Source organism: Rathayibacter sp. AY1A7, from assembly GCF_002930845.1.
In the GTDB taxonomy this organism is placed as follows: Bacteria; Actinomycetota; Actinomycetes; order Actinomycetales; family Microbacteriaceae; genus Rathayibacter.
On sequence record NZ_PSTL01000001.1, the window covers coordinates 341,897 to 399,567 of the forward strand.

The window sequence follows — 57,671 nt, forward strand, 5'->3', positions numbered from 1 at the left end:
CGACGAGTCTGGATCAGTCGTGCGGCCGCGCTCGGGGGCCCTGATGCCCGCCCTCCCGGCTCCGGGAGCGGCGGCCGCCGGTACGGTGAGCGGGTGACCAGAGCCCGAGCATGACCGCCTCCGCCGACCCCGCCGAGACGCGCCGCCGCGCGGTGCTCGTGGTGGCCGTCCTCGCCTCCTTCGTCGCCTTCCTCGACGGCACCGTCGTCAACGTCGCCCTGCCCGCCATCACCCGCGAGCTCGGCGGCGGGCTCGCGGTGCAGCAGTGGGTGGTCGACGGGTACCTGATCACGCTCGGCGCGCTGATCCTCGTGGCCGGCTCGCTCGCCGACCGCATCGGCCGGGCCCGCAGCATGACCATCGGCCTGATCGGCTTCGGCGTCACCTCGCTGCTGTGCGCGCTGGCCCCCACCGCCGAGGTCCTCATCGTGGCGCGGATGCTCCAGGGTGCCGCCGGCGCGATCCTCGTGCCCAGCTCGCTCGCCCTCATCATCGCGACCGTCCACGGCGCCGCGCAGGCTCGGACCATCGGTGCGTGGACGGCCTGGACCGGCACGGCGACGATCGCCGGGCCCGTGCTCGGCGGCCTGCTGGTGGACGCGGGCTCGTGGCGGTACGTCTTCGCGCTCAACCTGCTGCCGATCGCGGTGACGCTGGTCCTGCTGCGCAGGCTCGGCGCGGTCGACTCGGGGACCCGGGTGCCGATCGACGGCGTCGGCGCGGTGCTCGGGGTGATCGGCCTGGGAGGGCCGGTGTTCGCGCTGATCGAGCAGGAGCGACTCGGGATCCAGCATCCGCTCGTGCTGACCGCCCTGATCGGGGGAGTCGCCGCCCTCGTCGCGTTCGTCGTGTGGGAGCGGCGAGCGGCGCATCCGATGCTGCCGCTGTCGCTCTTCGCGTCGCGGAACTTCACCGTCGGCAACGTCTCGACGGCGTTCGTCTACGGAGCGCTCTCCTTCGGCTTCTTCGCGCTGGGCCTGTTCCTGCAGCAGACCCTGGGCTTCTCGGCGACCCTGGCCGGGCTCGCGACGCTCCCGCCGACGATCCTGCTGCTCCTGCTCTCGCAGGTCTCCGGGTCGCTGTCGGCGCGGTTCGGTCCGCGGCTCTTCATGGGCGTCGGACCGCTGATCGCCGCGGCCGGGTTCCTCCTGCTCTCCTTCGTCGACGAGGGCGCCGACTACGCCACGCAGCTGCTGCCGGGCATCCTCCTGTTCGGCTTCGGCCTCGCGGTGACGGTCGCTCCGCTGACCTCGACGATCCTCGGCGCGGTGGAGGACGGGCACAGCGGAGTCGGCTCCGCTGTGAACAACGCCGTCTCGCGCATCGCGGGGCTGGTCGCCATCGCCGCGACCTCGCTCGTGGTCGGCGACTCGCTCGACGTCGAGGGCTTCTCCCGTGCCGCCGTCGCGACCTCCGCCCTCCTGGTGGCCGGGGGCGTCGTCTCCCTCCTCGGCATCCGCAACCCGGCTCCCGCCGACCGCTGACGACTGCTCGGGGAGCGTCTCCGACCCCCGTCCGGGGTGCGGCGCTCCGTGTTCACGCGGTGTCCGCCGATCCTTCGACGGAACGTGGATGAAATAGTTGTCGCTACATGGAATACTGATCGACGTCGATGCGCTTGCATACATCGGACGGGGACGCTCTCCCCGCGACGACCGTCACACTCGAGGAGAAACCATGACCGACACCGTCACCATCCCCGGCTACAAGGCCGGCACCTGGGTCATCGACCCCACCCACAGCGAGGTCGCGTTCAGCGTCCGCCACCTGATGATCAGCAAGGTCAAGGGCAAGTTCGAGCGCTTCACCGCCACGTTCACCACCGGCGAGAACCCGCTCGACTCCAAGGTCGAGGCCACCGCCGAGGTCGCCTCCGTCAACACCAACGAGCCCAACCGCGACGGCCACCTCCGCACCGGCGACTTCTTCGAGGCCGAGAAGTACCCGGAGATCCACTTCGTCTCGACCGCCGTCCGCCCGAACGGCGACGACTTCCTCGTCGACGGCGAGCTCACCATCAAGGGCACCACCAAGCCCGTCACCTTCGAGGTGGAGTTCGGCGGCTTCGGCACCGACCCCTACGGCAACTACAAGGCCGGCCTCACCGCCAAGGCCACCATCGACCGCACCGACTTCGGTCTGACCTACAACGCGGCCCTCGAGACCGGTGGCGTGCTCATCGGCGAGAAGGTCACCATCACCCTCGACCTGCAGGCCGCCCACCAGGCGTAGTCCGAGCCGATCGACCGGAGCCGTCCCTCCCCCCGGGGAGCGGACGGCTCCGTCGTTCCCGGAGCCGGTCCGGGATCAGAGGATGCCGAGCTCCGTCAGCTGCTCGGAGATGCCCGCGCCGTCGGGCGCGAAGACCCAGGTCGTGCCGCTGGTCAGGGAGCGGTCCTCGGCCTTGGAGCGGCCTCCCGCGAGCACCGCCTCGCCGGTGGAGAGCTGGCGGATCGCGATCGCCGCGACCTTGTCGGGGTGCTCGTCCGCGAAGTCGGAGTAGATCTCCTCGTCGTGCTGCCCGTCGTCGCCGACCAGCAGCCAGCGCACGTCCGGGAACTCGGCCGCGAGTCGGCGGAGGTTCATCTCCTTGTGCTGCTTGCCGCTGCGGAACCAGCGGTCGTGCGTCGGGCCCCAGTCGGTAAGGAGGAGCGCTCCGGCCGGGTACAGGTGCCGCGACAGGAAGCGGGTGAGCGCCGGGGCGACGTTCCACGCGCCGGTGGAGAGGTAGATGACCGGGGAGCCCTCGTACTGCCGGGCGAAGCGGTCGAGGAAGACCGCCATGCCGGGCGTGGGCATCCGGGCGTGCTCGTCGAGCACGAAGGTGTTCCAGGCGGCGACAAAGGGGCGGGGGAGCGCGGTGACCATCACCGTGTCGTCCACGTCCGACACGACTCCGAGCCGCGACTCCGGACGCACGATGAAGACGGGCGCCTCGACGGGCTTCGAGCCCGCGGTCGAGAAGGTGATGGTGTGCCAGCCGGGCTCGAGCGTGATCGGGAGGTCCGCGTCGACGACTCCGCCGCGGTCGGCCGTCACTTGGTGGGTCTGCCCGTCTGCTTCGACGGTCACGACGGCCCCGCTCACGAAGACGCTGGTGAAGCTCCGCCAGCCGCGCACGCCCTCGACGGGGCGGACCTCCTCGACCCCGGGAGGGGTCGGCCGCGTGTAGAGGACGCGGGCCAGGACGCGCAGCTGCGTCGTCGAGCCGTAGCCGGTGTAGGGGATGACCCTCGGGACGTAGCCCTTGCGCTTCACGCGCCTCATCCGGAAGGAGTGGAGTCGGTCCTCGAGGCGGGCGGCGCGGTGCATGACCTCCGCCTTGCCTGCGCTCAGGGGCTTGCTCTCGGGCGTCAGCGGCATCCGCCCAGTCTGTCAGACCGGATGCCGGACCGCGGATCGCGCTCTCACGCGATCGTCAGGCTCCGGTGGGCTCGATCAGCTCGGGGCCGTTCGCCGAGACGGAGCCCACGGCTGCACCGACGCCGTGCACCTCGAGCTCCTCGGACAGCTCGGCCGCGCCCTCGGCGGCCGCGCGCAGCAGCTCGCCGTCCCCGGGGGACGCCGGGTCCAGCCAGTCCTCGATCAGCTCCGGCTGCAGCAGCACGGGCATCCGCTCGTGCACCTCGGCGAGCGGCCCGGCGGAGGGGCGGGTGAGGACCGTCGCCGAGAGCAGCCACGGAGAGCCCGGCTGGGCCGAGCGCCACCACTCGTAGAGACCGGCGAACAGGAGGAGCGAGCCCTCGCCCGGCGAGACGTAGACGGGTGCCTTCGCCCCGTCCGCGCCGACCCGCCACTCGTACCAGCCCGAGGCGGGCACGATCGCGCGCCGGGAGGCGTAGGACTCGCGGAACGAGGGCTTCTCGGCGACGGACTCGATCCGCGCGTTGAACAGCGGCGGCCCCGCGGACGGGTCGGCGGCGGAGCGGGGCACCAGGCCCCAGCGGGCTCCGGCGAGCCGACGCCGCGGCGGGCTGCCCTCCTCGACCCCCTTCATCGACTCCGCGACGACGGCGATCCGCTGGGTCGGCGCGATGTTCCAGGACGGCTCCGGCAGGTCGGCGCCCGGCTCGTCGATGTCGAAGAGCGCCACCAGGTCGGCGGTGGTCTGCGAGAGGACGAAGCGTCCGCACATGGTTTCTCCCGGGTGGATCGGACCCGCGGAGCCGTCGCCCTTCCGGGGGCGCGAAACACGAGGGACTTTCGATGAGACGACCCCGACCGGCGGTCGCCGTGCGTACGATTGTAGGAACCACGACCGAAGGAGCCCGCCGTGCCTCTTGGAAACCTCGTCGATCGACCGTTCGGTGAATCGTCCCAGGTCCGCAACGAGCCGGTGCAGGTGCGCAGCGCCGCCCGTCTCGCCTCGCTGCTCGACGCGGCGGCCGCCGTCGTCGACGAGGTCGGCTTCGACCGCCTGACCACGGCGATGGTCGCCGAGCGCGCGGGAGCCGCGATCGGCACGGTCTACCGCTACTTCCCGGACCGCATCGCCGTCCTCCAGGCGCTGCGCGAGCGGGCCCTCGAGCGCTTCCGCCGCCGCGTCATCACCGAGATCCGCGACACCCACCCGGGCAACTGGTGGGGCGCGGTCGACTGCGCCATCGACGCCTTCTGCGAGATGCACCGCAACGAGCCGGGCTTCCGCTCCATCCGCTTCGTCGACACGATCCACGCCCCCGAGGTCGCGGGCGAGGCGTTCGAGGCCGGCTTCTTCGCCCGCCGCTTCGCCGAGATCCTCGCGTCCGAGTACGGCCTCCCGGGCGGCGCGCAGCTGTCCTTCCGCCTCGAGGTGACCATCGAGGTCGCGGACGCGCTGCTCACGCGCGCGTTCCTCATCGACCCCAACGGCGACCAGCGCTTCATCGACGAGAGCCGCTCGCTGCTGCGCCACTACATGACCTCGCACTACGGAGCCGTCGAGGAGTCCTGACCGGCTAGGACTGTCAAGGCCCTAGTCGCTCCCGGAACATCCCGCAACACTTCGCGGTCCGGGTTTGCAGGCGGCTGCTAATGGTGTTTTCCTTGCCGCCTGGCCCCGTTCGGGGCCGCGGGCCGTGCAACGGCCGGACGCGCGGAGCGAGAGCGGGCACAGTCGTGGACCAGGGACAGATCGGCGCGCACACCGCCGGACGGCGGGCGGCCTCGTGATCGAGTTCCGCAACGTCAGCAAGCAGTACCCGGACGGCACGCGGGCGGTCGACGACTTCTCGCTCGTGCTGCCCTCCCGGCAGACGACCGTCTTCGTCGGCTCCTCGGGCTGCGGGAAGACCACGATCCTCCGCATGATCAACCGGATGATCGAGCCGACCTCCGGCACCATCGAGATCGACGGCGAGGACATCTCGTCCCTGCCCGCCGTCGCGCTCCGCCGCCGCATCGGCTACGTGATGCAGAACTCCGGCCTCCTGCCGCACCGCAAGGTCATCGACAACATCGCGACCGTGCCGCGGCTGAACGGGGTCGCCAAGAAGCAGGCGCACGCCCGCGCGCTCGAGCTGATGGACACGGTCGGACTGGACCGTGCGCTCGCCGCCCGGTACCCCAGCCAGCTCTCCGGCGGCCAGCAGCAGCGCGTCGGTGTGGCGCGCGGCCTGGCGGTCGACCCGAACATCCTGCTGATGGACGAGCCGTTCGGCGCGGTCGACCCTCTCGTGCGCGCCGACCTGCAGCGCGAGACCCTGCGACTCCAGGACGAGCTCGACAAGACCGTGGTCTTCGTCACCCACGACATCGACGAGGCGTTCCTCCTCGGCGACCAGGTCGTCATCCTCGAGAAGGGCGGCCGGATCGCGCAGAAGGGCTCGCCCGCCGAGATCCTGGCGAACCCCGCGAGCGAGTTCGTCGCCGGCTTCGTCGGCGCCGACCGCGGCAAGCGCTCGCTCCGGATCGAGGAGCGCGACGGCGCCCGCATCGTGGTCGACGGCGACGGGCGCCCGACCGGAGTGCTGCGCGCGCAGGACGGCCCCGCCGCGTGAACTGGGTCGTCAACAACACGGACGCGATCGTCGCGAACCTGCTGGCGCACCTGGCCCTGTCGGTCCCGCCGATCCTGCTCAGCTTCCTCGTCTCGCTGCCGTTCGGCTGGTTCGCGAACCGCTACCGCTGGAGCCGCGGCACCCTGCTGACAGGGCTCGGCGTGCTCTACGCCATCCCCTCGCTGGCCATGTTCATCCTGCTGCCGGTGCTGCTGGGCATCCCGCTCCGCTCGACCGCCAACGTGATCACGGGCCTCACCCTCTACGGCGTCGCGCTGATGGTCCGCACCACCTCGGACGCACTGGGCGCGGTGTCGGACGACGTCCGCCAGTCGGCGACCGCGATGGGCTACTCCGGCTGGGCGCGCTTCTGGCGGGTCGAGTTCCCGCTGGCCGGTCCGGTCCTGCTCTCGGGCCTGCGCGTGGTCACGGTCAGCACGGTCAGCCTGGTGACGGTCGGCGCGGTGCTCGGGATCCAGAGCCTCGGCCTGCTCTTCACCGACGGCTTCCAGCGCGGCATCACCGGTGAGATCGTCACGGGCATCGTCCTCACGATCGTCCTCGCGCTGGTGCTCGACGGACTGCTGGTGCTGATCGGCCGTCTCCTCATGCCCTGGACGGCTCTGGACCGCACGCGCCGCTCGCGCAGACCGGTCGCGGTCGAGAGGGCGGTGACGTCGTGAACCTCATCGCCGAGGCCTTCGCCTGGATCGCCGACCCCGCGCACTGGACCGGGGTCTACGCGATCCCGACCCGTGTCGCCCAGCACGTCGGCATCAGCCTGCTGGTGCTCGTGATCGCGGCCGCGATCGCGATCCCGATCGGCTACCTGATCGGGCACACCGGGCGCGGCAAGGGCATCGCCGTGCCGGTCGCAGGCGGCCTGCGCGCCCTGCCGACGCTGGGCGTGCTCGTCCTCGCGGCGATGAGCCTGGGGCTCGGCCTCGGCGCTCCGGGGATCGCCCTCGTCGTGCTCGCGATCCCGTCGGTGCTCGCCGGCGCGTACTCCGGGCTCGAGGCGGTCGACCGCCGCACGATCGACGCGGCGCGCTCGATGGGCATGACCGAGTGGCAGATCCTGACGAAGGTCGAGATCCCGCTGGGGCTGCCGCTGCTGATCGGCGGGCTCCGCTCGGCGGCGCTGCAGATCATCGCGACCGCCACGCTCGCCGACTACATCGGCGCCGGCGGCCTCGGGCAGTACATCTTCCGCGGAGTGAAGTCGGGGGACTACCCGCAGATGCTCGCCGGCTCGATCCTGGTGATCGTGCTGACGCTCCTCAGCGAGGTCCTCTTCGCCCTCCTCCAGCGGCTCGCCGTGCCGCGCGGAGTCGTGCTCGGCCTGGCCGGCACCGCCGGCCGCACAGGTTCCCGCGCTTCGTCGCCCCGACGACGCGCGGTGATGGGAATCCCCATCGAAGAAGGGAAATAGCAATGTTCACAGCACATTTCACGAAGGGCCGTGTCGCGCTCAGCGCACTCGCGGTCGGTGCCGTCGTGGCACTGGCAGGGTGTTCCTCGAGCGATCCGCTCGATGAGGGATCGGGTGCGACTGCGGGCAGCGAGACCATCGTGGTCGGCTCGCAGGACTACTACTCGAACGAGATCCTCGCCGAGATCTACGCGCAGGCGCTGGAGAACGACGGCTTCACCGTCGACCGCCAGCTGCGCATCGGCCAGCGCGAGATCTACCTGCCCGAGATCGAGAGCGGATCCATCGACGTCTTCCCGGAGTACGACGGCAGCCTCCTGCAGGCGCTCGAGCCCGACGCGACGGCCACCACCGCCGACGACGTGTACTCCGCGCTCGGCGACGCGCTGCCCGACGGCCTCCGCGCCCTCGACGCCGCCGAGGCCAGCGACCAGAACTCGTACACCGTCACCCAGGCCTTCGCCGACAAGTGGGACCTGACCGACATCGCGTCGCTCAAGAACGTCACCGACCCGATCGTGGTCGGCGGCAACTCCGAGCTGCAGACGCGCCCCTACGGGCCCGACACCCTGCAGTCGAAGTACGGCATCACGACCACCTTCCAGGCGATCGAGGACAGCGGCGGATCGACCACCGTCGACGCGCTCACCAGCGACCAGATCCAGCTGGCGAACGTCTACACGGCCGACCCGAACATCCAGAAGAACGACCTCGTCGCTCTCGAGGACCCGGACGGACTGTTCGTGGCCGACAACGTCGTGCCGATCGTCTCGAGCAAGATCACGGACGACGCGGCCGAGGTGCTGAACGCGGTCAGCGCGAAGCTCACGGCGGACGACCTCGTCGCCCTCAACTCCGAGAGCGTCAACGAGCAGAAGTCCGCGTCCGCGATCGCGGGCGAGTGGCTGAAGTCGGCGGGTCTCGTCGACTGATCCTCCCCGGATCCACGCCCGGAGGCGCGTCACTCGTCGAGGTGACGCGCCTCCGCTCTGTTCAGGAGCTTCTTCCCGAGGAGCACGAGCAGGGCGAAGACGACGATGACGCCCACGAAGACGTAGCCGGCGCCGTGCAGGCTCTCCGAGAGCTCCCGGTAGCTGCCGGCCGCGGCCGCGCCGACGCCGACGTAGGCGGACGACCAGAGCACGCACGCCGGGATCGTCCAGGCCATGAAGGTCCGGTAGCGCATCCCGCTCATCCCCACCGTCAGCGGGATCAGCGAGTGCAGCACCGGCAGGAATCGCGAGAGGAACACGGCGAACCCGCCGCGCCGCGCGAGGTAGCGCTCGGCCTTCAGCCAGTTCTTCTCGCCGAGCCGGCGTCCCAGGCGCGACGCGCGGATCCGCGGCCCGAACCAGCGGCCGAGGTAGAAGCCGACGGACTCGCCGCAGAGGGCGCCGATGACGACCGTGACGGCCAGCGCCGCGAACTGCAGCGGGCTGGTCACGCCGGTCGCGCTGACGATCACGATCGTGTCGCCGGGGACGACGAGGCCCGCCAGGATCGTGGTCTCGAAGAAGATCGCGAGTCCGGCGAGGAGCGTCCGCCAGACCGGGGGGACGCTGACGACGAAGTCCAGGATCCCGGTGAGGGTGTCGTTCACCGGGCGCCCCCGCCCGCCGCGGACTCGATCAAGGGCTGGGGCCGACGGCGGCTCCGGATGCTCGGCATGGCTCGATCGTAGGGGCGCACGGCTGGGCGGCGGCAGGGCTGCGCCCGGGAGGCCGGTGGACGCCGAGCGGTCAGGGGACGGCGACGAGCGCGGAGGCCGCCGGGCCGGTGCCGTTCGCCGTGACCGCCTGCACCGAGAGGGTGTAGCTGCGGCCCGGGACCAGCTTCGTGAAGGTCTGCGAGCGCTTGATCGCGGCGACCACGGCGCTCCAGGCTCCGGCTCCGCTCGTGTCGGACCCGTCGCGCGACACCCGGTAGCCGGTGACCGCCGAGCCACCGGTCCCCGCGGGGGGCGACCACGCGAGCGTCGCCGTGCCGTCCGAGCCCGCCGTGGCGGTGACCGCGGTCGGCGCGCCGGGGAGCCCGGCGGCGACGAGGGTCGCCGTCAGCGTGGTGCTGCTCCCGGGAGTGACGACGCTGTGCGAGGCGGCGCCGCCGTCCGACCAGGACGAGAACCGGTAGGCCGTGCCCGACGCGTCGGTCTGGTCCGGGACCTCCAGCTGGAGGGCCGAGCCCGCCCACGAGACGACGGTCGTGCCTCCGGCGACCTCGGTGCCGTTGACGACGACCGTCCGGCCTGCGGGAGCGGTGGCCAGGGTGACGAAGACCTTCTGCGGGGAGAACGTCCGCGTCGCCGTCGTCGACACTCCGCTCGAGTCAGTCGCGGTGACGCTGATCAGGAGGTCGCTGTCCGCGGCGGCGGCGAGGTCCTCCGGGCCGGGGGCGACGAAGGAGAGGTCGTTCCCCGTCAGCGGCCCGAGGAAGGGATGCGTGTGCTGAGCGTGGCGGCGCTGGACGGTCCAGGTGAGCGCCGAGGCGGGCAGGACGCCGTCCTCGGCGTCGGTCGCCGTGGCGCGGAGGCCGTAGCTCCGGCCCGTGACGAACATCCCTCCGTCGGCGGGTGCGGTGATGCTCACCGTCGGGGCACTGTCGCCCGAGGTGATCCTCGTCGTCGCGGGGGCGGAGACGGCTCCCTTCGGATCGCGGACGCGGAGGGACGCGGTCCAGCTGCCGGCGGCGTAGCTGTGGGTGAAGGTCGGGCCGGTCGTGATGCGGTCGGGGGTGCCGTCGCCGAACGACCACAGGTAGGTCAGGGCACCGCCCTCCGGGTCGCTGCTGCCCGAGCCGTTCAGCCGCGCGGCGAGAGGAGCCGCGCCGGAGGAGGGGGCGGCGGTGAGGGCCGCGGTCGGAGCGCGGTTCGCCGCGGCGGTGTAGGCGAGGCGCCGGACCTCGCCGCCGTTCGCGTAGCTGGTGTAGAAGAGGTCCTGGGTCCCGCGCGAGGGACCGAAGGCCATGGCGACGGCGCTGCTGCCGCCGAGGCCGGTCACGAGGTCGCCGGCCGCGCCGGTGCGGCCGAGGGTCCGGATCTTCCCGCACACGTAGTCGCCGAAGAGGTACGCGCCGTCGTAGGCGGCCGGCCAGACGCCGCGGGGGACGTAGGCGCCGCCCGTGATCGAGGCGCAGCCGCTGCTGTGCGCGTAGTCGTGGACCGGGTCGGTGAGCCCGGCGGGCGCCGCGGCTCCGCAGTTCGAGGCCGAGCCGGTCTTCGCGCAGTGGCCCTCACGGGTGTTCCAGCCGTAGTCGGCGCCGGCGACGCCCTGGTCGATCTCCTCCCAGGCGTCCTGGCCCACGTCGTTGATGCGGAAGACGGTGCCGGTCGCGTTCGGGTCGAAGGCCATCCGGAACGGATTGCGCAGGCCGCTCGCGAACGTCTCGCGGCAGCGCACGCCCGCGGCGGCCGGGGCGAGCCGGCAGGAGGCGGTCCCGGTGCCCAGGTAGGGGTTGCCGGCCGGGACGCCCCCGGTGAGGGTGATCCGGAGGATCTTGCCGTTCAGGATGTTCGGGTCGCGGGCGGCGTCGTTCCGGCCGCCGCAGCCGCTGCCGCCCGGCGAGCCGACTCCGCCGCGGTAGTCGCAGCCGCCGTCGCCGACGCTGACGTAGAGCAGGCCGTCCTTGCCGATGGCGAGGTCGCCGCCGTTGTGGTTGCTCGCGGGGGAGTAGATGCCGTCGAGGAGGACGCGCTCGGAGGCCGGGTCGATGCGGTCGTCGGTGCCGAGCTGGAACGAGGAGACGCGGTTGCGCGGGGCTCCCGCGGGGTTCACCGTGCCGCCGGCGTTGGTCGGGCAGGAGGAGTCGGAGCCCTTCGCGGTGTAGTAGACGACGACGGTGCGCGAGCCCGGTGCCGGGTCGACCGCGAGGCCGAGCACGCCGCGCTCGCCGTTGGCGCAGACCTTCGAGCGCAGGTCGAGGGCCGGGGTGGCGACCAGGCCGCCGGCGCGGATCACCCGGATCGCGCCGGTCTGCGAGGAGACGAGGGTGCGCCCGTCGGTCGTGAAGGCGAGGGCGGTCGGCGCGGGGACGGCCGCCACCCGCGAGTCGGTGAAGCCGGCGGGCACGACGGGAGCGGCGGACGCCGGACCCGCGGGCCCGGCGACGAGCGCGGCGGCCGTGATCGCCAGGACGGTGAGCAGGGCGAGACCACGGGGGCGGATCCTCGAGCGGGGCATCGGTGACTCCGAGACGGTCGGCGCTGCTGAGCGAGCGGCGGTCTGCGGCGGTGCAGAGGGCGCTGTCGGCGATGACGCGGGGCCAGGATAGGCGCGCGCGGCGGAGGGGCCGTGTCCCCCTTCAGGGTCAACACTGGGGGCTCCGGGCGCGGTGTCCCCGGGCCGCTCACGTCGAGCGGGGCTGCAGTGCGTCGGCCCGCCGGTTCACTCCAGAGCGGGCAGGACCACCGCGCGGACCGCCTCCGAGAACCGGGCGTAGCCGGCCTCGTCGAAGTGCAGGCCGTCGTCGACGAAGAGGGAGGGGTCGACAGAGCCGTCGGAGGTGACGAGCGCGTCGGCGGTGGGGACGAAGGTGACGCGGTCGTCCGTCTCGGCGTAGGCGCTGACCGCGGTGTTGGCGGCGCGGACCTCGGCGCCGACGGAGGCGCGGGCGGGCGTCTCCGCGATCTCGACGTAGAACAGCTCGGCGTCGGGGGCGACCTCCTCCACGCGCTGGAGGTACTCGACGACGGCGCCGGCGGTCTGGGCGCCGGTGCGCGAGCCCTCCTCGCCGCTGATGTCGTTCGCTCCCACGTACACGATCACGGCGCGGGGATCGAAGGGGGCGACCATGCGGTCCAGCCACGCGAGGTGATCGGCGACGGTCGTGCCGCCGATCCCGATGTTGTAGGTCTCGAGCGGACGCAGGTCCTCCTTGGAGGTCGTCCAGCGGCCGATCGTGGAGCTGCCCGTGAGGACGATGCTGTGCTGCGGGAACCCGGCGGCGAAGCGCTTCTCGAGACCGGCGACGCGCTCGGCCATGTCGACGGAGGAGGTCGGGCCGGGGTCGGGGGAGCTCGCGGCCGGAGCGCCCGCGCCTCCGCTCCGCGAGGCGAGCGAGAGGGCGATGCCCGCGCCGGCGAGGACCAGCGCGAGCACCAGCAGCGCGACCAGGAGGCGGAGGCGGATGCGGCGGGGGCCGGGGGCGGAGCCGGAGGGCGTCGCTCGAGTCATGGCTCGATCCTCGGGCATCGGCGGGGGCGCGTCCTCCACGAGGAGGCCGTCCGAGGACCCGCGCACCCGGTGGCCGTCTCTCCGTCACCGGATCGCCGTGATCGGATCCGCGCAGAACATCACAGAGGATGCACAGCCGTGCAACACTTGCACATCGCCATCGTCATCGTCGCCGCCGGCCGACTTCCGATGGACGATCACGATGAGGACTCATGGCACGCGCACGCATCACCTGGGTGGACACGGCGAAGGGCATCGCGATCATCCTGGTCGCCCTGGCCCACTCCGTGCAGTGGACCACGACGGCCGGGATCGCCCCCGACTCGTGGAACGAGATCAACCTCCTCCTCATCACCTTCCGGATGCCGCTGTTCTTCCTCGCCTCGGGGCTGTTCGCCGGCTCCGTGCTCACCCGGTCGTGGCCGGAGCTCTGGCGTTCGCGGCTGAGCCTGCTGGTCTGGGCCTTCCTGCTCTGGTCCGTGGTGCGGTTCCTCTTCTTCCTGGTGGTGCCCAACCCGGGCGGCACCGACGAGTCCGACCCGCTCGCGCTGCTCCTCCAGCCGGTGATGCCGCACAACGGGCTCTGGTTCCTCTACGCGCTCACGATCTTCTTCGTGGCCGCCAAGCTCGCGCAGGGCCGGATCGACTGGCGGGTGCAGATCGGCATCGCGACCGCGATCGCCGTGGTCTGGTACGCCGTCCGCTCCAGCACCTCCGAGGGCACCGGGAACATCGCCTGGGACGGCATGGCCCGCTACCTGATGTTCTTCCTGCTCGGCCTCTACCTGCGGAACGCGGTGATCGCGTTCGTGGAGCGCCGCGGGATCCTCAGCGGAGTCGGCTTCGGCGTGCTGTTCCTCGTGCTCGCCGGCGTGATCCTCGCCGTCCGCGCCCGCTTCCCGCTGCTGACGATCGGGCTGGTCCTGGTGAGCGTGCTGGCGGTCCTCGCCGGGCTCGTGGTCGCCCGCTTCCTCTCGAACCGGCGCGGCGCGGGCTGGATCACCTTCATCGGCCGCAACACGCTCCCGGTGTACGTGGTGCACGTCCTCTTCGTCTCGCTTGCCACGAGCGCCCTGCTGCTCTTCGACGGAGAGCGCTGGCTCGACGTCATCGGGCCGGTCGTGCCGCTCCTGGTCTGCGGGATCGGCGTCGCGGCGGCACTGGGCTACTGGCGCCTCACCCGCGACCTGCCCGTGCTGAAGTACGGCTTCCAGGCGCCCGCCTGGTTCTCCGGCTCCCGCTCGCGCGTCGACGCCGGCTGACTGCGGGGCGCCCGCCGACGGCGCCTCGGCATCGGCCCCGGGATTCTCTTCACCGGGCGAATCCGTCGATGCGTCGCGCGGTGAACGGATTCCCAGAGCCGATCTCGCGGATGTGCGCCTGGGAATCCGCTGAAGGCCCGTGAGAGGAAGTCTCAGCGCTCCGTCGCCCGCCTGATCGCTCGGCGTCGAGAGGCCGGCGGCGGCGCGTCCGACGGAGGCGAGCCCCGCTCGGCAGTCGCCGCGCGGTGGACTCCCTCGACGTCGAGAGGGACTGTCTCGACGTCGAGCGACCGGTCGGCGGGAGCGCTCGGAGGGGCGTCCGGGGCCACCCCGGAAAGGGTGCCGCCAGGAGCTCGCGGAAGGCCGCACATCCGCCCCAGTACTGGGATCGAAGGCCGTCGGACCCCTTCCCCCGACCTACTCTCGGAGCTGTGAACGAACTCCTGGATCCGCTCCTGCTGTCGAGATGGCAGTTCGGTCTGACGACGATCTACCACTTCCTGTTCGTGCCGCTCACGATCGGCATGGCGCTCACCGTCGCGATCTTCCAGACCTGCTGGGTGCGCACCGGGAAGGTGCACTACCTGCAGCTGACGAAGTTCTTCGGGAAGCTCTTCCTGATCAACTTCGCGATGGGCGTCGTGACCGGGATCGTCCAGGAGTTCCAGTTCGGGATGAACTGGAGCGACTACTCCCGCTTCGTCGGCGACGTCTTCGGGGCCCCGCTGGCGTTCGAGGGCCTGCTCGCCTTCTTCCTCGAGGCCACCTTCATCGGCCTCTGGATCTTCGGCTGGGACAAGCTGCCCGAGAAGCTGCACCTGGCCACCATCTGGCTGACCACGCTGGGCACCACGCTCTCGGCCTACTTCATCATCGCCGCGAACGCGTTCATGCAGAACCCGGTCGGCTTCCGCATCAACGAGACCAAGGGCCGCGCGGAGCTCACCGACATCTGGGCGCTCCTCACCAACAAGGTCGCGCTCGCCGCGTTCCCGCACACGATCTTCGCCTGCTTCATGGTCTCGGCCGCCGTCATCATCAGCGTCGCGGCCTACCACCTCTCGCGGAACCAGCACCTCGAGACCATGCGCCCGGCGCTGAGGTTCGGCGCCTGGATGATGCTCGTCAGCGGCGGCCTGACCCTGTTCACCGGCGACTCACTCGGCCTCGCGATGGTCGACACGCAGCCGATGAAGATGGCGGCCGCGGAGGCGCTCTACAGGACCTCCACGGGCGTCGACGCCTCCTTCTCCGTCTTCACCTGGGGCACGCCGGACGGCTCGAGCGAGCTGTTCTCGATCCGCATCCCCTACCTGCTCTCCTTCCTCTCGACGCACACCTTCACCGGCACGGTCGAGGGCATCAACGACCTCCAGGCGCAGTACACCCAGGTCTACGGACCCGGCGACTACACGCCGATCATCTGGGTCACCTACTGGTCGTTCCGCTGGATGATGGCGCTCGGCGTCCTGGCCATCGGCGTGGCCGCGGCCGGCCTCTGGTTCACCCGGAAGGGCCGCGAGCCTAAGCAGTGGATGTGGAAGGTCGCGATCTGGGCCGCCCCGCTGCCGCTGATGGCGATGATCGTGGGCTGGGTCTTCACCGAGATGGGCCGCCAGCCGTGGCTCGTGTTCGGACTGCTGAAGACCGCCGACGGAGTCTCGCCCGGAGTGAGCGGCCTCGAGGTCCTGATCTCGCTGCTCGCCTTCACCGCGATCTACGGCACGCTCGCCGTGGTCGAGTTCCGCCTGATCAAGCGGGCCGCGCAGGCCGGCCCCGACGACGCTCCCGAGGTCGACGAGGAGAGCGGTCGCCCGCAGCTCGTCGGCACCGTCTACTAGGAGGCACCCCTCATGGATCTCGCCGTTCTCTGGTTCTGGATCGTCGCGTTCTTCTTCATCGGCTACTTCGTCCTCGACGGGTTCGACTTCGGCGTCGGCATGTCGCTCCCGTTCCTCGGGCGCGACGACACCGACCGCCGCGTGCTGATCAACACGATCGGCCCGGTGTGGGACCTCAACGAGACGTGGGTGATCGTCGCCGGCGCCGCCCTGTTCGCCGCGTTCCCGGAGTGGTACGCCACGCTCTTCAGCGGGTTCTACCTGCCGCTTCTGCTCATCCTGCTCGCGCTGATCGCCCGCGGCGTCTCGTTCGAGTACCGGCACCAGCGTCCGGAGGCGCAGTGGAAGCGGCGCTTCGACACGATGATCGTCGTCGGCTCCGCGGTGCCCGCCTTCCTCTGGGGCGTGGCCTTCGCGAACATCGTGCAGGGCGTCCCGATGGACGCCGACCACAACTTCACCGGCACCGTCCTGGACCTGCTGAACCCCTACGCCCTGCTGGGTGGAGCGACGACCCTCCTGCTGTTCTTCACGCACGGAGTCGTCTTCGTCGCCCTGAAGACGGAGGGGGAGATCCGCGAGCGTGCGCGCCGCCTGGCGACCCGCGCGGGGCTGCTCACCGTGGTCGTCGCCGCGGTCTTCCTGGCCTGGACCAACCTCGGCCAGGGGAGCACCGCCTCCTGGGCGCTCTCGGCGGGCGCGGCCGCGACCCTCGTCGGCGGCTGGCTCGCGATCACGCGGGGCCGGGAGGGACGCGCCTTCGCGCTGCTGGCCGGCACCATCGCGCTCGCCGTGCTCGCCCTCTTCGCGACGCTGTTCCCCGCGGTGATGCCGGCCTCGAACGTCCCCGCCTACGGGCTGACGATCGAGAACGCCTCCAGCACGCCCTATACGCTGACGGTCATGAGTTGGACCGCCCTGGTGTTCGTGCCGCTCATCGTCGGCTACCAGGCCTGGACCTACTGGATCTTCCGCAAGCGCATCAGCCGCGCGCACATCCCGGTCGACGCCCACTGACGTGAAGCCCCTCGATCCGCGCCTGCTCCGCTACGCCCGGGCGGCCCGCGTGTTCCTCCTGCTCGGCGGGGTGCTCGCGCTGGCGAGGACCCTGGCGATCGTCGCCTTCGCGTGGCTCGTGGCGCAGCTGGTGGCCGGTGCGGTCGACGGGAGGAGCGCCGACGATCTCGCGCCGCTGCTGGCCGCCCTGCTCGCGGTCGTCGCGGCGCGGGCGGCTCTCGCCTGGGCGACCGAGGTGAACGCGGTGCGCGGAGGAGCAGGAGCGAAGGCGCAGCTGCGGCAGGCGGTCCTCGCCGCACTGGTCGAGCTCGGCCCGGCGGGCCGCTCCGAAGGGGGCTCGGGCGGGGTCGTCGCGCTGCTGGGCGGCGGACTGGACTCCCTCGACGGCTACTTCGCCCGCTACCTCCCGCAGCTGATCGCCACCGCGGTGGCGACGCCGCTCCTGACGCTCGTGGTCTTCCTCGCCGATCCGCTCAGCGCGGTGTTCCTGGTGGTGACCCTGCCGCTCATCCCGGTGTTCATGGTGCTGATCGGCTGGGCGACTCAGGTCGTGCAGGCGCGGCAGTGGGAGCGGCTGCAGGCGCTCGCGTCCGGCTTCGTCGACACCGTCGGCGGCCTCGCGACGCTCAAGATCTTCGGGCGGGCCGAGCGGCAGGCGACGCGGATCCGCGCGCTGACCGAGGACTACCGCGTGCACACGATGAAGGTGCTGCGGGTGACCTTCGTCAGCGGCTTCGTGCTGGAGCTCGCCGGCTCGCTCTCGGTCGCACTGGTCGCCGTCTCGATCGGGCTGCGGCTCGTCGACGGCTCGCTGGGGCTGGCCGTCGGGCTGTTCGTCCTGGTGCTGGCGCCGGACGTGTTCCTGCCGGTGCGCCAGGTCGGTGCCGAGTTCCATGCGGCGGCGGACGGGGTGCAGGCGGCGGACCGCGCCTTCGCCGTCCTCGAGCGCGCGGCGGCCCTGCCCGCTCGCGGGAAGGCCCCGGCGGCGACGGGGGCGCTCGAGCTGCGGGGTCTCGCGGTCGACGACGGACGCGGGCGGACGCTCGCTCCTGTCGACGCGGTGCTCCCCGTCGGGTCGATCACCGTGGTGACCGGGCCCAGCGGGTCGGGGAAGTCGACGCTGATCGCCGCGCTCGCGGGCTTCGTGCCCTTCTCGGGCACGCTGCTGCTCGGCGGGTCGCCGGTCGCGGATCTGCGGTCGACGCTCGCCTGGGCGGGCCAGCGGCCCGACCTTCTCCCGGGGAGCGTCGCCTCCGCCGTCGGGCTCGGAGCACTCTCGCCGGACCCCGAGCGCGTGCGGCGGGCCCTGGCGATCGCCGCCGTCGACGTGGACCCCGAGCGCCGGCTCGACGCCGAGGGGACGGGCCTCTCGGGCGGGCAGAGCGCCCGTGTCGCCGTCGCCCGCGCTGTGCACCGCCTGCTCGAGCGCGGGTGCGCGGTGCTGGCCCTGGACGAGCCGACCGCCGCCCTCGACGACGAGTCCGAGCGGGCGCTGCTCGCCGGACTCAGGACGCTGGCGGAGAGCGGGACGATCGTCGTCGTCGCGAGCCACCGGCCCGCGACCGTCGCGGCGGCCGACGCCGTGATCGCCCTGGCGCCGGCGGGGGCGGTCGTGAGGTGAACCGCTCCGACGTCCTCCGCGCCGCGATGCCCGGGCCGCGCCGCTTCCTGCCGGGTCTGTCCTTCGGGCTGCTCTCCTCCTCCGCCGTCGTGGCGCTGCTGGCCTGCTCGGCCTGGCTGATCGTCCGCGCGGCCGAGCAGCCGCCGATCCTGTTCCTCTCCATGGCCGTCGTGGGCGTGCGGGCCTTCGCGCTGGCGCGGGCCTTCTTCCGCTACCTCGAGCGACTGACCGGCCACGACGCCGCCTTCCGCGCGCTCGCGGAGCTCCGGGCGGGCGTCTACGAGCGCCTGGTGCCGGTCGCGCCGGACGGGCTGGGCCGCGTGCGCCGTGGCGACCTGGTCTCCCGGGTGGTGGCGGACGTCGACGCCCAGCAGGACGTGCCGCTGCGCGTCGTGCAGCCGCTGGTCGTCGCGGCGCTGGTCGCTGCGGTCTCCGTGGTCGGCGTCTGGCTGCTGCTGCCGGCGATGGGCGCCGTGCTGCTGGCGCTGCTCGTCCTCGCCTTCGCCGGCGGGGCTCTGGGCGCCGGCCGGCTCTCCGCGCAGGCGGACCGCGAGCTGGCGCCGTTGCGCGGGGAGCTGGCCGAGCGCCTCAACCTGCTGGTCACCCGCCTCGACGTGCTCATCGCCTTCGATGCCGCGGGTGACGCTCTGGCGGACGTGGCACGCGCGGAGGAGTCGCTCGCCCGGGCGGCGCGTCGACGGGCGGCCTCCGCCGGACTGGCCGCGGCCGTCCTCGCCCTCTGCTCGGGTGGTGCGGTCTGGGCGGGCCTCGCGCTCGGGATCCCGGTGATCGGCGACCTCGGCGGTCCGGCGCTGGGAGTCGTCGCGCTCGTGCCGCTCGCGGTGTTCGAGGTCGCCGCCGCCGCGCCGCTCGCCGTGCAGGCGGCGCGCACCGCGCTCTCGAGCGCTCAGCGCCTGGCTGATCTGGACGCCGAGGCGGCGTCGCCGGCGCTCGCGACCGACGCGGACGTGGACCCGGACGCCCCGGCTCCCCGGGGCGCCGGCATCGTCCTGCGCGACCTGTCGGTGAGCTGGCCCGGCGCGCACACGCCCGCGCTGCGGGGCGTCTCGCTCGACCTGCCGGAGGGTGCGCGCGTCCTCGTCACCGGCGGCAGCGGCTCCGGGAAGACGACGCTCGCGCACGCTCTGGTGCGCTTCCTCGACCACTCCGGCAGCTACCTCCTGGGCGGGGTCGAGGCGCGGACGCTGCCGCAGGCGGAGGTGCGGAAGCGGGTCGGACTCGTGGAGCAGCAGCCGTACCTCTTCGACGACACGATCCGGCAGAACCTCCTCTTCGCGCGGCCCGAGGCCGATGGCGCCGTGCTCGAGGCGGTGCTCGAGCGGGTCGGGCTCGGGTCCTGGGTCGCTGCACGCGGCGGGCTCGACGCGCGGGTGGGGGAACGGGGCTCGCTCGTCTCGGGCGGCCAGGCTCAGCGGATCGCCCTCGCACGCGCACTCCTGGCCGATTTCCGCGTCCTGGTGCTGGACGAGCCGACGGCGTCGGTGGACGCTCCCGTGGCCGACGCCCTGCTCGGGGATCTGCTCCGCGCCGCCGAGGGGCGGACGGTGGTCCTGATCGCGCACCGGGTCGATCCGGGCCTGGAGTTCGACACGCGGATCCGGGTGGCGGACGGCACGGCGGCTCAGGAGTACCGGGCCGCCTGAGCAGGCGTCCGGCTCCGCGGGGCGGTCGGTCCGAGCGGCCGTTCAGCCGTGCTCCGTCCGGACCGAGGCCCGCGCCAGGGAGGCCGCGCGCGCCAGGCGCCCGCCCTCCGCCTCCCAGCGGTCGAGGACCGCGTCCGCCCGGGTCCGCGCCGCACCGCGCAGCCCGGCCAGGAGCGGAGCGACGACGTCGCGGGCCAGCGGGTCGCTCAGCTCGTCCACGCGGGAGTCGCGGACGAAGCCCTCGAGCCGGGTGAGGTCGGAGCCGCGCAGCCACTCGGCTCGGGACTGCAGCAGCACGACGGCCGCCAGCCGCGGCTCGAACACCGCCTGCTCCCACAGCTCGGAGGAGAGGGCGGTCACGTCGTCGTGCTCGAGCGAGCGGAACTTCCTCAGCGCGTCGCGGACGGTGCCGCGGACCGCCCCGACCGAGGCGCCCGTCGAGTCGAGCCCTGATCCCAGGCGCTCGCGCACGTCCTGCGCGCGCCAGACGTCGCCCTCGTACTCCAGGGCCGAGCGGATGAAGTCGCCGGGGTCGCTCACCCCTCCATCATGCGTCGCGCGTCAGCCCCTGCTGGCCCAGACGGCCCGTCCGATGCCGTCGTACTCGACGAGGCGGCCGTCGTCCTGCAGCACGAGGCGGTAGGGCGCGACGACGCCGCTCTGGCCGATGCCGAAGGAGATCCTCGGGAACCGCAGCCAGAGGATCCGGGAGTCGGCCACGTCGAGCCGGCCCTCGGAGCTCATCGAGAAGGCGGCGCCGGAGGCGGAGGAGGTGTTCGTCGCCCAGTCCGCGCCGTTCGGCCCGTAGACGACGAAGTTGCCGTCGCGCTGCATCTCGGCCCGCCACTGCCCGCTCGCCGAGGTCAGCCGCGTGCCCGCGACGACGAGGCCGCTCGGGGAGAGCGAGTCGCGCACGACGAGCGCAGCACTGCTCCAGAGGACGCCGGAGTCGTCCGCGATCCGGAGATCGCCCTCGCGGAGGACCATCGTGGCGCCCGGCTCGCCGGACGTGTCCGAGGCCCAGACGGGCGCGCCGTCCGCGGTGTAGACCACGGCGTTCCCGTCGTCCTGCATCCGGAGGACGTTGCCCCGGCCGCGGGTGCCGCTCGCCCAGAGAGCCCCGCCCTGCCCGTAGACGACGAGGTTGCCGTTCGCCTGCATCACCGCCGTGGTGCCTCCCGGGGTGGCGAGCCGGTTCCCCGCGTAGAGGGTGCTGCCGCGGCGGAGGGTGTCGGTGCGCGGCTCGTCGATCCGGCCGCCGATGCTGCTGGCCCAGGCGGCCGAGCCGCTGCGGCGGTAGATGACGAGATTGCCGTCGTCCTGCATCCGCAGCTCGCCGCCGGGGTCGGCCACCGTGCCGCTCGCCCAGACCGGGCGCCCGTCCGCGGCGTACACGACGAGGTTGCCGTCGTCCTGCATCCGCAGGCTGTCGCCGCGCCCCTGCGTGCCCGAGGCCCAGGTGGGACGGCCGCCGGCGGCGTAGACCACGGCGTTGCCGTCGGTCTGCATCACGAGGGAGGAGGCGCCGTCGGGGGACACCAGGCGCTCGCCGCGCGCGAGCTGCTCGCCGGCACGGAGGACCGCGGCGGAGGCGACGGCGGAGGACGCCGAGGGCGGGGCCTCGACCGCGGCGGCGGGCAGCGAGCCCAGCAGGAGCGCGCCCGTGGCGGCGAGCGCCGCGAGGGAGGCGGTCAGGGAGCGGCCGGAGGGGAGGTGCGTCATCGCAGGGGTCCTGTCGGGGAGGGCGGCTGGGTCGGGGAATCGTCCCACGGCGGGGGAGACGACGACGCCCCCCGGTCCGGGGACCAGGGGGCGTCGTGGCGGAGGGGCGTCAGCCGCGGCTGGCCCAGACCGCGCGGCGGCTGTCGTACTCGACGAGGTTGCCGTCGTCCTGCATGACGAGCTTGTAGGGGCCGACCGACGCGGCGGGCGGGACGACCGACCATCCGCTCGTCGTCTCGGTGCCCACAGCGATCTGCCCGCTGGTGTCGAGGGCGAAGAAGCCGCCTGCGCGGGTGGTCTTCGACGCCCAGATCGGGCCGTTCTTGCCGTAGACGACGAAGTTGCCGTCCGCCTGCATCACCGCTCGGTAGACGCCGTTCGCCGAGCGGAGGAAGCTGCCCGCCTCGAGCGAGTTCGCCGCGTAGAGCGTGGTCGAGGGGAAGGCGGCCTGGCTGGTCCAGATCACGTCGTCGGACGGGTTCACGATGATCAGCGAGCCGGCGTTGTTGATGCCCAGGCGGAGGTCCTTGCCGCGCGTGCCCGAGAACCACTTGACGGAGCCGTCGGAGCCGTAGACGACGGCGTTGCCGTCCTTCTGCATGGTGATGCGGTTGCCGGAGCCGCCGGTGCCGGTGCCCCAGACGGCGCCCTGGGGGCCGTAGCCGACGAAGTTGCCGTCGTTCTGCATGACGGCGCTGAAGCGGCCGTCGGCGGAGGTGAGCTGGTGGACGGGGCGGAGGGTCTGCTCCGTGAACAGCGTGTCGGTCACCGGCTCGGCGATGACGCGGCGGACGCTGCTCGCCCAGGCGGGCGAGCCGTTCTCGCGGTAGACGACGAGGTTGCCGTCGGGCTGCATGATCACCGAGGCGCCCGCCTCGTTGATCGTGTTCGTGCTCCACACGGGGCCGCCCTTGGCGGAGTAGACGACCATGTTGCCGTCGGTCTGCATGACCAGGTGGTCGCCGCGGCCCTGGGTGTTCGTCGCGAAGGTGGGGCGGCCCTGCGGGTCGTAGACCACCGCGTTGCCGTCGGTCTGCATCCGGAACGAGTAGCCGTTCGTGCCCGAGACGATCCGCTGTCCGGCGGCCAGCTCCTCGCCGCCGACGAGGGCGTTGTAGTAGCTGACGGCCGCGCGGGCGGTCTGCTGGGCGGCCTCGGGCGACTCGCTCGCGGGAGCGAGGCCGGTCGGCGCCTCCTCGGAGGAGGACAGGGGCTTCTGCGGGTTCTCCGCGGCGAGGGCCGGGGTCGCGCCGAAGAGCAGGGCACCGGTCGCGACGAGCGCGATCAGCCCGGAGGCGAGGGGGCGGGGGGAGGGGGAACGCGTCATCGCAGGACTTTCTCGAGTGGCCGGCGGGGGCCGGAAGAGGGGGTACTCGATGCTCGCACGGCGGACGCACGACTGCGACCGGAACGGGGGCCCTCCGTCTGGGGGACGCGCGGGAGCTGAGGTCCTCCGCGGGTCAGAGCGCCGGGAGAGGCCGCCTGAGAGCGTCCAGCCGCTTCCGCCAGGCGTCCAGGCGGCCCGGCTCCGCGGCGAGCGCCGGTCCGTCCGCCCAGGCGGTCGCCAGCCGCAGACCGTGCAGGGCGTTGGCCGTCCAGACCTCACGGCCCTCGAGCGACTCCGGCTCGGCCGGGGCCTCGATCACGTCCACGCCGAGCGCGCCGGCGAGCACCGAGACGGTCCGAGCCGTCACGCTGCGCACGCGGGTGCTCGTCGCCGGAGGGACGACCAGCGCATCGCCCAGCCACCACAGGATCGCGCTGCTCGCTCCGTCGATGACGGCGCCGTCGGCGTCGAGCAGCACGGCCTCGTCCGCTCCCGCGGCGTGCGCGCGCGTGCGGAGGAGGGCAAGACGCGCGATGTCCGGCCCCTTCCAGGAGGGTGTCCGGCGCGGATCCACGGGGCTCGTCCACAGCACCACGGAGCGGGACGTCGGCGGGGCGGATCGCAGTCGGAGCCGCAGGGCGCCTCCCGAGAGCTCGACGCGGGGGAAGGACCGGCCCTCGCGGGGCAGGGCGGCGATCGCGGCGTGGAGGAACGGCTCGACGTCCGGGTGCCCGTCCGCCGAAGCGACGGAGGCGGCGAACCGCTCGCGGTGCAGGTCGAGCCCGCGGACGCGTCCCTCGTCCACCAGCCAGGAGTCGGCCGCGTCCAGGGAGGTGCCGGGCGGCTCGGGAACGCTCGTCAGGGCCCTCCCGTCCCACTCCCGAACCTGCTCGCCGTCCACGACCGCCTACGCTAGCCCAGTGGTCTCGGAGGATCGGCACGTCCGCTCGATCGAGCTGCCCTGGGTCGATCCGGAGCTCGCGCACCACGCCCTGTTCGCCACGGCCGAGGCGTCGTTCTGGCTCGACTCGGGCCTCGGAGCGACGAGCGGCCGCTCCTACCTCGGGGCGTGCGCCCGCGAGGACGTGCTCCTCGTCGAGGCCGGCGGCGACGTGGCGGCGGCGCTCGCCGCGGTCGACGACGAGGCCCCCGCGGGCGACCGCGCGCTCGGCCGCTACGGCTGGATCTCCTACGAGGCGGGAGCCGCCTTCGTCTCCCTGCCGACGGCGCCGGCCGGCCCCGCGGATCCGCCCGCCCTCGCCCTGCTCCGAGGCGACCCCGTGCTCGAGTTCGACCACGGGGCCCGGACCGTCCGCCTGGTCGCCACGGGCGACGCGCAGGACCTCACCGCGCGCCTGCTCGAGCTCGTCGGCGCGCCCGCACCCGCGGACCCCGCGGATCCCGAGCCCGCCGGCGACCCGGTCCGCCGCCACTCCGCCGCCGAGTACACGGCGCTGATCGGCCGCTGCCAGGAGGCCATCCGCGCGGGCGACGCCTACCAGCTCTGCCTCACCGACGAGATCGTCGTCGAGGGCCGGTTCGATCCCGTCGAGGCGTACCGTCGCCTCCGCCGCTCCAGCCCGAGCCATCACGGCGGGCTGATCCGCCTCGGCCCGCTCGCGCTCGTCAGCGCCTCGCCCGAGCGGTTCCTCACCGGCGGGGCCGATGGACGCGTCGCCACGCATCCCATCAAGGGCACGCGCCCCCGGGGCCGGGACGCCGACGAGGACCGCGCGCTCCGGGACGAGCTCGTGTCGAGCGTGAAGGAGCGGGCCGAGAACGTGATGATCGTGGACCTCGTCCGCAACGACCTCGCCCGGATCGCCGCCCCCGGCTCCGTCGTCGTCGACCGCCTGCTCGAGGTGGAGAGCTACCCGCACGTCCACCAGCTGGTCAGCGAGGTCTCGGCCCGCCGCGCGCCGGGCGTCGGGATCGCCGAGCTGATCGCGGCCCTCTTCCCGGCCGGCTCGATGGCGGGAGCGCCCAAGCGCCGGGCCGTGGAGCTGCTGCGGGAGTGGGAGGGCGGTCCCCGCGGCGTCTACTCCGGCGCCTTCGGCCGCCTGGGCTCGGACGGCTCGCTGGACCTCGCGATGACCATCCGCACCCTCGTGCTCGACGGCGAGCGCGCCCGCCTGGGAACCGGCGGCGGCATCACCGCGCTCTCGGTGCCGGAGGAGGAGGTCGAGGAGACGCGGCTGAAGGCGCGGGCGCTCCTCGCGGTGCTGGGCGCCGCCGAGGACTGAGCGGGCGCCGCGTTCGTCTGCCGTGCGCGCGGGGCCAGTAGGGTTGATGGTCGAACGCAGCCGCCCACGCGCGCGCGTTCTCCCCCTCCTTCAGAAGTGAGAAGCACCTGTGGCAGAAGACACCTCCCGGCAGACCGGCGCGAGCGACGAGGAGCGCTACGACTTCCGAGCGCTCCAGGAGAAGTGGCTCCCGATCTGGGAGGAGACGCGCCCGTTCGCGACGGACGACCCCGACGACAAGCGCCCCCGCAAGTACGTGCTCGACATGTTCCCGTACCCCTCGGGCGACCTGCACATGGGCCACGCCGAGGCGTACGCGCTCGGTGACGTGATCGCGCGCTACTGGCGCCAGCAGGGCTTCAACGTCCTCCACCCGATCGGCTGGGACAGCTTCGGCCTGCCCGCCGAGAACGCCGCCATCAAGCGCGGGCTGAACCCGGTCACCTGGACCTACGACAACATCGAGCAGCAGAAGCGCTCGATGAAGCGCTACGCCGCGTCCTTCGACTGGGACCGCGTGCTGCACACCTCCGACCCCGAGTACTACAAGTGGAACCAGTGGCTGTTCCTCAAGATGTACGAGAAGGGCCTCGCCTACCGCAAGGACAGCTGGGTCAACTGGGACCCGGTGGACCAGACGGTCCTGGCGAACGAGCAGGTCCTGGCGGACGGCACCTCCGAGCGCTCCGGCGCGGTCGTGGTCAAGAAGAAGCTCACGCAGTGGTACTTCAAGATCACCGACTACGCCGACCGGCTGCTCGACGACCTGAACCAGCTCGAGGGCTCCTGGCCGTCGAAGGTCATCGCCATGCAGCGCAACTGGATCGGCCGCTCCATCGGCGCCGACGTCGAGTTCGAGATCGAGGGCCGCGACGAGCGCGTCACCGTCTTCACCACGCGCCCCGACACGCTCTACGGGGCGACCTTCATGGTCGTCGCGCCCGACTCCGACCTCGCCTCCGAGCTGGTCGAGGGCTCCGAGCCCGCGATCCGCGACGCGTTCCGCAGCTACCTCGAGACGGTGCAGAAGTCGAGCGAGATCGAGCGCCTGACCGCCGACCGCCCCAAGACCGGCGTGTTCCTCGGCCGCTACGCGGTGAACCCCGTGAACGGCGAGCGGCTGCCGATCTGGGCCGCCGACTACGTCCTCTCGGACTACGGCCACGGAGCCGTCATGGCCGTGCCCGCGCACGACCAGCGCGACCTCGACTTCGCCCGCGCCTTCGACCTGCCCGTGCGCGTGGTCGTCGACACCAACGCGTCCGTCACCGGGGCGATCCCGGTCATCCCGGAGGACCCGGAGGAGCTGGCCGCGCTCGAGAAGGAGTACTCGCTCGACCCCGCCACGACCGGCGAGGCGCTGACCGGCGACGGCCGCCTGATCAACTCCGGGCCGCTCGACGGGCTCTCCAAGCGCACCGCCATCGAGCGCGTCATCAGGATGCTCGAGGAGCGCGGCCGCGGCCGCTCGGCCAAGAACTACCGCCTGCGCGACTGGCTGATCTCGCGTCAGCGCTACTGGGGCACCCCCATCCCGATCATCCACGGAGCCGACGGCGAGCTCGTGCCGGTGCCCGAGGACCAGCTGCCCGTCGTCCTGCCCTCCACCGACGGCCTCGACCTGCAGCCGAAGGGCTCGTCGCCGCTCGGAGCGGCGGAGGACTGGGTGAACGTGCCGCACCCGGTGGACGGCTCGCCCGCGCGCCGCGACCCGGACACGATGGACACCTTCGTCGACTCCTCGTGGTACTTCCTCCGCTTCCTCTCGCCGAAGGACGACACGCAGGCCTTCGATCCGAAGCTCGCCGAGAAGTGGGCGCCCGTCGACCAGTACGTCGGGGGCGTGACGCACGCGATCCTGCACCTGCTGTACGCGCGCTTCATCACCAAGGTGCTGTTCGACCTGGGCTACGTGTCGTTCACGGAGCCGTTCACGGCGCTGCTGAACCAGGGCATGGTGCAGATGGACGGCGCGGCGATGTCCAAGTCGAAGGGCAACATCGTCCGCCTCTCGGACCAGCTGGACGAGTTCGGCGTCGACGCCGTGCGCCTGACGATGGCGTTCGCCGGCCCGCCCGAGGACGACATCGACTGGGCCGACGTCTCGCCCGGCGGCAGCGCGAAGTTCCTCGCCCGCGCCTGGCGCCTGGCGAAGGACGTCACCTCGAGGCCCGACGTCGAGTGGAAGTCGGGCGACGCGGCTCTGCGCCGCCAGACCCACCGCTTCCTCGCGGAGTCCCCGTCGCTGATCGAGGCGTTCAAGTTCAACGTCGTGGTCGCGCGGCTGATGGAGCTCGTCAACGCGACCCGCAAGGTCGTCGACTCGGGCGCCGGGGCCGGGGACCCCGCGGTCCGCGAGGCGGTCGAGGTGGTCGCGATGGCTCTCAACCTGTTCGCGCCGTACACGGCCGAGGACATGTGGCACCGTCTGGGCTACGAGGGCACCGTCGCGCACGCGCTGTGGCGCAAGGCCGACCCGTCGCTGCTGGTCGAGGAGAAGGTCACGGCGATCCTGCAGGTCGACGGCAAGGTCCGCGACCGGCTCGAGGTCTCGCCGAAGATCTCCTCCGACGAGCTCGAGGAGAAGGCGCGGGCCACGGCCGGCGTCGCCCGGGCTCTCGTCGGCCGCGAGGTCGTGAAGGCGATCGTGCGGGCGCCGCGCCTGGTGAACCTGGTGACGAAGGCGGTCTAGCCGCCGATCCGTCCCGACGGGGCTCCTCCTCTCGCAGGAGGGGCCCCGTCGTCCGTCCTGCGCCGGTGCTGCTCTCTCCTCCACAGGGAGGCGATCCGGCGGGCTGTCCCCGGATCGGTGTCGGCGGCCGCTCCGGGCGGTGACGCGGGTCCTACCGTCGGCGGATGCCAGAGACCAGCGGGACGGACGACGAGCAGTTGACGGCGCTGCTGCGGCCCCGCCGCGCCCGCCCGCGCTGGCGCGTGGGAGTTGGAGCGGCGGTCGTGCTCGTCATCGGCGCCGCGGTGGTCGCGGTGCTGCTCGCGGGAGCGCGGTCGAGCGGTCACGAGCGGGTCCTGGAGCCCGCCGTGTCGACGAGCGCGCCCGCTGCTGCGGTGGTCGAGTCGCTGTACGTGCACGTGGCCGGGGAGGTCGCCTCTCCGGGGCTGTACGTCCTGTCGCCGGAGGCGCGGGTGGCGGACGCGGTCGCCGCCGCCGGAGGGTTCCAGGAGTCGGCGGAGCGCGCGGCGGTCAACCTGGCCCGGAGGCTCGTGGACGGCGAGCAGATCGTCGTGCCGGCCGTGGGAGCGGCGCCGGCCGCGGCGGGAGCGGCTCCGGGCGGGGCCGCTCCAGGAGGAGCCTCCGCCGCCGGATCCGTGCTGAGCCTGAGCACGGCGACGGCGGCCCAGCTGGAGGAGCTGCCCGAGATCGGCCCGGCGACCGCGAAGAAGATCGTCGCCCACCGGGAGGCGAACGGCCCGTTCTCCTCCGTCGACCAGCTGCTCGAGGTCCCCGGGATCGGCGAGAAGACGCTTGCCGCGTTCCGCGACCAGGTCGCGCCGTGAGGAGCGTGCGGGCGGCGGACCTGCGGCTCCTGCCGGCAGCGGTGGCCGCCTGGACCACCGCGTGGGCGGCCGGGATGCTGCCGGTCGCGGCAGTGCTCGACGGGGGCCTCTCGTGGTGCGCCGCGGGCTGGGTGCTGCTCGGGGCGGCGTGCGTCCTGCTCCGGCGCGGCCTCGGCGGGCGGCTGGTCGGAGCGGTGCTCGTCGGGGGCGCGGGTGCCGCCCTCGCCCTCACCTCCGTGGTCGCCGCGGCGCCCGGTGACCACCCGGCGTCGCTGCGGGAGGCCCAGGAGGATCGCGCCCTCACCCCGGTCACCGTGCGCGTCGATACGGGTGCCCGACCGCTCGCGACCGGGGGAGTGTGGTTCGACGCGACGGCGCTGCGGGTGGGAGACGCGTCGACCGCGGCCCCCGTGCGCGTGCTGCTCGCCGATCCCGGCGGTCGGCTGTCGGTGGGCGCCGAGCTCGACCTGGAGGCGCGCGCTGCGGCGCAGGAGGGGCCCGTCGGCGAGGCGACGATGCTGAGGGCGGCGTCCGTCGAGGACCGGCGCGGGCCCGGGGGAGCGGCGGCCGTCGCGGAGGTGCTGCGCTCGCGTTTCCTCGAGCGCGCGGCGCTGGTCGGCGGCGACGTGGCGGGGCTGCTGCCGGGCCTCGCGACCGGCGACACGTCCGCGCTCGACGCGGGGCTCGAGGAGGCGATGCGCACCGCGTCGCTCACCCACCTGACCGCCGTCTCGGGCGCCAACTGCGCCGTGGTGGTGGTCGCCGGCTGGACGATCGCGGCGCTCCTCGGCGCCGGGCGCCGCCTCCGGACCGTCGCCGCCCTCGCCCTGCTCGCCGGCTTCGTGGTGCTGGTGACCCCCGAGCCGAGCGTGGTGCGGGCCGCCGTGATGGCGACGGTGGTCCTCCTCGCGCGGTTCGGGCGTCGCTCCGGAGCGGCCGTGCCCGCCCTGCTCGCGACCGTCGTCGTGCTCGTGGCCGCCGACCCCTCGATCGCGGGGAGGCTCGGCTTCGTGCTGTCCGTCCTCGCCACCGCCGGACTCCTGCTGCTCGCCGAGCCGATCGCGGGCGCTCTCGGTCGAGTGCTGCCCCGGCCTCTCGCCCTGCTGCTCGCGGTGCCGACCGCGGCGCAGCTCGCCTGCCAGCCCGTGCTGCTGCTCGTGGACCCGTCGGTGCCGGTGTACGGAGTGCTCGCCAACCTGCTCGCCGAGCCCGCGGCACCCGCCGCGACCGGGCTCGGGCTCATCGGCTGCCTGCTCGCCCCCTGGTGGCCCGGAGCCGCCGACGCTGCGATCCGGCTCGCCGCCGTCCCCGCCTGGTGGATCGCCTCGATCGCCCGCGCCGTCGACTCGTGGCCCGCCCCGAGGATCGCCTGGTGGCCCGGCGTGGGAGGAGCGCTCGCGCTCACCGTGCTGACCCTGCTCGCCCTCGTGCTGGTCACGCAGTCGCCGCGGCTCGCGCGGGTGCGCCGGGTCGCCGCCGTCGGGCTGGCGTGCGCGATCGCCGCCGCCGGCGGCACCACCGTCGCCACGCCGCTCCTCCGCGCCGCCTCGGTTCCCGAGGACTGGCGTGTCGCGATGTGCGACGTCGGGCAGGGCGACGCGGTCCTCCTCCGCGGAGACGCGGGCGTGCTGCTCGTCGACACGGGGCCCGAGCCCGCACCGCTCGAGGCCTGCCTCCGCCTGATGGGAGTGGACCGGATCCCGCTGCTGGTGCTCACTCACTACGACCTCGACCACGTCGGCGGGCTCCAGGCCGTCCTCGGACGGACCGACGCCGCGCTCGTCGGGCCCGCCGCGGGCCGCGACGACGAGCGCGACCGGGCGGCGCTCACCGGCGCGGGGGTCGCCGTGCAGGAGGCGGTCCGCGGCGACAGCGGCGCGCTCGGCTCGCTGCGCTGGCGGGTCGAGTGGCCGGAGCGGCGGAGCGCGCTGCGGGGGAACGAGGCGAGCGTGACCCTCCGGGTCGACATCGGCCCGGACGCCCGCGGCGGCCCGCTCTCCGTCGCGCTCCTGGGCGACCTCGGCGAGCAGGAGCAGGGACGCGTCTCCCGGCTGCCGGTCGGCCGGGTCGACGTCGTCAAGGTCGCGCATCACGGCTCCGCCGACCAGTCGCCCGCCCTCTACGACGCGCTCGGCGCGATTGTCGGGCTGATCTCCGTCGGGGCGGAGAACGACTACGGACATCCGAATCCGTCGCTCCTCGCTCTGCTGGCCGAGCGCGGGGTCGAGGCGCTGAGGTCGGATGTCGAGGGTACGGTCGTGCTCGCGTCCCGCAGCGACGGGATCGCGGTCTGGGTGAGCGGCGCGACGGCTCCCGCGGCGGCCTCGGGGCGCCGTGAGCGGGCCGTAGGGTGGAGGGCGCTCGGACGGGCGCGGCACGGAAGGACACGGCATGGCAGGCAGGGCCCCGGCGCGCGCGAAGGCAGCGCCCTCGAAGGCGGCGATCCCGCAGCTCGCCTGGAACCAGACCCGGCCGGCGCCGATCGTGCTGATCACCGGCCCGGAGCAGTTCCTCGCCGACCGCGCGCTGCGCTTCCTCCGTGAGTTCCTCCGGGCCGAGGATCCGAGCCTCGAGGTCAGCGACATCGACGCCGGCGGCTACGCGCCGGGGGAGCTGCTGACGCTCGCGAGCCCGTCCCTCTTCGACGAGCCCCGCCTCATCCGCGTCTCGAACGTCGAGAAGTGCACGGACGCGTTCCTCCTCGAGACCCTCGACTACCTCTCGGCGCCCGCGGACGGGGCGACCCTGGTGCTCCGCCACGGCGGCGGCAACCGGGGCAAGAAGCTCCTCGACGCCATCCGCTCGGGCACGGGCGGCGGCATCGAGATCGTCTGCGCCGAGCTCAAGCGCGAGAGCGACAAGGTCGACTTCGCGATCGCCGAGTTCCGCACCGCCGGCCGCACGGCGACCACCGGTGCCGTCCGAGCCCTGGTGTCTGCCTTCTCCGACGACCTCGACGAGCTCGCGTCGGCGTGCCAGCAGCTGCTGTCCGACGTCACCGGCGAGATCACCGAGGCGACCGTGGCGAAGTACTACGGCGGCCGCGTCGAGACCACGGCCTTCACCGTCGCCGACTCCGCGATCGCGGGCCGTCACGGCGAGGCGCTGCTCGGGCTCCGCCACGCCCTCGCCTCCGGCGCCGACCCGGTACCGATCGTCGCCGCGTTCGCGAGCAAGCTGCGGACCATGGCGAAGGTCGCCGGCTCGCGCGAGGGCTCGGGCCAGGTCGCCTCGCGTCTGGGCCTCGCTCCGTGGCAGGTGGACCGGGCCCGGCGCGACCTGCAGGGCTGGACCGGCGAGGGCCTCGGCACCGCGATCCTGACGGTCGCCGACGCCGACGCGAACGTGAAGGGCGCCACCCGCGACCCCGTGTACGCCCTCGAGCGCATGGTCTCCGTCGTCTCCGCCCGGGGCCTCTGACCCGCCCGAGAGCTCTGCTCCCGCGATCCGCACCGACCTCGTCCCCGGCGGTTCTCGATACGCCGCTCCGCGGCCGCTCGACCAGCAGCGAAGGGTTCACCTCCGCTCGCAGGGTCGCACCGCGGCCGACGAAGAGCCGGACAACGACCCCGCAGGGTCACCGGCGACCCGCGTGTCAACGGATCGTCGTACCCGGAACGGAACCCGCTCCTCCCACCGCAACCATGCGCGGAAGCCGACTGCGCGACGGGCGACGAGGCACGAGGAGCCCGTCGAGATCGGTGCGGGTCACCGCCGATCCGCGTGTCAGCGGATCGTCGTACCCGGAACGCAGGACGCTCCTCCCACCGCGACCCTCCGCGGTAGCCGACCGGGCCGCAGCCGATCGAGAGCCGGACGATGCCCTCGCAGGGTCACCGGCGATCCGCGTGTCAGCGGATCGTCGTACCCGGAACGAAACCCGCTCCTCCCACCGCAACCAAGTGCGGAAGCCGACTGCGCGACGGGCGACGAGGCACGAGGAGCCCGTCGACCGCGAAGCTGCAACGACGAAGGGCCCGGCCAGAGGCCGGACCCTTCGTCGTTGCAGCTTCGCGCAGTACTACAGCGCGGCGACCTGCTTCGCGATGGCCGACTTGCGGTTCGCGGCCTGGTTCTTGTGGATGACGCCCTTGCTGGCGGCCTTGTCGAGCTTCTTGGCGGCGAAGGCGAGGGCGGTGCCGGCCTTCTCGGTGTCGCCGGCGGCGATGGCGGTGTGGACCGAGCGGATGGCGGTCTTCAGCTCGCTCTTGACGGCCTTGTTGCGCTCGTTCGCCTTCTTGTTGGTGAGGTTGCGCTTGATCTGCGACTTGATGTTTGCCACGTGGATTACCTTCTTCTCGGATGTGCGTGTGTGCAGCCGGCTACTCGACGGAGTGCCCCTTCCGCGGGCGTCTGAACGCCCTGCGGTGCGACTGGAGGTCGCCGGCTTCTGATCACTCCACGCCTGCCGGGTGTCCGGAGGGGGAGCGCAAGCCAACAAGGAACTTTAGCGCACCCGTCGTCACCCTTCAACCGCGCCGCGCCCGCGGGTGCGGCGCCGTCCGGGTCGGGAGCGCCGGGGCGACACGCCGGGGGAGGCGGACCGCCGTGGCGTCTCGCGGTCCGGGCCCGCCGGTAACGTGACGCCGGTGCCCCGTCTCGCCGATCACCTCTCCGCGGTGCCGCCCTCGGGCATCCGCCACCTGTTCGAGATCGCGCTGCGGCTCGACGGAGTCACCCTCCTCGCGGTGGGCGAGCCCGACGTGCCGACCGCGCCGCACATCATCGAGGCGGCACGGGCGGCGTGGGCGGCCGACGACACCCGCTACGGGCCCAACGGCGGAGTCCCCGAGCTCCGGCGCGCCATCGTCGAGAAGCTGGCACGAGACAACGGCATCGAGGCGGACGTCGAGCAGGTCTGGGTGACCGTCGGCGCCACGCAGGCGCTGCACCAGGCGATGACGCTCCTGCTCGGGCCCGGCGACGAGGTGCTCATCCCCGACCCGGGCTACACCGTCTTCACGACCAACGCGCGGACCATCGGCGCCGTCCCCCTGCCGTACACGCTGCGCGCTGAGGACGCCTTCCTCCCCGATCCCGAGGAGGTCGAGCGCCTGATCACCGACCGGACCCGCGTCCTGATCGTCAACAGCCCGTCCAACCCGCTCGGCGTGGTGTTCCCGAGGGAGGTCCTCGAGCGCCTGCTCGACATCGCCCGGCGCCACGACCTGTGGGTGCTCAGCGACGAGGTCTACGAGTACTTCACCTACGGGCGCCCGCACGTGAGCCTCGCGGCGATCGCGCAGGAGCGCGGGGACGACGCCGACCGCGTCCTCAGCGTCTTCTCCTTCTCGAAGACCTACGCGATGACCGGCGTCCGCGTCGGCTACCTCGTGACGCCTCCCGGCTTCACGTCGATCATGGTCACGGTGCAGGAGGCGGCGATCAGCTGCGTCGCCACTCCGGACCAGCGCGCCGCCCTCGCCGCTCTGACCGGGCCGCAGGACGCGGTGGCCGCCGCCTCCGACCACTACCTCGCCAACCTGCGGCTCGCGACGGGCGTGCTCGACGAGCGGGGGATCGCCTACCGCGAGCCCGAGGGCGCGTTCTACCTGTGGATCGACATGGCGCACGCGACCGGCGGGGACGTCGCCTCCTGGGTCGAGTCGTTCCTCCTCGAGACCCTCGTCGCCGTCGCTCCCGGCAGCGCCTTCGGCCGCACCGGCGAGGGCTGGATCCGCGTCTGCCTCGCCGCTGACCCCGCCGCGCTGGAGCACGGGCTGCGCGCTCTCCCGGCCCCGGTGCGCGGATGAGCGCCGCCGAGGTGCTGGTCCGGCGAATCCGGGCCCAGGAGTACGACGAGGTCTCGCGCCTGCGGCTCGCCGCCTACGCCCACGACTACGAGCTGGGGGAGGAGTACGCCGCCGACGTCGCCGCGGTCGCCCGGCACGACGTCGAGGGCGAGGTCTGGGTCGCCGTCGAGGGCGACGGGCGGATCCTCGCGACGGTCACCACTGCGCGCCCGGGCGCGAACCTGTACGAGCTCGGCCGCCCCGGCGAGCTGGACTGGCGGCTGCTCGCCGTCGCCCCGGAGGCACGCGGGCGGGGTCTCGGGCGGCTGCTCACCGAGTTCGTCTTGATGCTCGCCGCCGAGCGGGGCCTCCAGCGGGTCGTGATGAACAGCGGCACGCTGATGACCACCGCGCACGCCCTCTACGAGAGCATGGGCTTCGTCCGCCTCGGCGAGCGGGAGAACCCGCCCGGCGTCGAGCCCACCCGCACCTACGGACTCGATCTGTAGCCGCCGGTCCCGGCCTCCGCCGCCGGGCATGGGACACTGGTCCCACGATGTCTCCACGTGCACACTCCGGGCTCGAGCCCGCCGCGACCGATCCGGCGTCCATCCGCAACTTCTGCATCATCGCCCACATCGACCACGGCAAGTCCACCCTCGCCGACCGGATGCTCGGCATCACGGGTGTCGTCGAGGACCGGGCGATGCGCGCGCAGTACCTCGACCGCATGGACATCGAGCGCGAGCGCGGCATCACGATCAAGTCGCAGGCCGTGCGGATGCCGTGGGAGCGCGACGGGCGCACGTTCGCCCTGAACATGATCGACACTCCGGGTCACGTCGACTTCTCCTACGAGGTCAGCCGCTCGCTGGCGGCCTGCGAGGGCGCGATCCTCCTGGTCGACGCGGCGCAGGGCATCGAGGCCCAGACGCTCGCGAACCTCTACCTCGCGCTCGAGAACGACCTCACGATCATCCCTGTCCTGAACAAGATCGACCTGCCGGCCGCGGACCCCGAGAAGTACGCGAAGGAGCTCGCGAGCCTCATCGGCGGCGACCCGGACGACGTCCTCCGCGTCTCCGGCAAGACCGGCATGGGCGTCGAGGCGCTGCTCGACCGCGTCACCGAGCTCATCCCGCCGCCCGTCGGCGACCCCTCCGCCCCTGCGCGCGCCATGATCTTCGACTCCGTGTACGACGCCTACCGCGGGGTCGTCACCTACGTCCGGATGATCGACGGCAAGCTCTCGCCGCGCGAGAAGATCCAGATGATGTCGACCCGCGCCACGCACGAGATCCTCGAGATCGGCGTGTCGAGCCCCGAGCCCGTCGCGACGCAGGGTCTCGCGGTCGGCGAGGTGGGCTACCTGATCACCGGTGTGAAGGACGTGCGCCAGTCGAAGGTCGGCGACACCGTCACCACGGCGTCGAAGCCCGCGACGCAGGCGCTGCCCGGCTACACCGAGCCGCTCCCGATGGTCTTCTCGGGCCTGTACCCGATCGACGGCAGCGACTACCCGGACCTGCGCGAGGCCCTCGACAAGCTCAAGCTCTCGGACGCGGCGCTCGTCTACGAGCCCGAGACGTCGGTGGCGCTCGGCTTCGGCTTCCGCTGCGGGTTCCTCGGCCTCCTGCACCTCGAGATCATCACCGAGCGCCTGCAGCGCGAGTTCGGTCTCGACCTCATCACCACGGCGCCCTCGGTCATCTACGAGGTCTCGACGGAGGACAAGAAGACCGTCACCGTCACGAACCCGAGCGAGTTCCCCGTCGGGAAGATCGCCGCCGTCACGGAGCCGATCGTCAAGGCCGCGATCCTCGCGCCGAAGGACTACGTCGGCACGATCATGGAGCTCTGCCAGAGCCGCCGCGGGACCCTGATCGGCATGGAGTACCTGGGCGAGGACCGGGTCGAGATCCGCTACCACATGCCCCTCGGCGAGATCGTCTTCGACTTCTTCGACAACCTCAAGTCCAAGACCGCCGGCTACGCCTCGCTCGACTACGAGCCCGCCGGCTCGCAGGAGGCCGACCTCGTGAAGGTCGACATCCTGCTGCAGGGCGAGCAGGTCGACGCGTTCAGCGCGATCGTGCACCGGGAGAAGGCCTACGCCTACGGCGTGCTGATGACGGGGCGCCTGCGCAAGCTGATCCCGCGTCAGCAGTTCGAGGTGCCGATCCAGGCCGCCATCGGCGCCCGGATCATCGCCCGCGAGTCGATCAGCGCGATGCGCAAGGACGTCCTCGCCAAGTGCTACGGCGGCGACATCACCCGCAAGCGCAAGCTCCTCGAGAAGCAGAAGGAGGGCAAGAAGCGGATGAAGATGGTCGGCCGCGTCGAGGTCCCCCAGGAGGCGTTCATCGCCGCGCTCTCGGGCGACGTCGAGACCAAGGACAAGAAGTAGCGCGAGCCCCGTCGCCGGCGCCCGTCCCCCCTCCCGGACGGGTGACGCACCCCCCGTCCGGGACATCGTGTCCGCGGGGATTGCGGCGCCTCACAGCGGACCGATAGCTTTCGGACGCCAGGACGCGGCCGTGGATCGAGACCGATCCGCACGGGGGGCTGTAGCGTCGACGACCGGTCCTCCACCATGACGAAGGGTGGTAGTCCGTGGTGCCTACGAGCACGAGGAAGCGCTGGATCAGGACGGGGGCGGCGCTCGCGAGCATCGCGGCCGTCGCAGCGGGATCGCTGGTGGCGGCGGGACCGGCCTCGGCAGCGAACAAGGTGATCCCGGTCGCGCCCGCGCCCTACTCCTGGTCGGACAACGCCCGGTTCGGCGGCACCGAGCCGCTGCTGGTGCCCGGGGACGCGACCACGCTGACCGTCGAGCTGCCCGACTCCACCGCTCCCGACACCTTCACCGAGTGGTCGCACCCCGGCTACCGGGTCGTGACGTGGCAGCTGAGGAGCACCGCGACGGACCTCGCGAGCGGCGAATCCGTCGTCGACACCGCCACCAACTCGATCCAGATCCCGATCGGGCGCGCCGCCGGCTCCTTCGGCGGCACCTCGCTGTCGCTCCTCCTGAACGGTTCCGAGAAGAAGGCGGCCGACGCCTACGCTCCGTCCGGCATCGACCGGACCGGCTTCGTCCTCGCCCTCTCCGCCGACCTCCAGGTGACTGCTGCGAGCGGGTCCGCGGAGGCCGACCTCGACCTGTCGACGTCCACCTCCTCCGAGCGCGCCGGCGGCGAATTCTGGGCCGGCGGCGGCACTGTCACCGAGGCCGGCGCGGGCGACGTCATCGTCCTCGACTCCGGTGTCCCCGGCTTCTTCGACCTCGCGGGCCTCAGCGCCACGGTCGGAACGCAGGACGGTGGCCGCCTGAAGGCCGTCCCCAAGGTCGTGCAGGACGGCCGGGGCATCGCGATCACCCCGACCCAGGAGTTCTTCGACCGCTACCTCACCTTCAGCGACACGACGCCGCTCGGCGCCCCGTCGGTCGAGGTGAAGGGACTCAGCCGCGGCGGGGAGCAGCCTTCCGGCACCGGCGTCATCGTGCGCGCGCCGCTGCGCGTCGTCCCGTCGACCACCACCCCGACGCCGGGCACCGGCCTGGAGGTCGTCCGCCTCGCGGGCACCGATCGCCAGGGCACCGCCGTCGAGATCTCGAAGGCGACCTTCGACACCCCCGGCGTCCCCGTCGTCTACATCGCCACCGGCGCGAACTTCCCCGACGCGCTCAGCGCCGGTCCCGCCGCCGCGAAGCAGGGCGGCCCGCTCCTCCTGGTCGACCGCGACTCGGTGAGCCAGGTCGTCCGCGACGAGCTCACCCGTCTCAAGCCCCAGCGGATCGTCGTCGTCGGCTCCGACCTCAGCGTCAGCGACGCCCTCGCGACCGACCTCGGCCAGTACGCGAACGGGAGGGTCTTCCGCCTCGGAGGCACCGACCGCTACGACACGTCGCGGAAGATCATCGAGAGCGCCTTCGGCGGCACCTCGCCGAAGGGGGCCTGGCTCGCGACCGGCGAGAAGTTCCCCGACGCGCTCAGCGCCACCGCCGCCGCGGGCAAGAACTCCGCCCCCGTCGTCCTCGTGAACGGCGGCCTCCCGGCGGCCGACCCGACCACTGTCGGGATCCTGACGCGGCTCCGGCCGCCGGTGCTCACCATCGCGGGATCCGAGCTGTCGGTGAGCGCCGGCATCCAGAACTCCCTCACGGTGCCGGCCGGACCTGTCGTCAACCGCATCGGCGGGGTCGACCGCTACGACACCTCGGAGCAGCTCAACCGGGCGGCCTTCCCCCGCGGGTCGAAGACCGTGTTCCTGGCCACCGGAGAGAACTTCCCCGACGCCCTGGCGGGAGCCGCGGCCGCCGGGCTTACGGGGAGCCCCCTCTTCGCCGTGCCCCCGACCTGCGTGCCGGTCAAGGTGCTGCAGGACATCAAGGCCGGCGGAGCGACGAGCGTCGTCCTCCTCGGCGGCACCGGCACCCTGTCCGACGCCGTCGCGAAGCTGACTCCCTGCAGCTGACCCGACACGCACCACGACGAGGGCCCTCCTCCCGCTCCGGCGGGGGAGGGCCCTCGGTCGTTCCCGGCTCGGGGCGCCGACGGTCGGATACGCTGGGTCGGATGGACAGCACCACCCGGCACGCGGACTCGACGCGCGCCGCGCTCGAGGAGTCCGGGAAGAAGGTCGGGACGTGAGCATCCGCCGCTCCAACTTCGAGGGCCAGCCGCAGGTCACCTACGCGGCCGTCGGCGGCACTCTGGCACCCGACCTGCTCGAGTACCCGCCGGACGGCTTCACGGCCGAGCGCTTCGAGGCCCGTCTCGGCTCGGGCGACGAGCGCTTCGCCATCACCACCGCCTCCCTGATGACCTGGGGCGTGCAGCGCGGCAGCGGCATCGAGGTGACCGATATCACCAGCGGCAGCGGCGTGCAGTACACCGGCGTCAACTTCGACGCCGCGGGCACCCCGATCGACCTCGTCAGCCGGCCGACGGAGGAGCACTTCGCTCCCGACGGCACCCCCTACATCACCGCCGGCGTGACCGCCGTGCTCCGCGTGACCCTGCTCGGCCGCGTCTTCGACGCCCCGGTCCGCGTGGTCTACGTCGTCGACGAGCCCGACCAGGTCGGCTTCGCCTACGGCACCCTCGAGGGCCACCCCGAGAGCGGCGAGGAGTCCTTCGTCGTCGAGAAGCGCGCGGACGACTCGGTCTGGCTCGTCATCCGGGTCTTCTCGCGACCCTCCACCCGCCTCTACCGCCTGGGCGCGCCGGTGCTGCGCGCCGTGCAGAAGCGCCAGGTCGCCAAGTACCTGCGCGCGCTGCTGCCGGCGCGCGTCAGCTGACGTGGGGAGCGCCCTCCCGATCGCCGATCCTGCTCCGCTCGACGGCGGACTGCCCGCGTCCGTCGTCGACGGCGTGGAGCAGCGCGACCTCGGCCTCTACGTGCACGTGCCGTTCTGCCGGGTCCGCTGCGGGTACTGCGACTTCAACACCTACACGGCGACCGAGCTCCGTGGGGCGAAGCAGCAGGACTACGCCGACGAGGCGATCACCGAGATGGCTCTCGGTGCCGAGGTGCTCGAGCGCGCGGGTCTGCCCCGGCGCCCCGCCCGCACGGTCTTCTTCGGCGGCGGGACGCCCACCCTCCTGCCCGCCGGCGACCTGGTGCGGATGCTGGGCGGCCTCCGCACCCACTTCGGGGTCGCGCCCGACGCCGAGATCACCACCGAGGCGAATCCGGACTCCGTCGACGCCGCCTACCTCCGCGCGCTGGCCGAGGCGGGCTTCACCCGCGTCAGCTTCGGGATGCAGTCGGCCGTGCCGCACGTCCTCGCCACGCTCGAGCGCACCCACGACCCGGAGCGGGTCCCGCTCGTGGTCGAGTGGGCGCGGGAGGCAGGCCTGCAGGTCAGCCTCGACCTCATCTACGGCACACCGGGGGAGTCCCTCGCGGACTGGGAGCGGTCGCTCGACTCCGCGCTCGCCAACCGGCCGGACCACCTCTCGGCCTACGCCCTGATCGTGGAGGACGGCACGAAGCTCGCCCGGCAGATCCGCCGCGGCGAGGTCGCGACCCCGGACGACGACCTCACGGCCGACATGTACGAGCTCGCCGACGCGCGCCTGGCCGCTGCCGGGTACTCCTGGTACGAGGTCAGCAACTGGGCGCGCGACGACGCGCACCGCTCCCGGCACAACCTCTCGTACTGGCTCGGCCACGACTGGTGGGGCGTCGGCCCCGGGGCGCACAGCCACGTCGGGGGCGTGCGCTGGTGGAACGTGAAGCACCCGGCGGCCTACGCCGACCGGCTGAGCACCGGGGCCTCGCCCGCTGCCGGGCGGGAGACGCTCGACGCGGGGACGCGGCGGGTGGAGGACGTGCTGCTGCGCTCGCGCCTGGCGGACGGGCTGCCCATCGACGCGATCGACGCCGATCGGCGCAGCGAGGTGGCGGGGCTCATCGCCGACGGCCTCGTCGACGGCCGGGCGGCGCTCGGCGGCCGGATCGTGCTGACCCTGCGCGGCCGTCTGCTGGCCGACGCGGTCGTGCGCCGCCTCACCGACGGCTGAGGCCGGATCCCGGGGCGGCCGGCGCACCGCCGCCCCGGTGCCGCGGCTACTTGAAGAACGGGATGCTGAGCGGGTACGTGTAGTACTCGCCCGCGCTGGCGCGCACCGAGGCGATGATCGCGAAGACGATCACCAGGATCGGCACGACCAGGAACACGATGAAGCCGACGAGGACGAAGGACAGGATCGTCCCGGCGACGTAGGCGATCAGCGTCGTCAGGTGGAAGTTGAGGGCCGTCTTGGCGTGCGCCTCGAGGAACGGTCCGCGCCCCTTGAAGACCAGGAAGACGATCAGCGAGGGCAGGAAGCTGAAGAAGATGCCGGTCACGTGCGTGACGATCGCCCAGGTCTTCTCGTCCGCCGGGTTCAGCGGCGGAGCCGGGGTCCCGTAGACGGGGGGCGGGGGAGGGGTGGCCGACATGATGGTCTCCGTTCCGGCGGCGGCGACGGGCGTCCCCCGTGCGCTCGGCGTCCATCGTGGCATGCGGCGACTCCCTCCGCACCGGGCCGCGCGGGACCTCCTCCTCGGGGATGACGGGGCTCCTCCCCGCGGCCCTGCAGGAGTGCACCCCGGCCGATCCCCGCGCAACCCCGCCGGGCGGTCCGCCTCCCGGTTATGATTGGCACTCAGAGTTGCGGAGTGCCAGGCTCCGCGCGGCGTCAGCGCCGCAGACGGTCGTGCCCGCGGGCACTCGGAGTCCGGCGGGAGGTCGGTCGTATGGTCACGGAGCGCGGTCTCCAGGTCCTGCGCGTGATCGTGCAGGACTACGTGGCGAACCGGGAGCCGGTGGGCTCCAAGTCGATCGTCGAGCGCCACGCGTTCGGCGTCTCGGCCGCCACCATCCGCAACGAGATGGCCCAGCTGGAGGAGGAGGAGCTGATCGCGGCTCCGCACACCTCGTCCGGCCGCGTGCCGACCGACAAGGGCTACCGCCTCTTCGTCGACCAGCTCGCCGACCTGCGCCCGCTCACCTCTGCGCAGCGCCAGGCGATCGAGACGTTCCTCGGGCAGAGCCCGGACCTCGACGAGGTGCTGGTCAAGACCGTCCGCCTGCTCTCGCAGCTCACCAACAGCGTCGCGCTCGTGCAGTACCCGTCGTTCGGAGCCGCGCGGCTGCGCCACGTGGAGCTCGTCGCCCTCGCTCCCCGCCGCCTCCTGTCGGTGCTGATCACCGACACCGGCAGGGTCGACCAGCGCGTGCTCGAGACCCCGGAGGACGTGGACGACGCGCTCCTCGGCGAGATCCGCGCGAAGCTCAACACGGCCGTGCTGGGCCTCGGGCTCCAGCAGGCGGCCGAGACGCTCGGCTCCGTCGCGGAGCGCTTCAGCCCCGAGCGGCGCCACGTGCTGACGCCGATCGTGCAGACCCTGCTCGAGCAGGTCGGCGCCAACCGGCAGGACCGCCTGGTCATGGCCGGCGCCGCGAACCTCGTCCGCACCGAGGAGGACTTCTCGGGCAGCATCTATCCCGTGCTCGAGGCGATCGAGGAGCAGGTGGAGCTGCTGCGCCTCTTCGCCGAGATGACCCCGGACCCCCGGGGCATCTCGGTGCGTATCGGCCGCGAGAACGCGCCGTTCGGGCTGCAGGAGACCTCGGTGCTCACGAGCGGGTACAACACCGCGGGCGGCCAGGTCTCGCGCCTGGGCGTGCTCGGCCCGATCCGGATGGACTACTCCGGCAACATCACCGCGGTGCGCGCCGTCGCCCGCTACCTCTCCCGCCTCCTCGGCGAGGAGTAGGCCCGACCTCCCGGCCCCCGCCGGTTCCCCCCGGTGCGCCGTGCCCGGCCCACCGACCCACGAACGAAGGACGAAGCCACCTGTGGCCGATCACTACGAAGTGCTGGGCGTCGACCGCGACGCCTCCGCCGACGAGATCAAGAAGGCGTACCGCCGACTCGCCCGCGAGCTGCACCCCGACGTCAACCCGAGCGCGGACGCCTCCGAGCGCTTCAAGCTCGTCACGCACGCCTACGACGTCCTGAGCGACGCCCAGCAGCGGGCGCAGTACGACCGCGGGCCCCAGGAGGGCTTCGGCGGCGGCGGCCAGGGCTTCGGCGGGTTCGGCGACATCTTCGAGACCTTCTTCGGGCAGGGCGCGCAGGGCTCGTCCCGCGGGCCGCGCTCCCGCCGCGAGCGCGGCCAGGACGCCCTGCTGCGCGTGGAGGTCTCGCTCGACGAGGTCATCTTCGGCACCCACCGCGACCTCGAGGTCGACACGGCGGTGCTCTGCGAGACGTGCCAGGGCTCGTGCTGCCAGCCCGGCACCTCGCCGGTGACCTGCGACATCTGCCACGGCTCCGGCCAGATCCAGCGCACGGTCCGCTCGCTCCTGGGCAATGTGATGACGGCCAGCCCCTGCGGCACCTGCCGCGGCTACGGCACCGTCATCGCGACCCCCTGCTCCACCTGCCAGGGCCAGGGACGCGTCCGCGCCCGCCGCAGCATCCCCGTCGACGTCCCCGCGGGAGTCGACACGGGCCTGCGCCTGCAGATGCCCGGCAGCGGCGAGGTCGGCCCGGCCGGCGGCCCCAACGGCGACCTGTACCTCGAGATCAAGGTCAAGCACCACGACGTCTTCAGCCGCAACGGCGACGACCTGCTCTGCACCCTCGAGGTGCAGATGACGGACGCGATCCTCGGCTCCACGGCGTCGCTCAAGGCGCTCGACGGCGACATCGAGATCGAGATCAAGCCGGGCACGCAGAGCACCGAGATCGTCACGATCAAGGGACGCGGAGTCACGCGCCTGCGGGGCAGCGGACGCGGCGACCTCCGCATCGGCATCCAGGTCGTCACCCCGACGAAGCTGGGCCACCGCGAGCGGGAGCTGGTCCAGGAGCTCGCGAAGCACTACAAGCCGCAGAAGCCCGCGCTGACCCACTTCCAGCAGGGCCTCTTCTCCAAGCTCCGCGACCGCTTCCTGGGCTGAGCCCGTGGCGCACCACTACATCGACGAGTCGCTGGACTCCGAGGGCTTCGTCGTCGGGGGCCGGCTCGCGCTCACCGGCGCGGAGGCACGGCACGCCGCGACCGTCAGCCGGATCCGCGCGGGCGAGAGCGTCCGGGTCGGCGACGGGCGCGGACTCGTCGCGACCGCGGTCGTCGAGAGCGCGGAGCCGACGCGAGTGGTGCTCGTCGTGGAGTCGGTGCAGGAGTCCCCGGTGCCGTCCCCGCGCCTGGTCCTCGTGCAGGCCCTCGCGAAGGGCGACCGCGACGAGCTCGCCGTGCAGGCGGCGACCGAGCTCGGGGTGGACGAGGTCGTCCCGTGGCAGGCCGTGCGGTCGATCTCGCGGTGGTCCGGCCCGAAGGAGGAGAAGGGGCGCGAGCGCTGGCGCGCCATCGTGCGCGAGGCGAGCAAGCAGTCGCTGCGCCCCCGGGTGCCCGAGGTCGCGCCGCTCGAGCAGGTGCGCGGTCTCGTCGCGCGCGCCGCGACGTCCCGGGTGCTGGTCCTCGAGCCCTCGGCGCAGGCGCGGCTCTCCCAGGTGGTCCCGGACGGACGCGACCTGGTGCTCGTCGTCGGGCCCGAGGGCGGCATCGCTCCGGAGGAGCTGCGGCTGCTCGCGGAGGCGGGCGCCGAGGCCGTCGCGCTCGGCGACTCCGTCCTGCGCACCTCGACCGCAGGTCCCGCTGCCATCGCCGTCCTCTCGGCCCGCCTGGGCCGCTGGTGACGCTCCTCCACAGCCGCCTCGGGGCGCCGGAGCAGGGTGCCGTGGGCGAACGCGGCGCCCGTCGCGCACGGGCCCCGTTTAAGATGAGTGCATGAGCGAACCCACCGTCTTCACGCGCATCGTCCAGGGCGAGATCCCGGCCGATGTGGTGTTCGAGAGCGAGCGGATCCTCGCGATCACCGACATCGAGCCGAAGGCGCCCGTCCACCTCCTCGTCTTCCCGAAGACCCAGGAGTACGCCACGGTCGCCGCCCTCGCCGCCGCCGATCCCGCCCTGCTCGCCGAGATGGTGCAGGTCGCCCAGTCGCTCGCCGACGCCCACAGCAACGGTCAGTTCCGCCTCGTCTTCAACTCCGGCGAAGAGGCGGGCCAGACCGTGTTCCACGTGCACGCCCACGTCCTGGGCGGCCACCAGACGGAAGGCTCCCTTGCCACCGGTTGAGAACACGGGCGCGAGCCCCGACGAGCGTCCCGCCCCCGGCGCGGACGCGTCCGAGACGACGCGGCGCGTCGTCGCCGTCGACGGAGTCGCGATGGTGCGCCTCCTCGGACCCCAGGACCGCCTCATCCGAGCGGTCGAAGGACGATTCCCCGATGTCCGGGTGCACGTGCGCGGCAACGAGGTGACGCTCGACGGCGAGCGCGAGCCCGTCACCGCTGCGACGCGCCTGGTGGAAGAACTGGTGCGCATGACCGCGAGCGGGCACGATCTCGACCCGGAGGGCGTGCGAGAGTCCGCCCGCATCCTGCAGAACGGCGGGCCGGTGAGCCCGGCCGAGGCGTTCGGCCAGGCCATCCTCACGGCACGCGGACGGAGCGTGAGGCCCAAGACGCTCGGGCAGCGCGAGTACGTCGACGCGGTCGATCAGAACACCATCGTCTTCGGCATCGGCCCGGCCGGAACCGGCAAGACCTACCTGGCGATGGCGAAGGCCGTGCAGTCGCTGCAGCGCAAGGAGGTCGAGCGGATCATCCTGACCCGCCCGGCGGTCGAGGCGGGGGAGCGGCTGGGCTACCTGCCAGGCTCGCTCACCGACAAGATCGACCCGTACCTGCGCCCGCTCTACGACGCGCTGAACGAGATGATGGACCCCGAGATCGTCCCGAAGCTGCTCGCGGCCGGCACGATCGAGGTCGCACCGCTCGCCTACATGCGCGGGCGCACGCTCAACAACTCGTTCGTCGTGCTCGACGAGGCGCAGAACACGACGCCCGAGCAGATGAAGATGTTCCTCACCCGCCTCGGCTTCGGCTCCAAGATGGTCGTCACCGGCGACATCACCCAGGTCGACCTGCCGACCGGCGCGAGCGGACTCCGCCTCGTGACGCGCGTGCTCGACGGCATCGACGACATCCACTTCTCGCGCCTGACCAGCGAGGACGTGGTGCGCCACAGCCTGGTCGGCCGCATCGTGGACGCGTACACCGAGTACGACCAGCAGAAGCAGGCGCAGCACTTCGAGCGCGAGCAGGCCCGGGAGTTCGCGAACCGCGCCGAGCGCCGCGGCCAGGCCGCCCTGCTGCGCCTCGCCGGCTACGCGCTCGACTCGCTCCACGTGCACCCCGACGCCGAGCTCGCGATCGTGCTGGTCGACGAGGGCGCGATGGAGCAGCTGCACGTGCAGTGGATGGACGAGCCGGGGCCGACCGACGTGCTCAGCTTCCCGATGGACGAGCTGCGTCCCGGGACCGAGGACGAGCAGACCCCCGCGGGGCTCCTCGGCGACATCGTGCTCTGCCCGCAGGTCGCGCAGTCCCAGGCCGAGTCGGCCGGCCACTCCGTGCTCGACGAGCTGCAGCTGCTGACCGCCCACGGGCTCCTTCACCTGCTCGGCTTCGATCACGCCGAGCCGGAGGAGGAGCGCGAGATGTTCGGCATCCAGCGCGACATCCTGGTCGGCTTCCACATCAGCGAGCGACGCCGCTAGAGCGCGCCGTGCCCACTCTCCAGCTCCTCATCGCCGCCCTCGCGCTCGTCGCCGTCGGCGGCTGGTTCGCCGCGACCGACGCCGCACTCGGCGTCCTCTCGCGCAGCGACCTGCTCGACATGGCCCAGCACTCCCGAAGCGCCCGCGCTCTCCGCGCGATCGCGGGCGACATGAGCGCCCACGTCAACGTCGTCAACTTCTCGCGGATCGCGGCCGAGACGACGGCCGCGGTGTTCGTCACCACGGTGCTGGTCGTCGAGGTCCCGCAGCTCTGGCTCGCGCTCCTGCTGGCGGTCCTGATCATGGCGGCGGTCTCGTTCGTCCTGGTCGGCTCCAGCCCCCGCAGCGTCGGGCGCGCGAACGCGCGTGCGGTCCTGTCCACCAGCGCCTCGCTCGTGCACGTGCTCCGGCTCGCGCTGGGTCCGGTCGCGCACGGGCTCGTGGCCCTCGGCAACCGGGTGACGCCGGGGACCGGGCGCTCGGCGGGGTTCTCCTCCGAGGAGCAGCTGCTCAGCATGGTCGACGAGGCGACCGAGCAGGACGTGCTCGAGCAGGACGACCGCGAGCTGATCCACTCGATCTTCGAGTTCAACGACACCTTCGTCCGCGAGGTGATGGTGCCCCGCACCGACATGGTGACGATCGAGGCGACCTCCTCCGTCGGCGCCGGCATGGGGCTCCTGCTGAGCCGCGGCATCTCCCGGCTCCCCGTCATCGGCGACGGCGTCGACGACGTCCTCGGCGTGCTCTACCTGCGCGACGTGGCCCGGCACACCTACGAGCGGCCGGACGACGACGACACGGTCGCCGATCTCGCGCGCCCGGCGCTGTTCGTGCCCGAGTCGAAGAAGGCCGACGAGCTGCTCCGCCAGATGCAGCTCGAGTCCAACCACCTCGCGATGGTGGTCGACGAGTACGGCGGCATCGCGGGCCTGGTGACGCTGGAGGACCTTATCGAGGAGCTCGTCGGCGACATCTCCGACGAGTACGACCGCGAGGTCGACCTCTTTGAGGAGACGGCGCCCGGGGTCTACCGCGTCTCGGCGCGCCTGCCGGTGGACGAGCTCGGCGAGCTGTTCGAGCTCGACCTCGAGGACGACGACGTCGACTCGGTCGGCGGACTGCTGACCAAGGCCTACGGGCGCCTCCCCGAGCGCGGCGCGACGGCGCGGATCGGCGGAGTGCTGCTCGAGGCCGAGCAGGCGGACCCGCGCCGTGGGACCATCTCCACGGTGATCGTCCGCCGCGATCCCGATCTGGACACCGCCGGCGAGCCCGGCACCGGCCCCGTCGCGATCATCGCGGACGGCGGCACCACCACCCCCAGCCCGAGCACGGCTCCCACCCGCGGAGCCACGGGCGATCAGCACGAGGACGCACGATGACCGACACCACTCCCGCCGCCGCTCCCTACCGGGCGGGCTTCGTGTCCTTCGTCGGCCGCCCGAACGTGGGCAAGTCGACGCTCACGAACGCCCTCGTCGGCGAGAAGATCGCCATCACGAGCTCGAAGCCCCAGACCACGCGGCGCGCGATCCGCGGAGTGGTGCACCGCACCGACGGCCAGCTGATCGTGGTCGACACCCCCGGCATCCACCGGCCGCGCACGCTCCTCGGCGAGCGGCTGAACTCGCTCGTCACCTCGACCCTCGGCGACGTCGACGTCATCGGGATGCTGTTCCCGGCGGACGAGCCGATCGGCCCCGGAGACCGCTTCATCAACGAGCAGCTCGACTCCTTCCCGCGCGCCCGGAAGGTCGCGATCGTCTCGAAGGTGGACCTCTCCTCGAAGAAGTCCGTGGCGAAGCAGCTGCTCGCCGTCTCGGAGCTGCGCGAGTGGGACACGATCGTGCCGATCTCGGCCGTGACCGAGGAGCAGCTGGACGTCCTGGCCGTCGAGCTCCTGCGCCTGATGCCCGTCTCGCCCGCCCTCTACCCGGAGGAGGCGGTGACCGACGAGGACCTGTCCTCGCGGATCGCCGAGTTCATCCGCGAGGCCGCCCTCGAGGGCGTCTCGGACGAGCTGCCGCACTCCCTCGCCGTGACGCTCGACGACATGGTCGAGCGCGAGGACGGCTCGCTGATCGACATCTACGCCAACGTCTTCGTGGAGCGCGACAGCCAGAAGGGCATCATCATCGGCAAGGGCGGCCAGCGCCTGCGCGAGGTGGGAGCCGTCTCCCGCGAGCAGATCGAGCGCCTGCTGGGCCGCCGCGTGTTCCTCTCCATCCGGGTGAAGGTCGCCAAGGAGTGGCAGCGCGACCCGAAGCTGCTGGGGCGCCTGGGCTTCTGACGCCGGAGGACGACCGCGGTCACCCTCCAGGACGACGCCTTCGGGCGCGCGGACCCGTAGCGTGGTCCTCGTGCACGCCCTCCTCGACCGACCGGCGGCCCTGCCGATCGCCGGGGCGCTGCTCGCCGCCCTCCATCTCCTGCTCGGGCTCACCGGGGTCACTCCGACCGAGCGGATCGCCGGCGGCCTCGTGCTCGCGCTGGCCCTCGCCGTCGCGGGATTCCTGCCCGCGCTCGCCCCCTCGCTCGTCGCGGTCGGCGCGCTCGCCGACGGAGGCGTCCTGCTCGGCGGCGTCCCCGTCGACGGGGTGCTCGTCGGCCTGGTCGTCCTCTGGCAGACGACCCGCCGGGTGGGCCCCTGGACCCGTGCCCTGGCGCTCGCGGGCGGCCTGATCCTCGCCGGGATCGGCGGCGTCACCGTCGCGCTCGGCCTCTCCGGCCCGCTCGATCCGTCCGGGCTCCCGGCGCGCGTGGAGTTCGTGGTCCTCGCCCTGGTCGCCCTCGCGGTCGCCTCCGTGCTCGGTGCGGCGAAGGTCCTCGTGTACCTCAACGCGCTGCGGGCGCCGGTCCTCGCGGGCGATCGGATCGACGCGCTGCTGACCCGGGTCGCCGGTCCGCAGGACCCCTTCGCGGTGGGGGTCGCCGGTGGTCAGGCGCTGGTGCTCCTCCTCGTCGCCGGCCTCCCGTTCGCCGGGGTGGACGGCGCGATGCAGCTGCTGGTCGCGGGCGTGCTCGCGGTCGCGCTGGTGCTGCACCGGCGGTCCCCGGTCCTCGCCCTCTCGATCGCCTGGGCCGGTGCCGCCCTCCAGATGAGCGCGAGCCTCGCTCCCGGACCCGCGGATCTGGCCATCCTGGCCGTCCTCTTCGGCGCCGGCGCGTCGGAGTCGCGGCGGGTGCGGAACGCGGGCGCGGTGTCGGCCGTCCTCGGCGCCGTGGTCGCCGTCGTCTACCTCGTCCTCGTCTTCGACCTCGTCGCGAGCGCCTACGACGGCCTGCTGTCGGCCGGCGCCACCTTCGGCGGGATCCTCGCGACGCTCGGCCTCTCCTGGACCATCGGACTGCTCTCCCGCTCGGTCCGCCGGGCGCGGGAGGGCCAGACCCTGCGCGCGCAGGCCGAGCAGGAGCGCGCGCGGGCGCAGCGCGAGCTCGACACCGTGGAGGAGCGCAACCGGATCGCCCGCGACATGCACGACGTCGTCGCCCACTCCCTCGCCGTCGTGATCGCGCAGGCCGACGGCGCGCGCTACCTCGGCGCCACCAGCCCCGAGCAGACCGACGCCGCGCTGCTGACCATCTCCTCCGTCGCCCGGGACGCCCTCGGCGACGTGCGCGTGCTCCTCGCCCAGCTGCGGCACTCGCAGAGCGACGGCCCGCAGCCCGGCGCCCGCGACCTGCCGGCCCTCCTCGACAGCGTGGGCGGAGCCGGAGCCCCCGTCCGCGCCGAGCTCGCCGTCGACCTGGAGGCGGTGCCGCGCGCCGTCGGTCTGGCCCTGTACCGCATCGCCCAGGAGGCGACCACGAACGCTCTCCGCCACGGCCGCCCGGGCTCGCCGCTCGACATCGCCCTGCGCCAGGACGGCGGCGAGCTCGCCCTGACCGTGCGCAACGCCCGGTGCGCCGACGTCGAGCGCGACTCCCTGCCGGGCGAGGGCCACGGCCTGGTCGGCATGCGCGAGCGCGCCGCGCTCGTCGGGGGAGTGCTCGCCGCCGGCCCGGTCGGGGACGACTTCGTCGTCGACGCGCGCCTGCCCTCCTCCCCGTCCCTCGCCCGCACCGCCCCACCCCTCGCCTCCGGAGGCAGCCCCGCATGACCGACACCATCCGCCTCGTCCTCGTCGACGACCAGGCCCTCTTCCGCGCCGGCATCCGCATGCTGCTCGGCTCGCAGCCCGACCTCGAGGTGGTCGGGGAGGCCTCGGACGGGGCGGAGGGCGCGGAGCTGGTCGCGCGGCTGGCCCCCGACGTCGTGCTGATGGACATCCGGATGCCGGGCGTCGACGGGATCGAGTCGACCCGGCGGATCCTCGCGGACGCGCAGGAGCGGCGGGTCGAGCCTCCGCGCATCCTCGTGCTGACCACCTTCGACCTCGACGAGGCGGCCGCGCGCGCCATCCGGGCGGGCGCGAGCGGCTTCCTCCTGAAGGACACGGAGCCCGGCTTCCTCCTCGCCTCCGTCCGCACCGTGCACGCGGGGACCGCCGTGGTCGCCGCCTCCGCGACCCGCGAGCTCTTCGAGCACTTCGGAGCGGCGGGCAGCGGACGGGAGACCCCGCCCGCCTTCGCGACCCTCACCGACCGCGAGCGCGAGATCTTCCACCTGGCCGCGCGGGGGATGAGCAACACCGAGATCGCGCGCGCCGAGTTCCTGAGCGAGGCGACGGTGAAGACGCACATCAGCCGCACCCTCGGCAAGCTCGGCCTGCGCGACCGCGTGCAGCTGGTGGTCTACGCCTACGAGAACGGCCTGGTCTCCTAGAGCGGGACGCCGGGGTGACGTGCCGCGGGGGCGGTGCTACCCTGACCGGGTGCGCTTCGGACAGCTCCTCCTTCTCCGCCGCGACGAGATCTGATCCTCAGGCCATCCTCGTCGCGGAGTCCGTCGTCGGCTGAACCATCCCTCGCCCGCGAGGTCGATCCGCATCCGGATCCCCGCGAGACCGCCCGACCGGCACCGCCCACCAGCGGAGCCGCACGCGAGCGGGATCGGTCACGAGCGAGAACAGACACGTGCGCACCACTGCGCCGGGAGAGCACCTCATGCTGAACAACCAGAAGCCGTCGCCCATGCCGATCGGCAAGTACCGTCCCTTCCACGAGCTGATCGCCGTGGACCTGCCCGACCGCACCTGGCCGTCGAAGCGCATCACGACCGCGCCCCGCTGGTGCGCCGTGGACCTCCGCGACGGCAACCAGGCGCTCATCGACCCGATGAGCCCCGAGCGCAAGCGCATCATGTTCGATCTGCTGGTCCGGATGGGCTACAAGGAGATCGAGGTCGGGTTCCCGAGCGCGAGCCAGACCGACTTCGACTTCGTGCGCAGCCTCATCGAGGAGGGCGCGATCCCCGAGGACGTCACCATCCAGGTGCTGACCCAGGCCCGCGACCACCTGATCGAGCGCACCTACGAGTCGATCCGCGGCGCGCGCCAGGCGATCGTGCACCTCTACAACTCCACGAGCGTGCTGCAGCGCGAGGTCGTGTTCCGCAAGGACCGTCAGGGCATCATCGACATCGCGCTGGCCGGCGCCCGCAAGTGCCGCGAGATGGAGTCGACCGTCCCCGGCACGGCCGTCTACTACGAGTACTCGCCCGAGAGCTACACCGGCACCGAGCTCGACTTCGCCCGCGAGATCTGCGACCGGGTCGTCGAGGTCTTCGAGCCGACTCCCGAGCGCAAGGTCATCCTGAACCTGCCCGCCACCGTCGAGATGGCCACCCCGAACGTCTACGCCGACTCGATCGAGTGGATGAGCCGCAACCTCGCGCAGCGCGAGAACATCGTGCTGTCGCTGCACCCCCACAACGACCGCGGCACGGCCGTGGCGGCGGCCGAGCTGGGCTACCTGGCCGGTGCCGACCGGATCGAGGGCTGCCTCTTCGGCAACGGCGAGCGCACCGGCAACGTCGATCTGGTCGCGTTGGGCGTGAACCTGTTCACCCAGGGGATCGACCCGCAGATCGACTTCAGCGACATGGACGGCATCAAGCGCACCGCCGAGTACTGCAACCAGCTGCCCGTGCCCGAGCGCAGCCCCTGGGCGGGCGACCTGGTCTTCACCGCCTTCAGCGGCTCGCACCAGGACGCCATCAAGAAGGGCTTCGAGGCGATGCAGGCCGAGGCCGAGCGGACCGGCCGCAGCGTCGACGAGCTCACCTGGGCCGTGCCCTACCTGCCGGTGGACCCGAAGGACCTGGGCCGCTCCTACGAGGCGGTCATCCGCGTCAACTCGCAGTCCGGCAAGGGCGGAGTCGCGTACCTGCTGAAGACGGACCACGCGCTCGACCTGCCGCGCCGACTGCAGATCGAGTTCTCGGGCGTCGTGCAGGCCAAGACCGACGCCGAGGGCGGCGAGGTCACGAGCGAGCAGATCTGGACGGTGTTCCAGGACGAGTACCTGCCGGCGCCCGCCGAGCGCGCCGACGAGAAGTGGGGCCGCTTCGAGCTGCTGCGCACGAACACGTCGAGCGATCTGGGCGGCAGCATCGCGCTGGACGCGGTCCTCCGGGTGGGCGACGAGCGCGTCTCGGCCAGCTCGCGGGGCAACGGCCCGATCAACGCCTTCGAGGCCGTGCTGGAGCAGCAGGGCGTCGAGGTCCGGGTCCTCGACTACGTCGAGCACGCGCTCAGCGCCGGCGGCGACGCGCTGGCCGCCTCGTACGTCGAGTGCACGGTGAACGGCCGCACCCTGTGGGGCGTGGGCGTGGACGCCGACATCTCGACCGCCTCCCTCAAGGCCATCGTCTCGGCCGTCAACCGCGCCCTGCGCGAGGAGGTCCCGGTCCGCGAGCTGGCCGGCGCCTCCGCCTGATCGGGCCCGATCCCCGCCGTGGGAGCCGTGATGCGTCGCGGCTCCCCCGGCGTTCCCGTGCGCGGACCGCGCGGGACTCCGCTCCCTGCGTCCGGGTCGGCCGCCGCTAGGTCCGGCGGCGCCAGCGCAGGCGCGGCACCCCGCTGAGCGCGCGCTGCTCGGGCAGGCTCCAGCCGTAGCGGACCGCGAGCAGGCGGATGACCGTGGTCACGCCCACCGCGAGCGGCGCGGCGAAGTCGATCGTCACTCCGAAGCGCAGCGCGAGGACCAGGACGCCGGTGCCCACCGAGGCGGCGACCGCGTAGAGCGAGCCGACGTGCATCAGCGCGATCGGCCGGTTCAGCAGGATGTCGCGGACGACGGATCCGCCGACGGCCGAGACGGTGCCGACGAACACGGCCGGCACCTCCGGCACGCCGAGCGACAGGGCTTTCGTGGTGCCGATCGCGCCGAAGAGCCCGAGGGTCAGCGCGTCGAGGGCGGTGATCGTCCCGTCGACCCGGTTCAGCAGGTGCTGGAGCAGCATCCCGAGCAGGGAGGCGGTCACCGCGACGATCAGGTACGCGTCGGTGTGCAGGGCCACCAGGGGCGTCTGGAGCAGCAGATCGCGGAGCACGCCGCCGCCGAGGCCGGTGGCCGTGCCGATGATCGTGACGCCGAGCAGGTCGATCCGGCGGTCGCGGAACTCGCCCGCGAACATCGCGCCCTGGAGGCAGCCGATGGCGATCGCGAGCAGGTCGGCCCAGGCCGGGATCTCGAAGAGGGAGGCTGCCACCCGGACATCGTTCCACGGCGCGGGCCCTGCTCCGGCCGGGCTGCCAGCCGGGTGTCGGGGGTCGGGGGGATAATCGGAGGATGCCCACCTATCGCGACGAAGCCGTGGTGCTCCGCACGCACAAGCTGGGCGAGGCCGACCGCATCGTGACGCTGCTCTCGCGCAGCCACGGCAAGATCCGCGCGGTGGCGAAGGGCGTGCGCAAGACCGGCTCCAAGTTCGGCTCGCGGCTCGAGCCGTTCATGGTCGCCGACCTCCAGCTCTACGAGGGCCGGAGCCTCGACATCGTCACGCAGGCCGAGTCGCTCGGCGCCTACGGTGCGCTGATCGCCGCCGATTACGACAGCTACACGGCGGCGAGCGCGATGGTCGAGACGGCGGACCGCCTCACCGACGCGGACGCCTCCCTGCAGCAGTACCTGCTGCTCGTCGGGGCCCTGCGCTCGCTCTCGAAGCACGAGCACGAGCCGGTGCTGACGCTCGACTCCTACCTCCTGCGGGCGCTCTCGATCGCGGGCTGGGCGCCCAGCTTCGAGGACTGCGCGCGCTGCGGCGCTCCCGGGCCCCACGGCGCGGTCGTGGTGCAGCTCGGAGGCGTCGTCTGCGCCGACTGCACGCCGCCCGGCGCACCGCGGGTCGCTCCGGAGGTCGTGGTCCTGCTGGGCGCACTGCTCACGGGAGACTGGGCCCATGCCGAGACCACCGAGCCGACCACGCGGTCGCGGGCGAGCGGAGTGGTCGCCGCCTACACGCAGTTCCATCTCGAACGCGGTCTGAGATCCCTGGAGCACGTCACCCGATGAAGCCCTTCACCCACAAGGACGCCGAGCCGTACCGCCCTCTCGACTGGACCGGGATCCACCCGCCCGCGATCCCGCGGAAGGCCGTTCCGGGGCACGTCGCCATCGTGATGGACGGGAACGGCCGCTGGGCGAACTCCCGCGGCCTGACGAGGATCGAGGGGCACAAGCGCGGCGAGACGGCGCTGCTGGACGTCGTGGCCGGAGCGATCCAGATCGGCGTGAAGCACCTCAGCGTCTACGCGTTCTCGACCGAGAACTGGAAGCGCTCGCCCGAGGAGGTGCGCTTCCTGATGGGCTTCAACCGCGATGTGCTGCACCGCCGCCGCGATCAGCTCAACGAGTGGGGCGTGCGCATCCGCTGGGCCGGCCGGAAGCCGCGCCTGTGGGCGTCGGTGATCAACGAGCTGCAGTTCGCCGAGCGGATGACCGCGGACAACGACGTGCTCACCCTCACCATGTGCGTCAACTACGGCGGGCGCACCGAGATCGCCGACGCGGTGCAGCGGCTCGCCGCCGAGGTCCAGGCGGGGCGGCTCAAGCCCTCCGGCATCTCCGAGAAGACGATCGCCCGGGCGCTCTACGTGCCCGAGATGCCGGACGTCGACCTCTTCGTGCGCTCCTCCGGCGAGCAGCGCACCAGCAACTTCCTGCTCTGGCAGAGCGCCTACGCCGAGATGGTGTTCCTCGACCGGCTCTGGCCGGACTTCACGCGGACCGACCTCTGGGACGCGATCGAGCACTACTCCGGCCGCTCCCGCCGCTTCGGCGGCGCGGTCGACGTGCCGGGGGCCTCCTCGTGATCCGGGCCGGGATCGTCGGCTTCGGGCTCGCCGGCAGCGTCTTCCACGGTCCGTTCCTCGCGGCCGACCCGGCGTTCGAGGTCGTCGCCGTCTCCACCCGCGACGCCGGTCGGAGGGCCGCGGCCGCCGCCGCGCATCCGGACGCCCGGATCGTGCCCGACCTCGACGCGGTGCTCGCCGAGCGGCCGGAGCTGGTCGTGCTTGCCTCGCCGCCGTCGGTGCACCGGGAGCAGGCCGTCCGGGTGCTCGAGGCCGGCGTCGCCGTCGTGATCGACAAGCCCTTCGCACCGAGCGCGGCCGACGCGGACGCGATCATCGCCGCCTCCGAGCGGAGCGGTGCGCCCGTCTTCGTCTTCCAGAACCGGCGCTGGGACGCCGATCTGCTCACGCTCCGCCGCCTCCTGGGCGAAGGGGTCCTCGGCGAGGTCCTCCGCTTCGAGTCGACCTTCGAGCGCTGGAGCGCGCCGAAGACGGGTCGGTGGCAGAGCGAGACGGGTCCGGCCGAGGGCGGCGGGATCCTCTTCGATCTCGGCAGCCACCTGGTCGACCAAGCGCTGCTGCTGTTCGGCCCGGCGGTCGTCACGGCGGCCGAGACCCGGACCGTCCACGAGGGCTCGGCGAGCGAGGACGACGCGTTCGTCTCGCTCCTGCATCACAGCGGCGTCCGCTCCCACCTCACCATGAGCCGCGTCGCCCGGGCGACCGGCCCCCGCTTCCGCGTGCTCGGCACCCGCGCCGCCTTCAGCGTCGACGGTCTCGATCCGCAGGAGACCGCGCTCCGCACCGGCGGCGCCCGACCGGACGACGACGGCTTCGGCGAGGTCGCGCCGGAGGGATGGGGCGTCCTCGTCGACGACTCCGGCGCACACCCCGTGCCGAGTGAGCGGGGACGATACGCCGCGTTCCTCGAGCAGGTCGCGCGGTCGCTCCTGGACGGCGTTCCCTCGCCGGTGGACGTCCGCGAGGCCCGCGAGGTCGTCGCCGTGCTCGAGCAGGCGCACGCCCTCGCCGCCCGCTGACCGGGCCCGCCGCCGACGCGCCCGGTCGCTCCCCGGTCTTGGCGATCCGGCTCCGGAGCGTCATCCTCGAGAGGTGAGCACCGCACTGCCGAACTCCGCCGACCTGCGCGTGCGCTTCGCCGGTGCCCGCGGCTACCACAACGCCTGCACCGTCGGCCTGCCGCCGCGGGAGACCGTCGAGGCGCTGCGGGCGGACCTCGACGGCTGGTCGTCCGGGGAGAGCACGGCCGCCGCCTACGGCGCTGTCGCCGAGCGCGCGCGTGCCTCGTTCGGCGCGATCTCCGGCGTTCCGGTCGACCGGGTCGCCATCGGCTCGCAGACCTCCGCCATGGCCGCCGTGCTCGCCGCCTCGCTGCCCGACGGGGCCCGCGTGCTCTGCGTGGACGGCGACTTCTCCTCCATCGTGTTCCCCTTCCTCGCCCAGGCGCACCGCGGAGTGACCGTGCGCTCCGTCGCGCTCGAGGCGCTGGCCGACTCCGTCGACGACGGGGACGACCTCGTCGTCTTCTCCGCCGTGCAGTCCAGCAGCGGAGCGCTCGCCGATCTCGACGCCGTCCTCGAGGCGGCCGCGCGCCACGGAGTGCGGACCGCGTGCGACCTCACGCAGGCGGCCGGCGTCCTGCCGGTCGACGCCTCCCGCTTCGACGCGACCCTCACCCACGCCTACAAGTGGCTGTGCTCGCCGCGCGGAGTGGCGTTCCTCACCGTCTCGCCCGACTACGCGGCCGAGCTCGTCCCCGTGCAGGCGGGCTGGTACTCGGGGGAGGACGTGTGGTCGTCCTGCTACGGACCGGCC

At 72.8% G+C, this 57,671-nt stretch carries 49 protein-coding genes and 1 pseudogene (1 of these 50 cut by a window edge); 38 read left to right on the top strand and 12 right to left on the bottom strand.

Annotation, left to right across the window (positions count from 1 at the left end):
- Nucleotides 1-110: 110 nt before the first annotated feature.
- Together C5B95_RS01505 and C5B95_RS01510 are read left to right on the top strand one after the other, a co-directional pair.
- Nucleotides 111-1,484, top strand: coding sequence for a DHA2 family efflux MFS transporter permease subunit (locus tag C5B95_RS01505; RefSeq protein WP_104225629.1), 1,374 nt, complete (start codon nucleotides 111-113; stop codon nucleotides 1,482-1,484).
- 193 nt (nucleotides 1,485-1,677) lie between these two features.
- Entirely contained in the window at nucleotides 1,678-2,232 is a 555-nt protein-coding gene (locus C5B95_RS01510; protein WP_104223105.1) for a YceI family protein, read from the top strand.
- 75 nt (nucleotides 2,233-2,307) lie between these two features.
- Here C5B95_RS01510 and C5B95_RS01515 read toward each other — a convergent pair whose 3' ends face one another.
- Both C5B95_RS01515 and C5B95_RS01520 read right to left on the bottom strand, forming a co-directional pair.
- A complete protein-coding gene (locus C5B95_RS01515; RefSeq protein WP_258059297.1) occupies nucleotides 2,308-3,363 on the bottom strand; it encodes an App1 family protein in 1,056 nt (351 codons plus the stop codon).
- Nucleotides 3,364-3,418: 55 nt separating this feature from the next.
- The gene (locus C5B95_RS01520) at nucleotides 3,419-4,135 is read right to left on the bottom strand and encodes an SOS response-associated peptidase (RefSeq protein WP_104225630.1); all 717 of its coding nucleotides are present in this window, start codon (nucleotides 4,133-4,135) and stop codon (nucleotides 3,419-3,421) included.
- A 138-nt stretch (nucleotides 4,136-4,273) separates the two neighbouring features.
- On the opposite strand from C5B95_RS01520, the gene C5B95_RS01525 reads away from it, so the two are divergent.
- From C5B95_RS01525 to C5B95_RS01545, 5 genes are all read left to right on the top strand, one after another.
- The gene (locus C5B95_RS01525; protein WP_104223107.1) at nucleotides 4,274-4,933 is read left to right on the top strand and encodes a TetR/AcrR family transcriptional regulator; all 660 of its coding nucleotides are present in this window, start codon (nucleotides 4,274-4,276) and stop codon (nucleotides 4,931-4,933) included.
- Between the two features lie 214 nt (nucleotides 4,934-5,147).
- Nucleotides 5,148-5,978 (top strand): ABC transporter ATP-binding protein, encoded by an 831-nt coding sequence (locus tag C5B95_RS01530; protein WP_104225631.1) that lies wholly within the window; start codon nucleotides 5,148-5,150, stop codon nucleotides 5,976-5,978.
- The gene (locus tag C5B95_RS01535; RefSeq protein ID WP_104223109.1) at nucleotides 5,975-6,661 is read left to right on the top strand and encodes an ABC transporter permease; all 687 of its coding nucleotides are present in this window, start codon (nucleotides 5,975-5,977) and stop codon (nucleotides 6,659-6,661) included. The genes C5B95_RS01530 and C5B95_RS01535 overlap by 4 nt, the downstream gene beginning before the upstream one ends.
- A complete protein-coding gene (locus C5B95_RS01540; RefSeq protein ID WP_104348317.1) occupies nucleotides 6,658-7,410 on the top strand; it encodes an ABC transporter permease in 753 nt (250 codons plus the stop codon). The genes C5B95_RS01535 and C5B95_RS01540 overlap by 4 nt, the downstream gene beginning before the upstream one ends.
- A 2-nt stretch (nucleotides 7,411-7,412) precedes the next feature.
- A complete protein-coding gene (locus tag C5B95_RS01545) occupies nucleotides 7,413-8,342 on the top strand; it encodes an ABC transporter substrate-binding protein (RefSeq protein WP_104223111.1) in 930 nt (309 codons plus the stop codon).
- Nucleotides 8,343-8,371: 29 nt separating this feature from the next.
- On the opposite strand, the gene C5B95_RS01550 is transcribed toward C5B95_RS01545, so the two are convergent.
- From C5B95_RS01550 to C5B95_RS01560, 3 genes are all read right to left on the bottom strand, one after another.
- Nucleotides 8,372-9,010: a DedA family protein gene (locus C5B95_RS01550; RefSeq protein ID WP_104223112.1), complete on the bottom strand. Its 639-nt coding sequence runs from the start codon at nucleotides 9,008-9,010 to the stop codon at nucleotides 8,372-8,374.
- A 139-nt stretch (nucleotides 9,011-9,149) separates the two neighbouring features.
- Nucleotides 9,150-11,585 carry a PQQ-dependent sugar dehydrogenase gene (locus C5B95_RS01555; RefSeq protein ID WP_104348318.1) on the bottom strand — a complete coding sequence of 812 codons (2,436 nt, stop codon included), beginning with the start codon at nucleotides 11,583-11,585 and terminating at the stop codon, nucleotides 9,150-9,152.
- 204 nt (nucleotides 11,586-11,789) lie between these two features.
- Nucleotides 11,790-12,578, bottom strand: a complete 789-nt coding sequence (locus C5B95_RS01560; protein WP_146083679.1) for a GDSL-type esterase/lipase family protein — start codon at nucleotides 12,576-12,578, stop codon at nucleotides 11,790-11,792.
- Nucleotides 12,579-12,790: 212 nt separating this feature from the next.
- On the opposite strand from C5B95_RS01560, the gene C5B95_RS01565 reads away from it, so the two are divergent.
- The 5 genes from C5B95_RS01565 (at nucleotide 12,791) to cydC (ending at nucleotide 19,983) form a co-directional block, all read left to right on the top strand.
- Nucleotides 12,791-13,840: an acyltransferase family protein gene (locus tag C5B95_RS01565; RefSeq protein WP_104348320.1), complete on the top strand. Its 1,050-nt coding sequence runs from the start codon at nucleotides 12,791-12,793 to the stop codon at nucleotides 13,838-13,840.
- Nucleotides 13,841-14,271: 431 nt separating this feature from the next.
- Nucleotides 14,272-15,681: a cytochrome ubiquinol oxidase subunit I gene (locus C5B95_RS01570; RefSeq protein WP_104233758.1), complete on the top strand. Its 1,410-nt coding sequence runs from the start codon at nucleotides 14,272-14,274 to the stop codon at nucleotides 15,679-15,681.
- 12 nt (nucleotides 15,682-15,693) lie between these two features.
- Nucleotides 15,694-16,698, top strand: a complete 1,005-nt coding sequence (gene cydB / locus C5B95_RS01575) for a cytochrome d ubiquinol oxidase subunit II (protein WP_104263596.1) — start codon at nucleotides 15,694-15,696, stop codon at nucleotides 16,696-16,698.
- Nucleotide 16,699: 1 nt separating this feature from the next.
- Nucleotides 16,700-18,319: a thiol reductant ABC exporter subunit CydD gene (cydD, locus tag C5B95_RS01580; RefSeq protein ID WP_104348321.1), complete on the top strand. Its 1,620-nt coding sequence runs from the start codon at nucleotides 16,700-16,702 to the stop codon at nucleotides 18,317-18,319.
- Complete coding sequence (gene cydC / locus C5B95_RS01585; protein WP_104348322.1) at nucleotides 18,316-19,983, top strand: thiol reductant ABC exporter subunit CydC; 1,668 nt, start codon at nucleotides 18,316-18,318, stop codon at nucleotides 19,981-19,983. Before cydD ends, cydC begins: the two co-directional genes overlap by 4 nt.
- 42 nt (nucleotides 19,984-20,025) lie before the next feature.
- Here cydC and C5B95_RS01590 read toward each other — a convergent pair whose 3' ends face one another.
- The 4 genes from C5B95_RS01590 to C5B95_RS01605 form a co-directional block, all read right to left on the bottom strand.
- Nucleotides 20,026-20,523 (bottom strand): DNA alkylation repair protein, encoded by a 498-nt coding sequence (locus C5B95_RS01590; RefSeq protein WP_104225639.1) that lies wholly within the window; start codon nucleotides 20,521-20,523, stop codon nucleotides 20,026-20,028.
- A 21-nt stretch (nucleotides 20,524-20,544) separates the two neighbouring features.
- On the bottom strand, nucleotides 20,545-21,705 hold the full coding sequence (locus tag C5B95_RS01595; protein ID WP_104348323.1) for a hypothetical protein: 1,161 nt from the start codon (nucleotides 21,703-21,705) through the stop codon (nucleotides 20,545-20,547).
- 109 nt (nucleotides 21,706-21,814) lie between these two features.
- Nucleotides 21,815-23,032 carry a hypothetical protein gene (locus tag C5B95_RS01600; RefSeq protein WP_104346321.1) on the bottom strand — a complete coding sequence of 406 codons (1,218 nt, stop codon included), beginning with the start codon at nucleotides 23,030-23,032 and terminating at the stop codon, nucleotides 21,815-21,817.
- Between the two features lie 133 nt (nucleotides 23,033-23,165).
- On the bottom strand, nucleotides 23,166-23,933 hold the full coding sequence (locus C5B95_RS01605; RefSeq protein WP_258059732.1) for an aminotransferase class IV: 768 nt from the start codon (nucleotides 23,931-23,933) through the stop codon (nucleotides 23,166-23,168).
- 19 nt (nucleotides 23,934-23,952) lie between these two features.
- Between C5B95_RS01605 and C5B95_RS01610 the strand changes: the two genes are divergently transcribed.
- The 5 genes from C5B95_RS01610 to holA all read left to right on the top strand — a co-directional run bounded on the left by C5B95_RS01610 (nucleotide 23,953) and on the right by holA (nucleotide 32,211).
- A complete protein-coding gene (locus tag C5B95_RS01610; RefSeq protein WP_104348324.1) occupies nucleotides 23,953-25,275 on the top strand; it encodes an anthranilate synthase component I family protein in 1,323 nt (440 codons plus the stop codon).
- A gap of 109 nt (nucleotides 25,276-25,384) precedes the next feature.
- Complete coding sequence (gene leuS, locus C5B95_RS01615; protein ID WP_104225642.1) at nucleotides 25,385-27,967, top strand: leucine--tRNA ligase; 2,583 nt, start codon at nucleotides 25,385-25,387, stop codon at nucleotides 27,965-27,967.
- Between the two features lie 164 nt (nucleotides 27,968-28,131).
- The gene (locus C5B95_RS01620; RefSeq protein WP_104348325.1) at nucleotides 28,132-28,791 is read left to right on the top strand and encodes a ComEA family DNA-binding protein; all 660 of its coding nucleotides are present in this window, start codon (nucleotides 28,132-28,134) and stop codon (nucleotides 28,789-28,791) included.
- Nucleotides 28,788-31,334: a ComEC/Rec2 family competence protein gene (locus C5B95_RS01625; RefSeq protein ID WP_146076473.1), complete on the top strand. Its 2,547-nt coding sequence runs from the start codon at nucleotides 28,788-28,790 to the stop codon at nucleotides 31,332-31,334. Before C5B95_RS01620 ends, C5B95_RS01625 begins: the two co-directional genes overlap by 4 nt.
- Entirely contained in the window at nucleotides 31,234-32,211 is a 978-nt protein-coding gene (gene holA / locus C5B95_RS17760; protein WP_258059737.1) for a DNA polymerase III subunit delta, read from the top strand. The genes C5B95_RS01625 and holA overlap by 101 nt, the downstream gene beginning before the upstream one ends.
- 601 nt (nucleotides 32,212-32,812) lie before the next feature.
- Here holA and rpsT read toward each other — a convergent pair.
- Nucleotides 32,813-33,073 (bottom strand): 30S ribosomal protein S20, encoded by a 261-nt coding sequence (rpsT, locus tag C5B95_RS01635; RefSeq protein WP_097165711.1) that lies wholly within the window; start codon nucleotides 33,071-33,073, stop codon nucleotides 32,813-32,815.
- 307 nt (nucleotides 33,074-33,380) lie between these two features.
- Here rpsT and C5B95_RS01640 point away from each other — a divergent pair, with 307 nt between their 5' ends.
- The 6 genes from C5B95_RS01640 to hemW all read left to right on the top strand — a co-directional run bounded on the left by C5B95_RS01640 (nucleotide 33,381) and on the right by hemW (nucleotide 41,056).
- Nucleotides 33,381-34,544 carry a pyridoxal phosphate-dependent aminotransferase gene (locus C5B95_RS01640; protein WP_104348327.1) on the top strand — a complete coding sequence of 388 codons (1,164 nt, stop codon included), beginning with the start codon at nucleotides 33,381-33,383 and terminating at the stop codon, nucleotides 34,542-34,544.
- Nucleotides 34,541-35,032, top strand: coding sequence for a GNAT family N-acetyltransferase (locus tag C5B95_RS01645; protein ID WP_104348328.1), 492 nt, complete (start codon nucleotides 34,541-34,543; stop codon nucleotides 35,030-35,032). The genes C5B95_RS01640 and C5B95_RS01645 overlap by 4 nt, the downstream gene beginning before the upstream one ends.
- A gap of 47 nt (nucleotides 35,033-35,079) precedes the next feature.
- Entirely contained in the window at nucleotides 35,080-36,930 is a 1,851-nt protein-coding gene (gene lepA, locus C5B95_RS01650) for a translation elongation factor 4 (RefSeq protein WP_104223127.1), read from the top strand.
- 209 nt (nucleotides 36,931-37,139) lie between these two features.
- Nucleotides 37,140-39,002 (top strand): cell wall-binding repeat-containing protein, encoded by a 1,863-nt coding sequence (locus C5B95_RS01655; RefSeq protein WP_181067966.1) that lies wholly within the window; start codon nucleotides 37,140-37,142, stop codon nucleotides 39,000-39,002.
- A 172-nt stretch (nucleotides 39,003-39,174) separates the two neighbouring features.
- On the top strand, nucleotides 39,175-39,828 hold the full coding sequence (locus C5B95_RS01660; protein WP_244229440.1) for a DUF1990 family protein: 654 nt from the start codon (nucleotides 39,175-39,177) through the stop codon (nucleotides 39,826-39,828).
- Between the two features lies 1 nt (nucleotide 39,829).
- A complete protein-coding gene (gene hemW / locus C5B95_RS01665) occupies nucleotides 39,830-41,056 on the top strand; it encodes a radical SAM family heme chaperone HemW (protein ID WP_104348330.1) in 1,227 nt (408 codons plus the stop codon).
- Between the two features lie 46 nt (nucleotides 41,057-41,102).
- On the opposite strand, the gene C5B95_RS01670 is transcribed toward hemW, so the two are convergent.
- The gene (locus tag C5B95_RS01670; protein WP_244229439.1) at nucleotides 41,103-41,540 is read right to left on the bottom strand and encodes a DUF4870 domain-containing protein; all 438 of its coding nucleotides are present in this window, start codon (nucleotides 41,538-41,540) and stop codon (nucleotides 41,103-41,105) included.
- Nucleotides 41,541-41,774: 234 nt separating this feature from the next.
- On the opposite strand from C5B95_RS01670, the gene hrcA reads away from it, so the two are divergent.
- The 11 genes and pseudogenes from hrcA (at nucleotide 41,775) to leuA (ending at nucleotide 53,478) form a co-directional block, all read left to right on the top strand.
- Nucleotides 41,775-42,797, top strand: coding sequence for a heat-inducible transcriptional repressor HrcA (gene hrcA / locus C5B95_RS01675; RefSeq protein WP_104223131.1), 1,023 nt, complete (start codon nucleotides 41,775-41,777; stop codon nucleotides 42,795-42,797).
- An 82-nt stretch (nucleotides 42,798-42,879) separates the two neighbouring features.
- A complete protein-coding gene (dnaJ, locus tag C5B95_RS01680) occupies nucleotides 42,880-43,989 on the top strand; it encodes a molecular chaperone DnaJ (protein WP_104348331.1) in 1,110 nt (369 codons plus the stop codon).
- Nucleotides 43,990-43,993: 4 nt separating this feature from the next.
- The gene (locus C5B95_RS01685; protein ID WP_104283497.1) at nucleotides 43,994-44,728 is read left to right on the top strand and encodes a 16S rRNA (uracil(1498)-N(3))-methyltransferase; all 735 of its coding nucleotides are present in this window, start codon (nucleotides 43,994-43,996) and stop codon (nucleotides 44,726-44,728) included.
- Nucleotides 44,729-44,819: 91 nt separating this feature from the next.
- On the top strand, nucleotides 44,820-45,170 hold the full coding sequence (locus C5B95_RS01690; protein ID WP_104348332.1) for an HIT domain-containing protein: 351 nt from the start codon (nucleotides 44,820-44,822) through the stop codon (nucleotides 45,168-45,170).
- Nucleotides 45,171-45,261: 91 nt separating this feature from the next.
- Nucleotides 45,262-46,206: pseudogene (locus tag C5B95_RS01695) on the top strand (PhoH family protein); the annotation flags it as partial.
- 78 nt (nucleotides 46,207-46,284) lie between these two features.
- The gene (gene ybeY / locus C5B95_RS17765; protein WP_258059738.1) at nucleotides 46,285-46,656 is read left to right on the top strand and encodes an rRNA maturation RNase YbeY; all 372 of its coding nucleotides are present in this window, start codon (nucleotides 46,285-46,287) and stop codon (nucleotides 46,654-46,656) included.
- An 8-nt stretch (nucleotides 46,657-46,664) separates the two neighbouring features.
- Nucleotides 46,665-48,041, top strand: coding sequence for a hemolysin family protein (locus C5B95_RS01700; protein ID WP_104223425.1), 1,377 nt, complete (start codon nucleotides 46,665-46,667; stop codon nucleotides 48,039-48,041).
- Complete coding sequence (era, locus tag C5B95_RS01705) at nucleotides 48,038-48,949, top strand: GTPase Era (RefSeq protein ID WP_104223426.1); 912 nt, start codon at nucleotides 48,038-48,040, stop codon at nucleotides 48,947-48,949. Before C5B95_RS01700 ends, era begins: the two co-directional genes overlap by 4 nt.
- A gap of 70 nt (nucleotides 48,950-49,019) precedes the next feature.
- Nucleotides 49,020-50,759: a sensor histidine kinase gene (locus tag C5B95_RS01710; protein ID WP_146076474.1), complete on the top strand. Its 1,740-nt coding sequence runs from the start codon at nucleotides 49,020-49,022 to the stop codon at nucleotides 50,757-50,759.
- Nucleotides 50,756-51,424, top strand: a complete 669-nt coding sequence (locus C5B95_RS01715; protein ID WP_104234459.1) for a response regulator transcription factor — start codon at nucleotides 50,756-50,758, stop codon at nucleotides 51,422-51,424. Before C5B95_RS01710 ends, C5B95_RS01715 begins: the two co-directional genes overlap by 4 nt.
- A gap of 281 nt (nucleotides 51,425-51,705) precedes the next feature.
- On the top strand, nucleotides 51,706-53,478 hold the full coding sequence (gene leuA / locus C5B95_RS01720) for a 2-isopropylmalate synthase (protein WP_104238221.1): 1,773 nt from the start codon (nucleotides 51,706-51,708) through the stop codon (nucleotides 53,476-53,478).
- Between the two features lie 106 nt (nucleotides 53,479-53,584).
- On the opposite strand, the gene C5B95_RS01725 is transcribed toward leuA, so the two are convergent.
- On the bottom strand, nucleotides 53,585-54,253 hold the full coding sequence (locus tag C5B95_RS01725; RefSeq protein WP_104223430.1) for a trimeric intracellular cation channel family protein: 669 nt from the start codon (nucleotides 54,251-54,253) through the stop codon (nucleotides 53,585-53,587).
- Between the two features lie 80 nt (nucleotides 54,254-54,333).
- On the opposite strand from C5B95_RS01725, the gene recO reads away from it, so the two are divergent.
- The 4 genes from recO to C5B95_RS01745 all read left to right on the top strand — a co-directional run.
- Nucleotides 54,334-55,056, top strand: a complete 723-nt coding sequence (recO, locus tag C5B95_RS01730; RefSeq protein WP_104223431.1) for a DNA repair protein RecO — start codon at nucleotides 54,334-54,336, stop codon at nucleotides 55,054-55,056.
- Entirely contained in the window at nucleotides 55,053-55,856 is an 804-nt protein-coding gene (locus C5B95_RS01735) for an isoprenyl transferase (RefSeq protein WP_104238220.1), read from the top strand. Before recO ends, C5B95_RS01735 begins: the two co-directional genes overlap by 4 nt.
- Nucleotides 55,853-56,875 carry a Gfo/Idh/MocA family oxidoreductase gene (locus tag C5B95_RS01740; protein WP_104348334.1) on the top strand — a complete coding sequence of 341 codons (1,023 nt, stop codon included), beginning with the start codon at nucleotides 55,853-55,855 and terminating at the stop codon, nucleotides 56,873-56,875. Before C5B95_RS01735 ends, C5B95_RS01740 begins: the two co-directional genes overlap by 4 nt.
- Before the next feature lie 73 nt (nucleotides 56,876-56,948).
- Nucleotides 56,949-57,671, top strand: the 5' portion of a protein-coding gene (locus C5B95_RS01745; RefSeq protein WP_104348335.1) for an aminotransferase class V-fold PLP-dependent enzyme. It continues 336 nt past the right edge of the window; only the first 723 of its 1,059 coding nucleotides appear in the window; its start codon is at nucleotides 56,949-56,951; its stop codon lies off the right edge, out of view.

Coding starts and splice junctions, on each gene's coding strand:
- C5B95_RS01510 (WP_104223105.1), top strand. CDS start 1,678: ATGACCGACACCGTCACCATCCCCGGCTACAAGGCCGGCACCTGGGTC.
- C5B95_RS01565 (WP_104348320.1), top strand. CDS start 12,791: ATGGCACGCGCACGCATCACCTGGGTGGACACGGCGAAGGGCATCGCG.
- C5B95_RS01560 (WP_146083679.1), bottom strand. CDS start 12,578: ATGACTCGAGCGACGCCCTCCGGCTCCGCCCCCGGCCCCCGCCGCATC.
- leuA (WP_104238221.1), top strand. CDS start 51,706: ATGCTGAACAACCAGAAGCCGTCGCCCATGCCGATCGGCAAGTACCGT.
- C5B95_RS01690 (WP_104348332.1), top strand. CDS start 44,820: ATGAGCGAACCCACCGTCTTCACGCGCATCGTCCAGGGCGAGATCCCG.
- C5B95_RS01735 (WP_104238220.1), top strand. CDS start 55,053: ATGAAGCCCTTCACCCACAAGGACGCCGAGCCGTACCGCCCTCTCGAC.
- lepA (WP_104223127.1), top strand. CDS start 35,080: ATGTCTCCACGTGCACACTCCGGGCTCGAGCCCGCCGCGACCGATCCG.
- cydB (WP_104263596.1), top strand. CDS start 15,694: ATGGATCTCGCCGTTCTCTGGTTCTGGATCGTCGCGTTCTTCTTCATC.
- C5B95_RS01520 (WP_104225630.1), bottom strand. CDS start 4,135: ATGTGCGGACGCTTCGTCCTCTCGCAGACCACCGCCGACCTGGTGGCG.
- C5B95_RS01545 (WP_104223111.1), top strand. CDS start 7,413: ATGTTCACAGCACATTTCACGAAGGGCCGTGTCGCGCTCAGCGCACTC.
- C5B95_RS01645 (WP_104348328.1), top strand. CDS start 34,541: ATGAGCGCCGCCGAGGTGCTGGTCCGGCGAATCCGGGCCCAGGAGTAC.
- hrcA (WP_104223131.1), top strand. CDS start 41,775: ATGGTCACGGAGCGCGGTCTCCAGGTCCTGCGCGTGATCGTGCAGGAC.
- C5B95_RS01555 (WP_104348318.1), bottom strand. CDS start 11,585: ATGCCCCGCTCGAGGATCCGCCCCCGTGGTCTCGCCCTGCTCACCGTC.
- recO (WP_104223431.1), top strand. CDS start 54,334: ATGCCCACCTATCGCGACGAAGCCGTGGTGCTCCGCACGCACAAGCTG.
- era (WP_104223426.1), top strand. CDS start 48,038: ATGACCGACACCACTCCCGCCGCCGCTCCCTACCGGGCGGGCTTCGTG.
- C5B95_RS01620 (WP_104348325.1), top strand. CDS start 28,132: ATGCCAGAGACCAGCGGGACGGACGACGAGCAGTTGACGGCGCTGCTG.
- C5B95_RS01595 (WP_104348323.1), bottom strand. CDS start 21,705: ATGACGCACCTCCCCTCCGGCCGCTCCCTGACCGCCTCCCTCGCGGCG.
- C5B95_RS01670 (WP_244229439.1), bottom strand. CDS start 41,540: ATGCCACGATGGACGCCGAGCGCACGGGGGACGCCCGTCGCCGCCGCC.
- C5B95_RS01505 (WP_104225629.1), top strand. CDS start 111: ATGACCGCCTCCGCCGACCCCGCCGAGACGCGCCGCCGCGCGGTGCTC.
- C5B95_RS01515 (WP_258059297.1), bottom strand. CDS start 3,363: ATGCCGCTGACGCCCGAGAGCAAGCCCCTGAGCGCAGGCAAGGCGGAG.
- C5B95_RS01715 (WP_104234459.1), top strand. CDS start 50,756: ATGACCGACACCATCCGCCTCGTCCTCGTCGACGACCAGGCCCTCTTC.
- C5B95_RS01600 (WP_104346321.1), bottom strand. CDS start 23,032: ATGACGCGTTCCCCCTCCCCCCGCCCCCTCGCCTCCGGGCTGATCGCG.